Here is a 57671-nt window from a genome sequence, read left to right on the forward strand (position 1 = left end):
GGGTAATTATGGAAAAGAACCCTTGAGCGTGCCCTAGAGGCGACGACAGTTCATATGCGTGCCGCTTAGCCCCGCTTCGGTGGAAGCCGGGCCGTGGACCGGCGGGGAATGAGCGTGGGGGCGGAAACCCTGATCCTGTCGCTCACGGCGGTCGGATCCTCTGTCAGCAAATCAAGCGCGACCGATGCGATCTGGTCGAAGGGCACCCGCAATGTGGTCAATGGCGTTGGCAGGTGGCTAACGATGGGGATGTCATTGTACCCCACGACGGAGACGTCGCCGGGCACCGCATACCCCATTCTGGCAAGCGCTGACAGGGCGCCGATGGCCGTGTTGTCGTTGACCGCGAAAACGGCGGTGGGCTTGGGGTCCAAGCGCATCAGGGCCAAGGCCGCCTCCGCGCCGGACTCAATGCCGAAAGTGGACTCGACGATGTAGGCGGGGTCCTGCGACACCCCGGCCTCGGCGAGCGCCTGCTTATATCCCTCAACGCGACCGTGCGCGCTGGATGCGTAAGAGGGACCGGCAATCAGGCCAATATGGCGGTGCCCCAAGTCCAGGAGATGCCGGGTGGCGAGGTACCCACCCAACATGTCATCCCCGACGGAGGACAGGCTGCGGCCATCCGTGCGCAGGGCGAGGACATGAGGCACGCCGCGCCGCGTCAAATCGTCCGGGAAGTCGTCATCCTGCCGGGCGGTGGACAAGACCAGGCCGTCAACCCCCCGCCGCAACAGGGTTTCCGCCGCCACCCTGTCGGCCTTGGGTCTGTCGTCCGTCGTCGCGACAATGGCGAACCGACCCGAACGGACGCAAGCCTTGGTGAGCGCCTCATAGAGCATCGCCATCGCCGTGTCGGTCAGGCGCGGCACGATCACGCCTATGGTCATCGTCTTTCCGCGCCGCAGGCTGGCGGCCGAGACATCACGGATATAGCCAAGACCGGCGGCCACCTGCCGGACCCGCCGAGCCGTTTCGCTGTCCGACTGCGGCAACCGCTCATCGAGGATACGCGATACGGTGGACTTGGACACCCCTGCCGCCGCCGCCACGTCGTGCAAGGTCACACGCCCCGGGGTCCCTCGCACCGGGCCGCCAGCCATATCTTCCTTTTCCATCAAGAGACTCTCCCCGCCATCGACCTGATGCCACCGCGCAGGCCCTGCCCTGCCTTCTGTATGCCCCAAGATCGGGCTTGACTCCAGTAAGCTTTGGATCGATCGTGGGAACGTTCCCGCGATCGATCCCTACGCAGATGATGGGATGTCGCCTGAAACCGATAACTGTGAGGAAACCCATGAACGCGCCCATCTCCCGACAGGAGAAGTCTGCCTTTCGCACCCCCGTCATGGATTTGCGTGGCCTGAGCCCGGCCCCGGTGACAGCCTTCACCAAGGACGGCAAGGTGGATTACGAAGCCAACGCCGCGCTGGCGAAATGGCTGGTCTCCATCAATGGGGTGAAGAGCCTGGTTTGCCTTGGTCACGCCGGTGAAGGCACCTTCCTGACCCAGGATGAGCAGGTGAAACTCATTGAAACGCTGGTGGAGGCGGTGGGCGGCCAGGTTCCCATCATCGCCGGCATTACCGGCGAAGGCACTGAAGTGGCGGCAAAGGAAGCGCGCCGCGCCGCCGACGCCGGCGCCATCGGGGCGCTGGTCTACCCGTCCCATGGCTGGCTGCGTTTCGGCTTCCAGGACGGGGCGCCGCAGGATCGCTACAAGGCCATCCATGAAGAGTCCGGCCTGCAGTGCATTCTGTTCCAGTACCCCGACGTCACCAAGGCCAGCTACAACCTGAAGACCCAGTTGGAGATTGCCGCCCAGCCGGGCGTCGTGGCCACCAAGAACGGCGTGCGCAACATGCGTCGCTGGGACACGGAAATCCCCGTCCTGCGCAACGAGTTCCCCGACCTGCAGATCCTCACCTGCCATGATGAGTACCTGCTGCACACCATGTTCGACGTGGACGGCGCGCTGGTCGGATACGGCAACGTGGCGCCTGAGCTGTTGGTGGAGTTCATCGCCGCGGGGAAGGCCAAGGACTATCCCAAGGCCCGGAAGATTCATGACCAGCTGCTGCCGGTCACCAAGGCGATCTATCATCGCGGATCGCATATGGAGGGCACGGTGGCCCTGAAGATCGCACTGGTCGCCCGCGGCATCCTAAAGAACGCGACGATCCGCTCCCCCCTTCGGGACCTGTCCCCTGAAGCGGAGGCTGAGATCAAGGCCGCGCTGAAGGCGGCGTCCATCATCTAATTCCGGCTGCGAGGCACCCCAGGCCCGCTGGGGTGCCTTGACCACCCATATAAAGACAATAAGACATGCCATACGCCCGGTACGCTGGGGCGGGAAGGCGTGCGTCCAGAGGGAGGGGTCAAATGGATATGATCTTGATGGACGACGCGAAGCGACGGAGCGCCACGTCCATGACCGAAGGTGCCCGCCTCATCGCCCGGCTGGAACGCCTGCCGGTAACCAAGCCCGTCATGTGGGCGCGGGGATGCGTCGGCATGGCGACGTTCTTCGATGGGTACACGACCATCGCCATCGCCTATGCCATGCCCATCCTGTCGAAGGAATGGGCGCTGACGCCGGCGGCCACGGCCGCCATCATTTCCTCCGGATATTTCGGCCAGCTGATCGGCGCGGTTATCTTCGGCTGGTTGGCCGAGCGCCTGGGACGCCTGCCCGTCCTGGCCATCGCCATCGCCATCTTTGCGGCCATGAGCTGCGCCTGCATCTTCGCCTGGGACGCGCACTCCCTCATGCTGTTCCGTTTCCTCCAAGGGATAGGAACAGGCGGCGAGGTTCCCGTGGCCAGCGCCTATGTCAACGAGTTGTCAGGCGCCAAGAAACGGGGGCGTTTCTTTCTGCTGTACGAACTGCTGTTCCTGGTGGGCCTCACGTCCGCCGGCGCCATCGGCCTGGTGCTGGTTCCGGAGGCCGGGTGGAAGGCCATGTTCATTGTGGGCATGGTGCCAGTCGCCCTGGTCATACCCTTGCGCTTCTTCCTGTCGGAAAGCCCACGCTGGCTGATCGGCAAGGGGCGGCTGGCCCAAGCGGAGGCCATCGTGGCCCGCCTGGAGGCGAGCGCGATCCGCAGCGGCAAGGCTCTGCCGGAACCGGCCGTTGCCACGACGGTGATCGCTCCAAAGGCCCAGGGCTCGGTGAAGGAGCTCTTCGGTCCCCTCTATGGTCCGCGGACGCTGCTGCTGTGGGTCATGTGGTTCGGCGCCTATATGATCAATAACGGCTTGGTCACCTGGCTGCCGACCCTTTACAAGACGGTCTTCAATATGCCGGTCGGGCAGGCCATCGGTTATGGCTTCATCACCACCGGCGCCGCCTTGGTGGCCTCCTTCATCTGCGCCCTGGTCATCGACCGGGTCGGTCGCCGCCGCTGGTATATCGGTGCCCTGGCCTTCGCCGTCATCCCGCTGGCGGCGCTCTACCTGCAGGGGGCGAGCAGCGCGCTGACCGTCCTCTTGCTCGCCACCCCCGCCTTCGCCGCCGTCCAGACCGTCACCTATTCCCTCTACCTTTACTCCGGCGAGCTGTACCCGACGCGCCTGCGCTCCTTGGGGGCCGGCCTGGGCAGCGCCTGGCTGCGCGCCGGATCCATGGCGGGACCCTGGGTGATCGGCATGGTCGTCGCGCAAGGCTCCGTGGCGCCCGTCTTCCTGGTTTTTGCCGCCGTGTCGGCCTTCACAGGCTTGGCCGTATGGCTGCGGGCGCCGGAGACGACCGGCAAGTCCCTGGAGACCCTGTCACCCTAAAGCCGGGGCAAAGGCATCCGAACACACTTCGACATTTCAACGGAACTTCGCGCGAGACGAAGTCCGAAAGGGGAGGCTTTATCCATGAAAACGCTGGCGGCGCTGGTGGGGTGCATCGTCTTGGGCACGACCCCCGGCCTGGCTGAAACCACACCTGAAACCGTACAAGAAAAACCGGCTATCACCGCTGAAGGTCAGGCGGCGCCGAACACTGAAACCGATCGTGCCCGGGTCATTCCCCAACTCCACATCCTCCCACCGCCCGGAAGCGGATTCACGCCCCCTCCTCCCGACGGACCTTTCAGCGACATCGGCCAAGCCTTGGCCGACCGGGGCGTTTACCTGCGCGCCCTGGTCGTGGATGAGTTCGCGGCCAACACCACGGGCGGCCAGGGACAGGGCAAGGCCAATTCACTGGCCACCCCCTTCGGCACCGACCTCGACCTCGATAAGATGGTCGGCTGGTCGGGCGCGACATTCCATATGTCGATCAATGACTCCATCGGCACATCCCTGGCCGCTGAGCATACCCTGAACGCCGTCAGCTTTCAGACGCGCTTCAAGACCTACCACAACATGCGCCTTTCCGCCCTGTCGCTGGATCAGGACTTGTTCGATGGCAAGATCAACATCACCGGCGGGCGCGTCTCGGCGCTGACCTTCTTTAACGCCTCAACCATCTACTGCAACTTCCAGAATAATTCCGTCTGCTTCAACCCCGCCGTCCTGCCGATCCAGAACAAGACCCTGTCCTTCTTTCCCTACGGCACCTGGGGCGGGCGCGTGAAGGCCAACCTGTCCAAGACCTTCTACGTCCAGGCGGGGGCGTTCGAAGCCAACACCTCTCTCATCCCCACCAACGGGTTTGACTGGTCGACCAAGGGCGGGACCGGGGTGCAGACCGCGGGGGAGATGGGCTTCCAGTCCGCATCACCCCTGGAGGACCATGCCTATCACGTGCGCCTGGGCGGTTTCCGCAACACCTCCCCCGTCTCCGACCCGTTCCTCAACAGCCGCGGCGTGTCACGCATCGCCTACAAGGGCGCGGCGCTGGTCCATGACGAAGGCCAAACCGGCTGGTACGCCATGGGGGACATGGTCGTGGCCCGCTTCAGCGGGGACCGGCAGCGCAACCTGACGCTGTTCGGCGGCATGATCGGGTCGACTGCGGACTACACCCAATTCAAGAAGCAGACGTTGCTGGGCCTGGTGCTGACGGGGCCATTCGAAAGCAGACCGGACGACACCTTCGGCATCGTCGGCAGCTATATCCAACTGGGCCCGCGTGAGGTGGATTTCCTGCGCGCCTCGCGTGCCGCGGCCGGCGGCACGGATCCCGTGCACAACGCCGAAGGCATTTTTGAAATCAACTACGGCTACAAGGTCGCGCGCGGCATCAAGGTCAGCCCCAACATCCAGTACGTCCTGGACCCGGATAACATCCTGCGGCCCGGCGCCGTTCATCAGTCCAAGGACATCCTGGCGTTCGGCGTGCGCCTGTCGGTCGAGCTGGGCGCCGTGTTGGGTTTCCCCGTCTGGCGATAGGGTAAGCCTTGAATATGAGGATCGTGACGGGCGACTTGATCACCACCCCGGCATGCGCAGCACCGGCTTCACCGTCCGCCCAGCTTCGGCGTCGTGGATGGCCTGGTTGATCTCCGCCAGGGGATAGAAAGTGATCAGCCGGTCGAAGGGGAACTGCCCGGCGAGGTACAGGTCGATCAGGGCCGGGATGAACTGGTGCGGGTCGGCGTCGCCTTCCACGATGCCGCGCACGCTGCGGCCGCCGCTCATCAAGTGGCCGCCGTCCACCGGCAGGATCTGGCCAAAGGGCATGGCGCCCACCAGGCCGCAGACGCCGCGCGGCGCCAGGCAGCGTACGGCGTCGCCCACGACGGCCAGGCGGGCGGTGGTGTCCAGGGCATAATCGACGCCCATCCCACCGGTCAGCGCCATGATCCCGTCTACCACTGAGGTGCGACCGGGGTTGAACACGTGGGTGGCGCCCAGCTCTCGCGCCAAGTCCAGCCGGGCCTCCACCAAATCGATAGCGATGATGGAGGCCGCCCCCATCACGCGGGCCGCCATCACGGCGCTGAGGCCGACCGCTCCGGTGCCGAAGACGGCCAGGGACCGGCCGCGCGCCACCCGCAGGGCGTTCATGACCGCGCCCGCCCCGGTCAGGACGCCACAGCCCAGCGGCCCCAGGATCTCCAGGGGCGCCGTCGCTGGCACCTTCACCACGTTGCGTTCAGGACACAAAGCATGGGTGGCGAAGGAGGACTGGCCGAAAACGTTGCCGCCCAGCACCCGCCCTTCCCCCGGCCCCGGCCAGCTCAGGCCACTGCTGCCATCGGCGCGCCGGCCGCTGAAGTTGCGGCCGAAGAAATCATGGCAATAGGCTGGAATATGGTCGTGGCAGGAGGGACAGGCGCCGCAGGAATTGAAGCTCATGACCACACGGTCGCCCGGGGCGACGCGGGTGACGCCCGCCCCCACCCGCACGACGATGCCCGCCCCCTCATGCCCCAGCACCGCCGGCGGCGGCACCGGCAATTCCTGGTCGCGCATGGCCATGTCGGTGTGGCAGACGCCGGTGGCCACCACCCGCACCAGCACCTCATCCGGACGGGGGTCCTCGATCTCCACGGTTTCCAGGGTCAAGGGGGCCTTGACGCCGTGGGCCACGGCGGCGGTGATCTGCATGGGTCGCTGTTTCCTCAGCAAGTCAGAAGGGATAGGCGGGGGCCTGGGGCTGGGTAGTGGTCCAGCGCCAAGTGGTGAACTCATCCCAATTGGCGGGGCCGCTGATGCGGCTGCCGTTGCCGGACGCCCCCATGCCGCCGAAGGGCGCCTGGGGTTCGGCCACCACGGTCTGGTCGTTGATGTGCAGGTGGCCCGTGCGCAGGCGGGCGCCCAGGCGGGCGGCCCGATCGACATTGGCGCCGATGACACCGGCCGCCAGCCCGTAGGTGCCCCGGTTGGCCAGATCCACCGCTTGGTCATCATCGGTATAGGCCGTGACCACCGCCACCGGGCCGAAGATTTCCTCCTCGAACGCCGGCATGCTGGGAGTGACACCGGCCAGCACGGTGGGGGCGTAGCAGCGGCCATCATGCGTGCCGCCAGCCAGCAGCTTGGCGCCGGCCGCCACGCTGGCCTCGACGATGGCATGCACCCGGGCCACCTGGCCCGGATCGATCAGCGGGCCGACGGCGACACCGTCCAGCGGGTCGCCCACCGGCAGGGCCCGCGCCTTGGCCACCAGGCGCTCCACCAGGGCGTCGTGCAGGCTGTGGTGCACCAGGATGCGGCCCGTGCTCATGCAGATCTGGCCCTGGTGTAGCCAGGCGCCCCAGGCGGCGTTGCGGGCGGCCAGGTCGATGTCGGCGTCGTCCAGGATGACCAGGGCGTTCTTGCCGCCCAGTTCCAGCTGAACCTTCTTCAGGTGGCGCCCGGCCAGCTCCCCCACCGCGCGGCCGGCGCCGGTGGAACCGGTGAAGGTGATCATGGCGATGTCGGGGTCGGCGCACATGGCCTGCCCCACCTCCGCCCCGCCAGGCAGGATGTGCAGCAGTCCCGGCGGCAGGCCGGCGGCGGCGAAGGCCTGGGCGATGAGGAAGCCGCCGGAGACGGGTGTGCGGGGATCGGGCTTCAGCACCACGGCATTGCCGGCGGCCAGGGCCGGCGCCACCGCGCGGATGGACAAAACCAGCGGGAAGTTGAAGGGGGAGATCACCCCCACCACGCCCAGGGGCACCCGCTCCGCCACGCTGGTGCGCGGCGGGGCCGAAGCCAGGATGTGGCCGCAGGGCTCCAAGGCCATGGCAGCAGCGTGGCGCAGGAAGCCCAGCGCGTGCTCATGCTCCACCTGCGCCTTGCCGCCGGCGGACCCGCCCTCGCGCATCAGCCAGCGCACCACGGCGTCGCCCATGGCGCCCATCACCCGGGCCGCGTCCTCCACCACCCGGGCGCGGGCCGCAGCGGGCAAGGCGGCCCAGGCCGGCTGGGCTGCCCTCGCGACCTGGGCGGCGGCGCGGACATCCGCCGGATTCGCCCGCCCCACCAGGGTGAGGAGCCGGCCGGTCGCCGGCTCCGTCACCTCGATCACCCCGCCCCGGGCCGCGACCCAGGCGCCGGTGAAAATCCGCCCCTCGCCTCGGGCATCCCCCGAGGTGTTCCACGGGCCGTCGAGGCGGGCGTCAGACGCATCGGACACCAACTGCTTGGTCATTTCTTCTTTCCCGGGATCAGTATTTGTATTTCAGGGTGGCGAACCACTGGGCCGGCGGGCTGTAGGTGCCGAAGATGACGCCGGCGGCGTCGTTCTCGTTGCCGGTGGTCAGGTAGCGGTCGTTGGTGATGTTGCTGCCGCCCACCGTGGCCTGCCAGCGTTCGTCCGCCGTGGTGTAGGTGACGGAGGCGTTGACCACGTTGGTCGACTGCCGCTCCAGCAGCGCGGTGTTGGCGGTGTCGTTGTACATGGGATTGGTGTGGGTATAGTCGACGGTGACCCGCAGGCTGGCGCCGTTGGCCAGGCTGGCGGTGTAGGCCGGGCTGACGCTGAACTTCAGGTCCGGCGTCTTGGGCAGGCGGCTGTCCAATGTCACGCCCACCACACGGGGATCGACGCTGGTATAGCGGGCGTGCAGGTAGCCCAGCGTGCCGTCCAGAGTGAAGCCGCCACCCAGCAGGGCCTGCGCCTCCACCTCGCCGCCCCAGATTTCGGCGTCCCCAGCGTTGTGCAGGGTGGGCGACACCCCTTCCTGGAAGTTCAGCTGGATGCCGGTGTAGTCGGTGTGGAAACCCGCCACGTTCAGGCGCAGGCGCCGGTCCAGCAGTTCCGACTTCACGCCCAATTCCACCGTTTCCGCCTTTTCCGGGCCGAAGCCGGGGGCGGTGCCGAGCGGGTTGGACAGGCGCGTGGTCCAACTGCCCGACTTGAAGCCCTTGGACCAGGAGGTGTAGGCCATGACATCGTCGGTCAGGTGGTATTCCGCTCCCAGCCGAGGCGTGAAGATGTAGAAGTCCTTGGTGTTGACGCCGGCGGGGTAGTAGCGCAACGGCTCCCCCGACACGGGGAAGCCCAGGGCCGCGCGGCAGGCCTCCGACACCGGATAGCAGCCGGAAATCTTGTAGTTCAGGCCGTTCAGGTCGGATTGGAAGCCCTCGAACGTCTTGTGTTCCCAGGTGTAGCGGCCGCCCAGCGTCAGGCCGATGCGGTCGGTCAGCTGATAGTTCAGGTGGGTGTAGGCGGCGACCGAGGTGGTATCCAGCTTGTTGGGCCCATCCAGCTGCAGCAGCCCTTCGTCGAAGGTGACGTAGTCGTGCAGGTTGCCGCCTTCGTTGAAGAAATAGAGGCCGTTGACGAAGTGCAGCCGGCCGTCCAGGGCCTTGCCCGTCAGCTGGAATTCTTGCGAGGTCTGGTGCTGGTCCATGCTGAACGACAGCTCGGCGATGGTGAGCGGCGAACCGTCGGCGTCCAGCCCCGTGCGCCACAGCAGGCGGCGATAGGCGGTGATGGACTTCAGGTCCAGATCCTCGCCCAGCTCCCAGTCCAGGGTGTTGGCGATGCCGTAGGATTGCAGGCGGGAGAAGCTGAGCCCGTTGCCGTAGGTCTTGTCGATATCGCCCGTCAGGAACTGGTTGCCGAAGGTCAGGCGTGGACCCGTGGTCAGGGCGGTACCCACCACCGCCCGGGGAATGGTGCACAGGTTGGTGAAATTGGGGTTGCCGCCCACGCCGCTGATCGCGTTCAGGGTCGCCACCGGCAGGGTGACGCAGGCGTTGTAGAGGGCCGACAGGCCGCCACCGGTCACCGTGCCTAGCAGGCTGTTGGCCGTGGCCGACTGGTCCTCCTGCGTGTAGTCGGCGACCAGCGTGTCGGTGACGGAGCCGGAGCCCTTCCAATAAAGCTTGGCCCGCACCGTCTGGCTGTTCTGCCCGCCTTGGGTATCGGAGGTGCCGTTGCCGGAACGGGAGAAGGCGGCCGCGTCGGTCACCGTGCCCGCCGCCCCGGGATAGGGCACCACCTGCTGATAGCCGTCCCGTTTCTTGGAGGAAACGGTGATGGTGCTGAACAGGGTGTCGGTCAGGGGGATGTCGGCGGAGGCGCCGACATCGATGCGGTTGAAGCTGCCGCCGGTGATGGCCGCCGTGGCGTGATACTGCTCCGACGGTTGGCGGGTGACGATGCTGATGGCGCCGCCGATGGTGTTGCGGCCGAACAGCGTGCCCTGCGGGCCCTTCAGCACCTCGATATGGTCGACGTCCATCAGGTCGCTGTTGGCGCCCACGGTGCGCGCCAGATAGACGCCGTCGACATAGACGCCCACACCAGGGTCCAGGTTGAAGGCGAAGTCATCCTGGCCGATGCCACGGATGGAGGCGGAAAGGACGGAAGTGGAGCCGGAGAAGGGTGAGCCCGCGTCCAAGGTGACGTTGGGAGCCAGGCCGCCGATGCGCTGGACGTCGTCGATGCCCTTGCCCTCCAGGGCGGCGGAGGAAAAGCTGGAGACGGCGATGGGCACGTCCTGCACGTTTTCCGCCCGCTTCTGCGCGGTCACGATCACGTCCTGCAGTTGGTCGACCGCTGGGGGCGTTTCCGCCGCCAGGGCCGCCGGGGCCACCACCAGGGCCGAGACGCCGGCCAGCAGGCCCCAGCGCCGCAAGCCCGGCACATGCATGGCTATCCTCATCCTCATCACCTCCCGTTCCTGTCCGGGCCTTGGAAACCGGCCCGGTTATCGATGACGACAGAAGAACACGGGGTGCCGCACCGGATCTTGGAACGGAGCGAAGGGGATTTGACGCGGGGCGAAGGAAAGGACACCGGGTCATTGCGGGCCGCGATAGTCACCCCAGGCGACCCGCAGCGCCGCACGCGGATCGCCCTCCTCCCGGTCCGCCGTATCGATGATGCGCGTCAGCCGGGTGTCCGCGTCGTATGTCGGCCAGCCGGGCGACATGCCGTCGGCGAAATTCAGGAAGGCTCCCTGGAAGCGCTGGCTGACCCGCTTGGACGTCTGGCGGCGGAACAGGTCCAGGCGGCCCAAATCCCCCTCCCCCGTCGTGCCGAACAGCAACGGTAGATCCAGCGCGTGGGTGGCGCCACCGAACATCAGGCGGGCCAAGGGCGTCGCATAGTCGATGCGGTACATCCAGGTGTCGGCGACGTCCGCGTGCCCTTCGGCGATCAGGACGGACGGCGCCCAGAAGATGAAGTCGCCCCCCATGTCGACCGCCGACCGGCGGGAGGGGTAGCCGCAATAGGCGGGGGCCACCCGGCCCCGCACCGCCGGGTCCGTGGCCTGGAACATGGCGTCCAGCCGGTTCACGCGGCTGGGCAGCAGGGGCAGGCCCTTGTCGAGGATCGCCCCCTCGCGCGCCATGGTGCCGATGACCAGCGGTATGGGATGAGCCCTTCCCTGGCGGAACGCGTCCACCGGATGCCAAGGCAGGAAATCGCCGTCGATGACCGGTGAGGTCGCCAGGACGCCGGGGTAGGCGTCCGGCCCCTTGTCAAAGAACAGGCGGAACGACGCCTCCACCAGGCGATCGGCGGGCAGGTCGTGCAAGGCCCGCCCCACGGCCGCCTTATCCTTATGATCGATCTGCAACGCGGTCAGCAGGTCGCGCGCCAGACCGGCATGCCGCTGCGGGCCGTAGGCGCACTGGGCGGCCGGACTCATCACGAAGGCGCGGTGGAACAGGCCGGCGGCGACCGGTGCACACATGAGGCACAGCACCGACATGGCGCCCGCCGAATGGCCGGCGAGGGTCACGTTGGCCGGATCCCCGCCAAAGGCGGCGATGTTGCGCTTCACCCACGCCAGGGCGGCCACCTGGTCACGCAGGCCCACATTGCTGTCCAGGGGGCGGGCGGGCATGGACCACGCGCTGAAGTCGCTGAAGCCGAAGACGCCGATCCGGTAGTTCAGGCTGACGAAGATGACGTCGCCGTCCTTGACGATGCGGTCACCGCGATAGAGCGGGCCGCGCGAGCCGCCCAGGGCGAAGGCGCCGCCGTAAAGCCAGACCACCACGGGGCGGGGCGCCCTGGCGGGCGCCAAGGGTGCCGTGATGTTGAGGGTCAGGCAATCCTCGGATATGGGCGTCGTGTCGCCAGCGCCGCCCATGTGTTCGAACCCGCGCGGCTGCATGGGAATGGGGCCGAACTCATGCGCCGCGCGGATGCCCCGCCACGGCACGACGGGGCGTGGCGCGCGGAAACGCAACTCCCCCACCGGCGGTGCCGCGTACGGGATCCCGCGCCAGGCCCGCACCCCATCCTCGACCATGCCGAGGACGTCACCCCCTTCCGTCCGTACCCGAAGGGTGTCCGCCTGATCCATCGCCAACATTCGAGTCCCCTTGGCCAACGCACCGCATGCGGGCCCCGAGGGGCCGCTGGACGCAGCTAACCATGCGCGTGGGCGGGAGTTCTTGGCACCGGGCGAAAGGAACTTGGCGTGGGGCGAAAAGAAGCCCCGGCCAGCGTCGCGGCGACATTTTCGTCATCACAATTGTTGTGTCATATAACAATCATGGCTATGCTGACGGCAAGCGGCATTCCGGTGGGCAAGCGGCCCATTCCGCGGATGTCCGAAACAGGGAGGAAAAAGAGCCATGGGCCTCATGGAGCGCTTTTCCGTGGACACCATAGCGCCGGAACAGCGGCGGGCGTGCTGGAACGACATCGTCGCCCAGGCCTTTCCGAATGTGGCCGTCGATCCCCGGGATGAAGGCTTCACCGCCCATCTCGTCCGCCAGCCCCTCGGGCGGCTGGACTTCGCCTATGTCAATTCCAGCCCGGCCAAGGTGTGCCGCCTGCCGCAGGGCCGACCGCAGGCGGCGGAGGAACCCTATTTCAAGATCCACGCCCAACACCGGGGCAGCAGCCTCAACCGTCAAGGGGGGCGCGAGGCTTGGCTGAACGACGGCGACTGGACGCTGTGCGACAGCCGCAGCCCCTATTCCATCGCCTTCGCCGACACCAACCAGATGCTGGTGGTGAAGCTGCCGCAGTCGCTGCTGACCCGGCGGGTGCCGGATCCGGAACGCCTGGTCGGGGTGCGCATGGGGGCCGACCGGCCGGAGTCCCGCATGCTGCTGTCGCTGCTACGCTCCCTGGCGCCGCAGGCCGATCTGCCGACGGAACCGGGCTGGACCGGCGCCGTGGCCGACATCCTGCTGGACGTGCTGGCGCTGGCCTGCCGGGGCGACGCCGCGTGTGAGCCGGCCCCGGACGGCGACGGCGTTCCGGTCCAGGGCGCGCTGGCCCACTGGACCCGGCAGGTGCGGGGGCATGTGGACGCCCATTTGCGCGACCCCTGCCTGAACAGCGCCCGCATCGCAACGGCGCTGGGCATCTCATCCCGCTATGTACAGATGGCGTTCGCCAGCCTGGGCACCACCGCGACCGCCTACATCCTGAGCCGCCGCCTGGAATTGGCCGCCACCACGCTGCGACAGGCGCGCTACACCGCCGGCGGCACCATCAGCGACATCGCCTACGATGTCGGCTTCAACGACCTCTCCCACTTCAGTCGCAGCTTCCGCGCCCATTTCGGCGTCAGCCCCCGCGCCTACCGCGCGGGCCGGGTCGCCGCCTGACCCCATGATCGAATTAACCAACCCAAAAGGGGTCGTGCGACCCCGTGACAGGAAAACAGGACCATGACTGCCGATACCGTTGCTTACCATGTCGCCGATGGCATCGCCTGGGTGCGTTTCAACCGGCCTGAAAAGCGCAACTGCATGAACCCCGCCCTGAACCGCCGCATGATGGAGGTGCTGGACGAGCTGGAGTTTCGCGACGACGTCGGTGTGCTGGTCCTGTCGGGTGAGGGCAGCGCCTGGTCAGCCGGCATGGACCTGAAGGAATATTTCCGCGAGACGGAGGCCAAGGGCCTGGGCGCCGTGCGCCAGTCGCAGCGGGAAAGCTATGGCTGGTGGCGGGCCCTGCGCTGGTACCAGAAGCCGACCATCGCCATGGTCAACGGCTGGTGCTTCGGCGGCGGCTATGGCCCGCTCTACGCCTGTGACTTGGCCATCGCCGCCGAGGAGGCCAAGTTCGCCCTGTCAGAGATCAACTGGGGCATCCTGCCCGGTGGCGGCGCGACCAAGGTGGTGGTCGACCTGATGCCCCTGCGCGACGCCATGTACCATGCCCTGACCGGTGAACTGATCGATGGCAAGAAGGCCGCCGAATGGCGACTGGTGAACGAGGCGGTGCCATTGGACCGGTTGCAGGACCGGGTGACGCAGGTGGCCAGGATGCTGCTGGAAAAGAACCCGGCGGCGCTGAAAGCCACGAAGGACGCGGTGCGCCGGGTCAAGGAAATGACCTACGATAATGCCGAGGACTATCTGGTCCGCGCGCAGGAGGCGGCCAATTTCCATGACAACACCGGCCGCAAGGAAGGCATCCGCCAGTTCATCGACGAGAAAAGCTACAAGCCCGGCCTGGGCGCCTACCGGCGGGGATGAGGGCGCCTTCCCCTTTCCCCCGTCCATCCCCCTCGGCAACCGCGAAGCCCGCCGCCATGACCGTGCCCCCCTCCTTCCTGCCCGCACCGGATCCGGTCGCCTTCCAGGCGGCGGCGCAGCCGGACACGCTGGCCCTGGCCGACCTGACCAGTGGCCGGCGGTACACCTATGCCGCGCTGGACCAGGCGGTAAACCGCTGCGCCACCTGGCTGGCGGCGACGCTGGGCGCCCCCGCCGGCCAGCGCATCGCCGTCCTGGGCCGCAACGATGCGGCCATGATCGTGCTGCATCTGGCCGGCGCGCGGCTGGGGTCCATCTTCGCGCCGCTGAACTGGCGCCTCACCGTGCCGGAACTGGCCTTCCAGGTGCAGGACGCCGAACCCGCCCTGTTGCTGGCCGATGCCGAGTTCCTGGAGAGCGCCCGCCGGGCGGCGGATGGCACGGGGACACGGGTCATGACCCTGGCGTCGGCCGAAGCCGATTGGGACCAGGCCGTCCCCGTCCGCCCGGCCGGCCCGCCCCATGCCGACGCGCCCAGCACCCTGCTCTACACCTCCGGCACGTCCGGCCGGCCCAAGGGTGCCCTGCTGACGGAAACCAACCTGTTCTTCACCACCGTCAATTTCGGGCTGATGAACAGGATCAGCGGCGGTTCCGTCGTGCTGTGCGACATGCCGCTATTCCATGTGGTGGGCCTGGTGTCGCTGGCGCGCACGCCGCTGACCCACGGCGGCACGCTGCTGGTGTCGCGGGGGTTCGAGCCTGCGGCCACCCTGGCCCGCCTGGGCGACCCGGCGCTGGGTGTGACCCATTACATGTGCGTGCCGCAGATGGCCCAGACCCTGCGTCAGCACCCCGATTACGACGCGGAGCGATTGCGGCGGCTGGTGGCGCTGTGCACAGGCGGCGCCCCCATGCCGGCCGCGCTGATCCAGCGTTTCTGCGACGACGGCATCACCATCGCGGACGGCTACGGCATGAGCGAGACCGGCACCGTGCTGGGGATGCCCATCGGCGACCGGACCCGCATCGCCGCCAAGGCCGGATCGGCCGGCATACCCGGCCCCACGGTGCGCCTGCGCCTGGTCGATGACGAGGGGCGGGACGTGGCCGACGGCGAGGTGGGGGAGCTCTGGATCAGCGGCCCCAACCTGTCGGCCGGATACTGGCGGCGGCCGGAATTGCCCACGCTGGCCCAGCTGGACGGTTGGCTGCGCACCGGCGACGCGGCCCGGCGGGACGCCGACGGCTATTACTACCTGGTGGACCGCAAGAAGGACATGTTCATCTCCGGTGGGGAGAACGTCTATCCGGCGGAGGTGGAGGCCGCGGTCATGGAACTGGACTGCGTGGCCGAGGTGGCGGTCATCGGCGTGCCGGACGAGCGCTGGGGGGAAGTCGGCTGGGCCTATGTCGTGGTTCGCGCGGGACAGACCGTGACGCCGGAGCAGGTGCTGGCCCACCTGGATGGCCGCATCGCCCGTTACAAGCGTCCCCAGCGGGTGCTGATCGTGGACAGCCTGCCCCGCACCGGATCCGGCAAGGTGCAGAAGCATGTGCTGCGGCAGCAGGCGGCGGCGGATTGACGCCCAAGGAAAAGGCTGGCGGCCCGGTGACGGACCGCCAGCCCGCCCCTCACCTCAGAACTTGGTGTCCAGCCGGATGTAGACCTGCCGGCCCAGCGCATCCTCCAGGCTGGGCAGATAGCCGGTGAACTTGGCCCAGGGCGGGTCGCGGTCCAGCAGGTTGACCGCACCCACGCTGACCCGGACGGCATCCGTGGCCTGGAAGGCGTACTGCGCGTCCCACACCACCCAGGACCCCACCGTGGCCGAACTGGCCGCCCCCAGGTTCACGCCGTAATCGTCGACCACGCCGGAGGTGTAGCGCATGGTCAGGGTGGCGGTGTGGGGCCCGTGTTCCCATGTCAGATAGGTGTTGTCGCGCCAGCGCGGCGTGACGGGGGCGAAGCTGTTGGCGTTGCGGTGGCCCACCACTTCATAGATGGGGCCGCCAGGATTGTTCTGGATCTCATAGCTGTGGATGTAGGCCAGCGTGCTGCGCAGGGTCAGTTCATGACCGTCCAGGTCCCAGGTATAGGCGGCGGAGACGTCGATGCCATCGGTTGTGACCGCCCCGGCATTGAAATAGCCGACATTGACACCCACCAGCGTGCCGCTGGCGTCGCGGATGACGGCCGGCCCCGTCGGGTCGGCGTTGATCACGGCCTGGGCGTTCTGCAGCGCGATCTTCTTCTTGAAGTCATAATTCCAGTAATCGACCGACACCTCGGCATGGCGGATGGGGTTCCAGGTGATGCCCAGGTCGTAGTTGGTTGAGGTTTCCGGCTGCAGCTTGTTGTTGGGCACCGTGTTGACGTTGCGGAAGGTACCCTTGTCCCCGGCCACCAGCGGGTCATACAGGTTGGACGTGCCGCTGGTGGCAGCACTGCCCACCGATTGGGCCAGGGCCGGGGCGCGGAAGGCGGTGCTGGCCGCGGCCCGCAGGGTCAGTTCCGGCGTCGCATGCCAGTTGACGCCGATCTTGGGGTCGACGCTGTCGAAGGGGCCGTAATCCTCATATCGGATGGCGCCGTCGACATAGAGGTCTTTCAGGATGGGTAGGCCCAGCTCGGCGAAGCCGCTGCCGATCTGGCGGGTGCCCGATCCCGACACCCCCGGCGGCAGGTAGGCGGTGCGGCCGCTGGTGCGGAAGGCGTCATAGAGGATGGAGCGATATTCGTTACGGAACTGACCGCCCACGGCCAGCGCGCTGGTGCCCCCCGGCAGGTCGAACAGCTTCCCGGTCACCACCCCCTCCGCGATCATGTATTCCGACACGGTGCGCGAAGTGGTGTAGGTGAAGAACTGGTCGATGACCGCCTGGCTGTTGACCTTCTGGTCCTTGCCGAAGGGGCTGAAGTAGGAACAGCCGTTGGTGCCGGGGGCGAAGCTGGCGGTGCCGTTGAAGGACACCGGGCACCCGGCGCCGCCATAGCCATTGACGGCGTATTGTAGCGACACCAGGTCGGTTTCCTTGACGTCGTAGACCTGCTGTTCACGGGAATAGACGCCGTCCAGCGAATATTCCCAATCGCCCCACAGCTTGCCCTTGGCGCCCAGCACCAGGTGGGTGCCGGTTAAATCCGTCTTATCGTCGTCATGGGGACCGTTCACGCCCATGACACGGCCGAGGAAGGTGACGGGGACGCCGAAGGGATTGCCGGGGTTGCTGGCGGGCACGATGATGTTGCCGCGGGTGATAGGCGTGCTGGCCACCCCGTAGCGGTCGGAATCCTGGAAGTAATAGCGGCCTTCGAAGAAGATCTGCTGGGTGTCCGTCAGGTCATAGGTGCCGCGCACATGCGACAGCACCTGCTTGTAGGCCGGTTGGATGGGGTTCATGGCCTGGTAGCTGAACTGGCAGGCGCCCAGGGGGAAGCTGTTGCCCACGAACACGCCGCCGGTGCCGGGAACATCACAGCTGGGGTCCGCCACCTGCACGTTCTTGGTGGCCGCCACCGTGGGGTTGGCCCCGGCGGCGACGCGGGCCGCCACGGTGTTGTTGTACAGCTGGGTATAATCGATGGCGCCGTTGACGCCGTTGTTGATGACGACGTCGCCGCCGCTGGCCGTGTGCGGGGCCGAGGACAGGATGAAGTTGCCCGGCTGCGACGTGCCCGAGGGGCTGTAGAAGTTCGTCACCCGGCGCTGGGAATTCTGCAGGTTCTTCTGGTGTTCGTAGCTGAACGATCCCACAACGTGGAAGCGGTCGCCGCCGCCGCCGAACATGCCCTCCGCTAGATACTTGGGCGCGCCATCGATGAAGGTGTACTGCCCGCCCGCGGCCACGCCGTTGAACTTGTCATCGGTGATGAAGTTCATGACGCCGGCGATGGCATCGGAGCCGTACAGGGCCGACGCGCCGTCCAGCACCGTCTCCACCCGCTGGATTTCGATCAGCGGCACCAGGGTATTCAGATTGACGTAGGGGTTGAGATTGCTGTCCGTGTCCGTGGCCGCCGTGCGGTGGCCGTTCAGCAGCACCAGGGTGGAGGACGGACCCAGGCCGCGCAGGTTGGCGGAGCGGGAGCCGTGGTTTTCCGGCCCGCCCTTGGACAGATCCTGCGCGCCGCCCATGCTGCCGATGTTGGCCGGGGTCAGATTGGTCAGTTGGCTGAGGTTGCTGACGCCCGAGCGGCTGATGGCGTCGCGGTCCAGGGTCTGGGTCGGGTCGGGAATATCGGCCTGGCTTTTCACCTTGAGATAGGTGCCGGTGACGACGATCTCCGCGATGCCATCGTCGGTCGAATCCGCATCCTTTTGCTGGGCCATGGCGGGATAGGCCCCAGCGCACAAAGAAATGAGCCCCACGACCGAAGCGGTCGCCCGCAGATGAGCTGCAAATCCAGGCGCGGATACACTTCCAATTTTCATTATTTTCCCTCCCCGATTGGCGTTTTATGCCGGCCCACGGCGGCATCGCCTTCTCTATTCATGGGGAGTATTGTAGGGGCCGTTAGATTTGTAAAATTTGTTTTTTACATGCATTAATAAACTGCACTTATCAATGCAACCATCACAAAACCGCCACCATCGGCATGGCAACGATTGTGATGAATGAGGTTGGCGTGATAAGGAATTTATATGGATGTCAATCTTCGGCAGATCCGCGCCTTCCTGGCGGTGGTCGGGCTCGGCGGCTTTACCCGGGCCGCAGGCGCGCTGAACATTTCCCAGCCGGCCCTGACCATCCGCATCCGCCAGCTGGAGGACCAGATCGGCCTGCGCCTGTTCGACCGCAACACCCGGTCGGTGCAGCTGACCCGCGTGGGTCAGGAACTGCTGCCCGTGTTCCAGCGCCTGATGAAGGATTTCGACGGCGCCATGGCCGACATCCGGGAATTTTCGGAAGAGCCGCGCGGCACCATCCGCGTGGCTGTGTTGCCCAGCTTCGCCGCCGGGCCCCTGCCGGCGCTGATCGCGGACTTCCGCGCCCGCAACCCTCGCGTCTCCTTCGTGCTGAAGGATGCCGTGGGCAAGCGTGTGCTGGCCATGGTCCGCAATGAGGAGGTGGATTTCGGAATTGGCGTCGGCGGTGTCGATGAGCCGGACCTCGATACCATCGACGTCTTCGAGGACCGCATGGTGCTGGTCTATCCCCGCGGCCACGCGGCGGGGGAACTGCCCCTGGCCTCCGTCCCCGTCATTTCCCAGTTCCCGCTGGTGCTGATGGACAAGGACACCAGCGTCCGCCGACTGGTGGATGAGGCTTTCGCCGGCGCCGGCTCCATCGCCACCCCCGCCTGCGAGGCGACGTACATGTCGACGGCAGTCAGCATGGTGCGCGCCGGCCTGGGGCTGGCCATCCTGCCGGCCTCCGCCATCGAAATCCGGGGGTTCGCCGACATCGCCACCCGGCCCATCGACGATGCCGGATTCGTCCGCCGCATCGTCATCATCAAGCGCCGGGGCAGTTCGCTGCTGCCGGCGGTGGAGGAATTCACCAAGGTGCTGCTGGCGGCGGCCAACTCCTGCGCCACGCCTTCGGCCCCGTGCCTAGATGTCGAGGTCCAGGATGGCGGAGCTGAGGCACTTGCCATGGGCGTCCAAGGCCAATGAGCGTGTGACGCCGCCGCCCAGCGTGCGCGTCAGGACGAAGTTCAGCGCCCCCAGCCCCGGCAGGGCATAGCGCATGACCTCACCCTGGACCAGGGTGCCAAGGTGCTGGCGCACCCGTTCCGCCGTCACCGCCGCCTCCAGCCGCGCGTAATCTTCCGCCCGATAGGCGATGACGGAAATGTTGGAGGTGTTGCCCTTGTCGCCCGTGCGGGAATGGGCCAGGTCACGCAGCTTCATGGCTGAACCTCCAACATATGGATTTGCGGGCTGACAAGGTCGCGGGGGATCAGGGTCGACTGCACGGCGATGACCTCCTTGGCCATCTTGGTGGCGCCGCCGCCGCCGGCCGGGCCGTTGGTGTACAGCCCCTCCACCTCGTTGCCGATGCGCTCGGCATCCTTCAGGGTGTGGGTCCGGCCAGCGACGCGCAGGCGGACCTCATAGGGTTCGGGGGCCGCGGCTGACAGCTCGGGCCCATGGATGGCGTCCACGCCGATGAGGTCCAGCCGCAGCTCACGCAAGGGCAGGCCGATGATGCGCAGGCGTTCCGCCACGATGTCGCGGGCCAGGCGCGCCCGTGCCAGGGCGCCGGGACCGGCGTAGGAAATCTGGCCCTCGCCGATGTAACCATCGCTGTAACCCAGCGAGACCTTGAGGCTGCCGGGCCGCGCGGCCCCGCCGCCGCCATCCACCCCCACCTGGTCGGGACCCGCCTCGGTGATGGACACGCCGCTGAAATCGGCCGCCACGTCCGGCGTCAGATAGCGCGCGGGATCGTGCACCTCATACAGCAGTTGCTCCCGGCAGGTGGCGCCGGTAATCAGGCCGCCGCTGCCCGCCACCTTGGTGATGGTGACGGCGCCATCGGCCGCGACCTCGGCGATGGGAAAGCCCAGGCGCGCCAGGTTGGGCACGTCCTTGTAGCCGGGATCGGCGAAATAGCCGCCGCTGACCTGGCCGGCGCATTCCATGAGGTGGCCGACCAGCGTGCCCTTGCCCATGAGCGTCCAATCATCCGCCGCCCAGCCGAATTCATGCACCAGCGGCGCCAGGAACAGCGACGGGTCGGCCACCCGGCCGGTGACGACCACGTCGGCCCCATCCTTCAGCGCCCGCACGATGGGCTCCGCCCCCAGGTAGGCGTTGGCGGCCACCAGGTTGTCCGAAAGGCTGGACACCGGGGCGCCGGTTTCCTCAATCGTCAGGTCCTGGCGGGCGCGGATGATCTCCGTCACGTCATCGCCGGTGACGATGGCGATGCGCAACGGCCCCAGCCCCAGGGATCGGGCAACGGCAGCCACGGCGGCGCCGGCGGCATGGGGGTTGGCGGCCCCCATATTGGTGATGATGGTGATGCCATTGCGCCGGCAGGCGGGCAGAACGGCCGCCATGCGGTCGGCCAGCAGGGGGTCGAAGCCGGCGGAGGGATCCCGCCGCTTGGCCAATTGGGCCAGGGCGATGGTCCGTTCGGCCAAGCATTCGAAGACCAGATAGCGGATGTTCCCCGCCTCGGCCAGTTCCACCGCCGGCTCGATACGGTCGCCGGAGTAGCCGGCGCCGGTGCCTAGTCTGACGCGTTTCAACGCGGATGCCTCCTGGTCGCGGATCCCTAAAGGGGCAGCACGCCGATGACGACGGCGACCACCGTCATCAGCAGCGTGGCGCCGAACAGGTAGGGAATGCTGAATTTCTGGTGCTCCCCCAGGCCGATGCCGGTTAGCCCGATCACCAGGAAGGTGGCAGGTGTCAGGGGGCTGACGGGGAAGCCGGTGGTCATCTGGCCCAGCACGGCGGCCTGTGCCACATGCACGGGCTGGCCGCCCAGGCTGCCGTGAACCGAGGCGATGACCGGCAGGATGCCGAAGTAGAAGGAGTCAGGATCGAACAGCAGGCTGAGCGGCATGGACAGCACGCCCAGGATGACGGGGATGTGCCGCGCCATGCCGGACGGCATCACGGACACCGCCGCGCCGGCCATGGCCTTCAGCATGCCGCTGCCCTGCATGATGCCGGTGAAGGCGCCGGCCGCCAGCAGGATGCCGGCCATCATCAGCGCCGCCTTGGCATGGGCGTCCACCCGCCGGCGCTGTTCCGCCACGTCGGGATAGTTCAGCATCAGGGCCGCCACCGTGCCCAGCATGAACATGACCACCGGATCGACCCAGCCGCCCACCATGACCGTCATGACGGCGACCGTCAGGGGCAGGTTCAGCCAGAACAGCCGGGGGCGGCGCAACGCCCGCTCCTCCGCCGTCAACGGCCGTTCAGCGACCGGGACGGGCCCGGCGCCGGCCCCCGATCCAACCAGGGACAGACGGCGTTCCTCCCGCCGACCCAGCCACCAGGCGGCGGCGAAGACAAAGGCAAGGCCCGCCGCCTGCACCGGCAGCAGCGGCCGAAAGATGTCGGACACCGGCAGGTGCAAGGCAGCGGCGGCGCGGATCATGGGGCCCGTCCAGGGCAGGAAATTCACCCCCGCCGCCAGCGAGGTGACGCAGGCCAGGATGCGTCGGTCCATACCCAGGCGGTCGAACAGCGGCAGCATGGCGGGAATGGTCACCAGGAAGGTCACCGCCCCCGACCCGTCCAGATGGATCAGCAGTGCCAAAAAGGCGGCACCCACGGTGATGCGCCAGGGCCGGTGCCCCACCAGGCGCAGGATCCGGCTGATGACGGGGTCCAGCATGCCGGCGTCGGTGACCACGCCGAAATAGAGGATGGCGAAGACGAACATGCCGGCCACCGGGGCGATGGCCTTGATGCCGTCCAGGATGAACCGGCTGGTCTCCAGCCCGAAACCGCCCAGCAGCGCCCCGGTGACGGGCACGACGATCAGGGCCACCAGGGGCGACAGCCGGTTGCTGAGGATGGCCAGGAACAGGACGGTGACCGTGCCGAAACCCAGTACCGCGATCATGCCTCTCCCCCTTCTCTCGCGTCCGGTTCAGCCCGGACGTCGTGGCCCCTGGCGCCTGATGGTTGGATCCCTAGGGTTAAGGAGCAGGACCCGATAAGGGAAATAGATTTGTTCTATATTTGCGATAGTAAAGTTTAATGAATTCCGCGCCGGCCCGCCGGGGTCGGGCGGCAGCGATAATCAAAATCTATCAATCGCATAAAGTTAATCTAATTCCTTCCACCCTTCCGCCGTGGCATTCCCGGGAACAGAACACGGGAACAGGCTGGGGAGGATGAGCATGCGCGTGATGACCTGGACGGGGGCGGCGGCCGGTGCCCTGCTCACATGGGCCGTAACGACACAAGCGGCCCAGGCGGCCCCCCCAACCACAGACTGCGCCAGCCTGGCCGGGCGAAGTTTGCCCGAAGCGCGCATCCTGTCGGCCGAGCCCGTGGCTGCCGGCCCCTACAAGGCGCCTGACGGCACCGTCACCTTCCCCAACCTGCCCGCCTTCTGCCGCGTGACGGCCATGGCCGAGACGGATGTGAAGGTGGAGGTCTGGCTGCCCGAAACGGCGTGGAACGGCCGCTTCCAGGGCGTGGGCAACGGCGGCTTCGCCGGCAACTTCAGCTATTACGCCATGGGGCCGGCCCTGCGCGCCGGCTATGCCGTGGCCGGCACCGACACGGGCCATGGCCCGGCGGAAGGCAAGCCGGGTACCCGCCTGGACTGGATGCACGACCCCACCCAACTGGCCAACTGGGGCCACAACTCCATCCACCGCATGACCGTTGCAGCCAAGGCCATTGTCGCCGCCCGCTATGGCACGCCGGCGGCCAAGGCCTATTTCGAAGGCTGCTCCACCGGCGGCGCCCAGGCCATGACGGAGGCGGAGTATTTTCCCGGCGACTATGACGGCATCCACGCCGGCGCACCGGGCATGAACTACACCCGCCTGATGATGAGCTTCCTGTGGAGTTCGCGGGCCACCCTGCTGGACCCGGCCAGCACCCTGCCGGCGGAAAAGCTGACCCTGCTGCACCAGGCGGTGCTGAACGCCTGCGATGCCGCCGACGGCGTCAAGGATGGGCTGATCGAGAATCCGCAGGCCTGCCGTTTCGACCCGGCCGCGCTGCAATGTAAGCCTGATGCCACGGATACCTCGGCCTGCCTGACGGCGCCGCAGGTGACCGCCGTGCGCGCGCTTTACGCCGGCCCGCGCAACCCGCGCACGGGTGAGGCGATATATCCCGGCCTGGTGCCGGGCAGTGAATGGGGCTGGGACCTGCAGCAGGGCAAGTTGCTGGAGGCCTACGTCATCCCCCTGTTCCAGAACATGGTTTATGACAACCTGTCCTGGCGCTGGCAGGACTTCGACTTCGACCGGGACGTGACGCTGACGGACGAAAAGGTCGGCGCCACCATCACCGCCGTGTCGCCCGACCTGTCCGCCTTCAAGGCGCGGGGCGGCAAGCTGATCATGAGCCAGGGCTGGGCCGACCAACTGAACGCCCAGACCTATCCCATCCAGTATTACCAGGCCGTGGCGGGCACGTCGGATCCGGCCCAGGCCCGGGCGCGGCTGGGCGGCTACTTCCGTCTGTTCATGGTGCCGGGCATGGGCCACTGCTACGGGGGGCCAGGTCCCAACCGTTTCGATGCCGTAACCGCCCTGCGCGCCTGGGTGGAACAGGGCAAGGCACCGGACCGGCTGGTGGCGGCCAAACACGAAAAGGACCTGGACCCCACCTCCGCCGTGCTGCGCACCCGGCCCCTGTGCCCCTACCCCGCGGTCGCCCGCTGGATCGGCAAAGGCTCCAGCGACGAGGCGGCGAACTTCACCTGCCGGTGACGGCTCAGGCCAGCATCATGCCGCGCGCGGCGGCAATGCGGTCGGCGATATGCTCGCGCACGGCGGCGATGCGCCGGGTGTGGTGGCTGTCGGGATGGCTGAGCAGCCAATAAGTGCGGGTGAAGCGGATGTCCGGCAGCACCCGCACCAGTTCCGGAAAGCCCGCGGCCGCGTAATCGTGCAGCACGCCGATGCCGTGGCCCGACCGCACCGCCTCGATCTGGGCGACGACGCTGCCGCATTCGTAATGACGGTCGGTGTGGCGGCCGACCTCCCCGGCATAGTCCAGGGCCCGGCTGTAGGCGAAGTCCTCCACATGGGTGACGAACAGCCGCCCGGCCAGATCCGCCGCCGCGCGCAGCGGGCCATGGCGATCCAGGTGCCTCTGGCTGGCGTAAAGGCTCAAGGAATAGTCGGTCAGCTTGCGCACCATCAGCCGGCCGTGGTCCGGCTGTTCCAGGGTGATGACCAGGTCCGCCTCGCGCCGGGAAAGGGAGAAGGTGCGCGGCAGGGGCACCAACTGGATGGTCAGGCCGGGATGCCGTTCCGCCAGGGCGCCCAGTTCCCGCGCCAGAAAATAGGTGCCGATGCCGTCCGGCGCGCCCACCCGCACCGTGCCGGTCAGCCGGTCGGCACTGCCGGAGAGGATGGAACCGGCCTGCAGCAACTCGGACTCCATGCGCTCGGCCGCGGCCATCAGCGTCTCACCCGCCGGTGTCAGGGTGCAACCCTGCGGCCGCCGCTCCACCAGCAGCACGCCCAGGGATGTTTCCAGCGCCGTCAGGTGTCGGGCCACCGTGGCGTGGTTCAGGCCCAGGCGCTGGCCAGCCCCCAGGATTTGCCCAGCACGAGCGACGGCCAGGAAGACGCGAACCTGATCCCATTCCATAGGCCCGTCCAAACTATAAAATCCGCACAACGAAGCCGCGACATTGCAGGTTGATGCGCAGTTCTGCAAGCCGGATAAGCGAGGGGATAAGACCCGGCGGAGGAACGAGCGTCATGACCAAATCCATCCCCCATCACATCGCAGGCCGCCCCCAAGCTGGCCAGTCCGGCCGCACCGCGCCCGTCTATAACCCGGCCACGGGTGAGGAGACGGCCCGCATCGACCTCGCCTCCGTCGATGAGGTGGCGGCGGTCGTGGCGGCGGCATCGGCCGCCTTTCCCGCCTGGGCCGCCACGCCGCCCTTGCGCCGCGCCCGCATCCTGAACCGCTTCCTGCGCATCCTTGAGGACCGGGCGGACGAACTGGCCGCCGTCATCGTGTCCGAACACGGCAAGGTGCATTCCGACGCGCTGGGCGAAATCCAGCGGGGCATGGAGGTGGTGGAGTTCGCCACGGCCGCCCCCACCCTGCTGAAGGGCGAGGTGACGGAAAATGTCGGCACGCGGGTGGATAGCCATTCGCTGCGCCAGCCCCTGGGCGTGGTCGCCGGCATCACCCCGTTCAACTTCCCGGCCATGGTGCCCATGTGGATGTTCCCCGTGGCGTTGGCCGCCGGCAACACCTTCATCCTGAAACCTTCGGAACGGGATCCGTCGGCCGCCCTGGTCATCGCCCGGTGGCTGGAGGAAGCGGGCCTGCCCGCCGGCGTCTTCAACGTGGTGAACGGGGACAAGGTCGCGGTCGACGCGCTGCTGACCGCCCCGCAGGTGCAGGCCATCAGCTTCGTAGGCTCCACCCCCATCGCCCAGTACATCTATGAGACGGCCGCGCGCCACGGCAAGCGCTGCCAGGCCCTGGGCGGGGCCAAGAACCACATGGTCATCCTGCCCGACGCCGACCTGGACCAGGCGGTGGACGCCCTGATGGGCGCCGCCTACGGTTCGGCGGGCGAGCGCTGCATGGCCATTTCCGTCGCGGTGCCGGTGGGCCAGGCCACGGCCGACGCCCTTGTCGGCCGCCTGGCCGACCGGCTGCGCACGCTGAAGGTGGGGCCAGGCACCGACCCTCAGTCGGAAATGGGCCCCCTGGTCACCCGCCAGCATCTGGACAAGGTACGTGGCTATATCGAGGCGGGTGTGGCCGAAGGCGCTAAACTGGTGGTGGATGGCCGCGATATCCGTCTGCAGGGCTATGAGAATGGCTATTTCCTGGGCGGCACGCTGTTCGACCACGTGACGCCGGACATGAGCATTTACCGGGAGGAGATCTTCGGCCCTGTCCTGTCGGTGGTGCGGGCGCACAGCTACGACCAGGCGGCCCAGTTGATCAACGATCACCCCTATGGCAACGGCACCGCCATCTTCACCCGCGATGGCGACGCCGCCCGTGAGTTCGCCCACCAGATCCAGGTGGGCATGGTGGGCATCAACGTGCCCATCCCCGTGCCCATGGCCTTCCATTCCTTCGGCGGCTGGAAGCAGTCGCTGTTCGGCGACCACCACATGCATGGGCCCGAGGGCATCCGCTTCTACACCCGGCTGAAGACCATCACCACCCGGTGGCCCACGGGCATCCGCGCCGGCGCGGAGTTCGTCATGCCGACGATGAAGTAAGGGTTGGGTCTTATACCAAGTAGCGATGATCCTGACCTATGGCCAGGCCCATCGCCCTCAATCGCCGGCGCCGCCATCCGGCGGCTTGGCTTCCGCGCCTCACGGCGCGCGGCGGCAGTCGCCGCCGATACCAAGGAGCGATGAATGGAAATTATCGCTCCTTGGTATTACTGCTCGGCCAGGCTGAAGATACGCTCCGCCGGCACCCATTTCTCCCCCAGCTTGGCCCAGGGTAGGGGGCGCTGAAAGGTATCCATCAGCGCCTCCCACGCCTGGACGTCCGCATCGGCGATATCGGCTTCAGCCTTGGCCTCGGGGTCGTAGTCATCCGTCACCTCCACGATCATCGCCAGCCGGTCGCCGCAGAGATGGATTTCCATCTCCAGGATGCCGGCCCGGCGGATGGCGCGCACCACGGCCGACGGTACCTTGCCCGGCGCGTGCCACTGGCGATAACGCTCGATCAAGGCGGGATCGGACTTCAGATCCAGTATCAGGACATGGCGGTTCATCATTGTCTTTCTTGTAATATTCACACCTTAACCGGTGCGAAGGACGGCGGCCGGTCGGCCGCGTCGGCACCGAAGCGGGGGTTGGGCTTCGGCCCCATCTGGAAGGTCAGCCGTCCGCCCGCCGCCAGGCTGGCATGGCTGATCCAGCTCTTGGTATAGGCCGCGCCGTTCCAGGAGACGGACTGGATATAGGGACTGTCGGGCCCGTTGCCCGGCGCCTCCACCACCAGCCGGCGGCCCTGCCCCACGGCCAGCTCCGCCCGCCGGAACAGCGGCGAGCCGAAGACGTAGATGGGCGTCACCGGGTCGACGGCATAGAGGCCCAGCGCGCTCATCAGGTACCAGGCGCTCATCTGGCCGCAGTCCTCATTTCCCGCCAGCCCGTCCGGCTGGTCCTGGTGCATGGTGCGCAACAGCATGCGCACTCGCGCCTGGGTCTTATGAGGGGCGCCGGCGTAGGCGTAGAGATAGGCCACGTGGTGGCTGGGCTCATTGCCGTGGGCGTATTGGCCCACAAGGCCGGCGATGTCGGGCGGCGCGTCCGCCGGCATCTCCGAACTGGTGGTGAACAGCTCATCCAGCTTGCGCTCGAACGCGTCGGCCCCGCCGAACATGTCCATATAGCCGTAGAGGTCATGCTGGTTCAGGAAGGTGGCCTGCCAGGCGTTGCTCTCGGTGAAGTCCCGCCACCTCTTCATGTGGCCCATGGCGCGGGGATCGAACGGCTCGATCCACTTGCCGGCGCTGTCGCGGGCGCGCACGAAGGTCAGCGCCGGGTCGAACACATGGCGGTAGTTGCGGGAACGGTCGGCCAGGGCGCGGGCGTCGTCACGGGCGCCGGCCCCCGCCGCCAGATGGGCCAGGGCCCAGTCATCATAGGCGTACTCCAGGGTCTTGCTGACCGCCTCGTCCACCGTGTCGCTGGGGATGTAGCCCAGGCGGCGGTACTCGCCCATACCCAGGGTGGTGTCCTCGAACGCGCGCTTGCGGAACACTGGCCAGGCGGCCTTGTAGTCGATGCCCTTGAAGCCCTTGGCCTGCGCCTCCGCCAGCACGACGGCCGAATGCCAGCCGATCATGCAGCCCGTTTCCCGCCCCTGCAGCGGCCAGACGGGCGGGCCGGCTGGGCTTTCCACCGCCATGCGCACCAGCCCGTCCACCAGGTCGGGCACGCGATCGGGCTGCACCAGCGTGAACAGTGGGTGCAGGGCGCGATAGGTGTCCCACAGCGAATAGGTGGAATAGGTGTGGCGCCCCGCCGGCATCTGGTGGACGGCGTCGTCCATGCCGCGATAGCGCCCGTCAACGTCGCTGAACAGCGTGGGCGCCAGCAGGGCATGGTAGAGGGCGGTGTAGAAGATGCGGCGATCGGTGTCGCTGTCCGCGTCGATGCGGATACGGGACAGTTCCGATTGCCAGGCGTCGCGGGCGGCACCGCGCACGCGGTCGAAATCCCAGCCGGGAATGTCGCCCTGCAGGTTGCGCAACGCGCCCGCCTCGTCCACGGCGGACAGGCCGACCTTGACCAGCAGGGGCGCCTGGGCGGCGTCGGGATAATGCAGCGCGCACTTCAGGTTGGTGCCGGCCGCCTGGGCGCCCGCCACCGGCTGGTCGTCGGAATACAGCTGGGCCGTGGCGAAAGGCCGCGACAGCTTCAGGGCGAAATAGATGCGGCGCCCATCGGCCCACTGATGCACTCGCCGACCACCCGCCAGGGTGTCGTTGCCCACCAGCCGCAGGCTGGCGTCGGTCACCCGCGTGGGCACGCCGTGCTTGTCCTGCATGCCGTGGTGGAAGTCGATCAGCAGGTGCGCCCCGTCCTTTCCCTGCGGGAAGGTATAGCGGTGCAGACCGGCACGCGCCGTGGCCGTCAGTTCCGCCGTGATGCCGCTATCCTTCAGCCGCACGCGGTAATAGCCGGGCGATGCCTGTTCGTCGGCATGGTCGAAGCGGGCGCGGTAGCCGCCCTCGGGGGCCTCAAGGCTACCCGGCTGCAGCACCACCGGGCCGACCCTGGGCACCACCAGCACGTCCAGCATGTCGCCCACGCCGGTGCCGCTGAGATGGGTGTGGGAAAAGCCCATCAGGGTGCGGTCATCATGGTGATAGCCCGAGCAAGAGTCCCAGCGGCCGTTGTCGGTGTCCGGGCTCAGTTGCACCATGCCGAAGGGCACGGTGGCGCCGGGGTAGGTGTGGCCATGCCCGCCGGTGCCGATGAAGGGATCGACCCAGCGGGTCAGATCCTGGCCTTCTTCCGCCCGGGCTGCGGTTAGCGGCAGCCCGCTTCCGCCCAGCAAGGCCAGGCCGGCGGTGCCCCCCAGCAACGTCCGACGTGTCAGCATGATCTTCTCCTTCCCCATCGCGTCCTCGCCTGCTCGCGGGGCCGCTCACGGCGCCGCCGTCCCACACGGGGATCGGCGGGCTCATTGTGTGGACACCTATTCCTTGACCTGTCCGGGCAGGTCCCAAATCTGCGCGTGGACGCCAGCCAGGCTGGCGTCCGGAACCGGGTGCAGGTCGAAAACGACGACCTCGTTCACCCCGACCTTGAGAAAGCTCTCCGGCACGAACAGGGTGCGTTGCGGCCCGACCGACCAATGGCGGCCGAGGTTATGGCCGTTGACCCAGGCGTAGCCTTTGCCCCAGCCACGCATGTCGAGGAAGGTGTAACCGGCCTCCTTGATCTCGAACGTGCCGCGGTGGAAGGCGGGGCCGTCGCCCGTCATGCCAGCCCGGAACGCCAGGCCGTCCAGGTCGTCCAACGGCAGCCCCTCGTGGGTCCAGCCCTGCAAAGGCTGGCCCTCCAGCGTCACCCCGCCGATAAGGCCCTTCTGGTCCCGGCCGATGCGCTGGCCATAATTGACGTGCCCCATGGTGTCGATCAGGACCTCCAGGCTGTCCCCCGCCTGGACGGACAGGGTGATTTCCCGCTCGTTCAGGCGCCGGTCCAGCACGCCGACGCGGCGGCCGTTGACCGACACCACGGCATAATCGCGAACCTCGCCGATGCGCAGGGTGCCCTTGGCGGCCTTGGCGAACCGGTGGCGATAGCGCATGAGCCCATGGCTTTGGCCCAGCGATTCCAGCGTGCGGGGGACCGACGCCGCCACCGGCCTGCCGAACAGGGGCATGACCGCCGCCGTCTCCGTCAGTCGGAAGCGGGGGATTTCCAGCGCCTTCTGCGGCGCCGGCAGGGGGGCGAACCGCTCCGCCGGCAGGTAGCGCCTCACCACCTCCAGCACCGCGCTGAATTTCGGCGTGGGGCGCCCGGCCTCATCGAACAGGGCGTCATAGTCATAGCTGGAGATGTCGGGCTGATAGGTTTCGGTCTTGCGATCGAAGTTGGCGCCGGCATCGAACCCGAACGACGTGCCGCCATGCGCCATGTAGAAGCTGACCGAGATTTGGCGGTCCAGCATCCATGTCAGGCTGTCGAGCAAGGGCGGCGCCGGCATCGCGGAATGCACCTCGCCGAAATGATCGAACCATCCGCCCCACAGTTCGGTGCAGATGCGGGGACCGGACGGCTTGAACGCGGCGTAGCGCTTGAACTCCTCCTCCGCCTTGTCCGTGGTACCGAAGTTGACACCGTTGATCAGCGACGGCAGGGCGCCCTTCTCAATGACCGACGCGCCGTCCACCGTGTACAGCGCGCCATCGAAGCCCGCCGACCGGATCTGGTCGCGCACGGCCTCCATATAGGCGCGGTCCTGACCGAAGGAGCCGTATTCATTCTCCACCTGGGTCATCAGGACCGGCCCGCCCTTGTCGATCTCCAGATGGGCGACTTCCTGCCCCAGCCGCTTCAGCCAGCGGCCGGACAGGTTCATATAGGTGGGGTCCAGCGACCGGGCCTTGACGCTTTCGTCGGGGAAAACCCAGGCGGGCAGCGCGCCGCCGTCCCATTCCGCGCAGGCATAGGGCCCGACGCGCAGCAGGACGTGCAGGCCCTCCTCCTGCGCCAGGGCCAGCCAGGCGGACAGGTCCAGGTTGCCGGTGAAGTCATACCGCCCCGGCGCCTTTTCATGGGCGTTCCAGAAGACGTAGGCGCTAAGCGTGTTCAGGCCCAGGCTCTTCAGCTTGCGCAGGCGGTCGCGCCAGTCCGCGCGGGCGATGCGGGGGTAGTGCAGTTCCCCGGCCAGGATCTGCAGGGGCTGGCCGTCCAGCAGGAAGTGGTCGCCGCTGGTGGTGAACCGGCTGGTGCCGGCCCGTGCGCCCGTGAAGGGCGCCATGGCGGCAGCGGTGACACCGGCGGCGCCGGCCAGGAAGGTTCTGCGGGGGATCATGGCTGTCCGGTTCAAGAGGTCCTGGGGAGGCGCCGGTCAGGCGTCGGCATGCGTGTCCTGTTCACTCAGCGCAGGGGCGCGCGCAGCAGCGCCGGCTTGCGGGCCAGCAGGTCGATCATCAGTTCGCCGAACAGGGTGTTGGCCCAGGCGAACCAGGATCGGGTGAAATGGGTGGGATCATCCTGGTCGAACGCCTCATGCATGAAGCCGGTGCCGGCGTGCGTGGTCTTCAGCCAGCCCAGGCACTGGCGGATCTCCGCGTCGTCGTCGCTGGTCAGGGCGCGGACGATGATGGCCATGGGCCAGATCATGCGCAGGCCCTCATGCGGACCGCCGACGCCTTCGGCGGCGGTGCCCTGGAAGAAATAGGGGTTGTCGCCGCTCCATACCCGCGCCCGGGTGCGGCGGTACAGGGGATCATCGGCAGCGCAGCAGCCCAGGTAGGGCAGGCCCAGCAGGCTGGGCACGTTGGCGTCGTCCATGAACAGGCGGTTGCCGAAGCCGTCGACCTCATAGGCCCAGATGTCCTGGCCGGCTGCGTCGGACAGACGGCCATGGGCATGCACCGCGGCCTCCACCTCCACCGCCAGGGCCAGCGCGTCCTGGGCCAGCGCTTCCTCCCCACCCACGGCGCGCCAGAGGGGCACCAGCAGGCGGAGGGCTGTGACCGCGAACAGGTTGCCGGGGATGTTAAAGGCATACAGGCAGGCGTCGTCCGAGGGGCGGAACATGGCGTGGATCATGCCCACCTTGCGCGTGGGGAAGCCGTAGCCGTCCAACGCCAAGGTTTCCGTCGGCGTCTCCGCCTTGCGCTGAAAGCGATAGGGGCCGGGGCCGTCCTTGCGTTGCTGCTGGCGGAAGGTGGCCACCACCAGGCGCATGGCCGCCCGCCATTCCTCATCGAAGGGCGCCACATCCCCCGTGGCCCGCCAATAGCCATGGGCCAGGCGGATGGGATAGCACAGGCTGTCGATCTCCCACTTCCGCTCCGCGACGCCGGGCTTCATCTCCGTCAGGTCGCCCACGGCCCATTTGTTGGGGGTGGTGCCCTTGGGGTCCGGCAGGAAGGCGTTGGCGTAGGGGTCGATCAGGATGCAGCGCGCCTGGCGATGGATCAGGCCCTGGAACACTTGGCGCAAAACGGCGTCGTTCCTGGCCAGCGGCAGGTAAGGCCACACCTGGGCGGAGCTGTCGCGCAGCCACAGGCATTCGATGTCGCCGGTGATGACGAAGCTGTCGGCCTTGCCATCCAGCCGCCCCAGTTCCACCGTCGTGTCCAGGGTGTTGGGGAAGCAGTTCTCGAACAGCCAGGCCAGCTCCGGATCCGCGATGGCGGCCTTCACCCGCGCCAACTCCCGCTCCACCGCCGGGCTGGACACCTTGCGTTGGGCCGGCGGCGGGCGCCGGCTGGCAAGGGGGGCGGCATGGGTGCGCTTTGCCGGCAGGGCTCCTGCCAAAACGCCACCCGCCAGACCCCACAGCGTGTCACGACGGCTGATCATCCCGCGTCCCTCATTTCGGCCCCGTTCATTTTGGCAGGGCCTGGCGACCCTGGATGTCGACCGTCTTCTCGATGCCCGGGGTGAAGTCCGGCTGGCCGCCACCCACGAAAACCTGATAGCGCCCCGCCTCCACCGTGCGGTTACCGGCGGCGTCCACGCCACCGATGTCCCGGGGCTGCACCTGGAAGGTCACGCGCTTGCTCTCCCCCGGTTCCAGGTGCACGCGCTGGAACCCAGCCAGCAGGCGGCGCGGCGCCAGGGGGCCGGACGGCGGCGTGACATACAGCTGCGCCACCTCCTCACCCGGATGGTCGCCTACGTTCCTGACCGTGACGCTGGCCGTCAGCGGCTGGCCGGCCGGCAGATCGGTCGCGGACAGCGTCAGATCGTCATAGGCGTAGCGGGTGTAGCTGAGGCCGAAGCCGAAGGGGTACAGCGGCGTGCCCTCGAAATAGCGGTAGGTGCGCCCGGCCATGGCATAGTCAACGAACGGCGGCAGGTCGCGGACGGAGCGGTAGAAGGTCACCGGCAGGCGGCCCGAGGGGTTGTTGCTGCCCGTCAGCGTCTCGGCGAGCGCCCGGCCGCCGCGCTCCCCCGGGTACCAGGCGGCCAGCACGGCGTCGGCATGATCCTGCGCCCAGGTCAGGGCCACGGCGCTGCCGGACATCAGCACCACGACCAAAGGCTTGCCGGTCGTGGCCAGGGCCTCCAGCAATTGGCGTTGCGGCAGGGGCAGACCGATATCGGTGCGGTCGCCGCCATCGAAGCCCGGTACGGCGATGCCCAGTTCCTCCCCCTCCACGTCCGGCGACAGGCCGACGAAGGCGATGATGGCGTCTGCGCCTTTGGTGGCGGCCAAAGCCTCCGCCCGCTGGACCTCCGCCGGGGCCAGCCACATCAGGCGCACACCCTGGTCCTGGCCGCTGTGCACCAGCTCCAGGCGCAGGCGGTGGGGGCTGGTGCCCTCGACATGCAAGGACACCATGAGGTCACTGTCCTTGCCGGTGCCGGGGTCGTTCAGCACCAGCCGGCCGTCCAGGTACAGGCGCACGGGGTCATGCCCTTGACAGTCGAAGCAGCGGTCCATCCGCACCGCCAGGGTGTAGTCGCCTGGCCCCGGCGGTACCAGCAGGCCGGTCCAGCGCACGGCGTAGCGGCGCGCGTCCATGCCGGGAACCGGCGGCACCTTGTCCCAGTCGAAATCGACGGTGCGGTCGGTGCGGGTCAGGCGCGGTTCGCCGCTGAAATCCAGGCTGTCGAAATAGTCGCCGGTCAGGCCGGCCTCCGCCCCGCTGCCCGCCCCCGTCTTCAGCGCCGTCTCCGGCACCAGCACGGGCACGCCCTCCGCCAGGGTCGACCCTTGGGCGTAGCGGACGGTGCCCACGCCCGGGGCCATGCGCAGCGCCGCCAGGGGCGTGTAGGCTTGGACGGCGGTGCCGTGATAATTGGCCTCCAGCACGCCCAGCGCGTCGGCGTTAGGGCCAACCACTGCCAAGTTGGAGCCGGGGGCCAGCGGCAGCGCGTTGTTGCGGTTCTTCAGCAGCACGATGGATTTGCGCGCCGCCTCCAGCGCCAGGGCGCGGGCGTTCACGTCGTCGATGCGCTCCGCCCCGATGTCGGCGTAAGGGTCGGCGGCGGTGAAGGCGCCCAGCCGGGCGCGGGCGGCCATGACGCGCCGCGCCGCCTGGTCCACCGCACCCTCCGTCACCAGATGCTGGCTGACGGCGGCATTCAGGTCTGCATAGGCGTAGCGGCCGCCGCCGCCGCAGTTCAGATCAGTGCCAGCCAGCAGCGCTGCGGCGGCCGAGCCGGCATTGTCGGCGCGGTAGTGGTGGAAGCGTGTCATGTCGTCCACCGCGTCGCAGTCGGACACGACATAGCCCTTGAACCCCCAATCCCGCCGCAGCCGGCCGTTCAACAGCTCCGGATCGGCGCAGACGGGGGTGCCGTGCAGGGCGTTGTAGGCGCACATGACGGACCCCACCTGCCCTTCCGTGACGGCCGCGCGGAAGGCCGGCAGGTAGGTCGCCTCCAGATCATGGGGCGAGACGTCGACATCGAAGGCGTGGCGCCCGGCCTCCGGCCCGCTGTGCACGACGAAATGCTTGGCGGTGGCGATGGCCTTGGGATGGGCTGGATCCGGCCCCTGGATGCCCTGGATGAAGGCCACGGCCAGCCGGCCGGTCAGGTAGGGATCCTCGCCATAGGTTTCCTGCCCCCGGCCCCAGCGCGGGTCGCGGAAGATGTTGATATTGGGCGACCAGATAGTCAGGCCCTGGTAGCGGTCATGATCGGCTTTGGGGCCGGCGGCGTTGAACTTCGCCCGCGCCTCGGTAGACACGGTATCGCCCACCCGGCGCAGCAGGTCGGTGTCCCAGGTCGCGGCCAGGCCGATGGCCTGGGGGAAAACGGTGGCGTAGCCGGCACGGGCGACGCCGTGCAACCCTTCGTTCCACCATTCGTAGGCCGGCAGATCCAGGCGCGGGATGACGGGGGCTGCGCTTTGAATCTGGCCGATCTTTTCGGCCAGGGTCATGCGGTTGACCAGCACCTCGCTATCCGTCTGCGACCAAGCCCCGGTGGGCAGGACCAGGGACAGCAGCGCCGCCCCCAGCGCGAGAACCCGCCTCACGACCGCGCCCCCTTGGTGGCGCCGGCCAGGGAGCGCACGGACAGGGCCTGGCGCAGGGCGGCGATGTCGGCGGCACTGCGCACGGCCAGCGTCACCGTCTGGCCCGGCAGCAGGTCGAAGGCGTTGTCCGACAGGCTGGCGTCCCTGTCACCGAATTCCACCCAGACGCCACGCGCCAAGCGCTGCGCCTTGATCGTCAGGGTATAGCCGTCGGCGGCGGGCTGCAGGTCGGCGGTCAGCCCCGGATCCGTCAGGGCCAGGTCGATGGCATCGGCGAAATAGACGATCTCGCGCGATATCGGCTGGCCGCCCTGCAGCAGTTCTACCACCGCGACGGTGCGGGCCGGATCGGCCCCCTTCAACAGGGCGGCATCCTCGAAGGTACCGACATCCGTGCTGGACAGCGGCGCCAGGGTGACCGGCGTGGTCCGCTCCTGCCGCACGGTGCCGTCCAGATCCATGACCCGCAGGCGCCATTGCACCGCCAGCGACGCGGTCAGGTCCGACACCAAGTGGATGTCGGTCTTGCCGTTATGGCGTTGGGCCGCGGCCAGCAGCGGGGCGTAGAAGCGTCGGGCGTGGAACTGCAGCGCCTTCCACCGGCCGAAATAGTCGATGCTGGACCAGGAGGCACCCGGCCACACGTCATTCAGCTGCCAGTACAGCGAGCCCATGCTATGCGGCCGCGAGGCGCGCAGATGCTCCGCCGCCATCTGTATGCCTTCCGCCTGCATCACCTGGCTAAGGTAGACAAAGGCGGCGAAGTCTTTGGGCTCGCCATAATATTTGCGGATGTAAAACAGCAGGCGGTCATTGCCGCTGCCATTGGCGAACTTCTGGTGCGCCCGCATGACCGGCGAATTCGGGCTGGCCAGATCCTCTGCATTGGCGAAGGCGCGCACCGTGCGCATCACGGGGAAGGATTGCAGGCCGTACTCGGACTGGAAGCGCGGCGTGGTGTCCAGGTAATCCTCCAGCGGGGCGGAGCCGGACCACACCTTCCAGTAGTGCTTGTCGCCGTCGTCCATCTGGTCGGCGGGGCCGTCGAAATCGGTGCTGGGGGTGCTGGCCCAATAGGGCACGCCGCCGGCATACTTGGCGACCACGCCGCGCAGCACGTCACCAAACAGCACGGTCATGCCGGTGACGATGCGCTCCCGCTCCACCGGGGCGATGCTGTCCTTGAACGTCTGGCGGTCGGGCCAGGATTCCCAGCCGGTCTGCACCTCGTTGTTGCCGCACCAGAGGACGATGCTGGGGTGGTCGCGCAGGCGCTTCACCTGGTCCACCGCCTCGGCCCGGCTGCTCTCGCGGAAGGCCACGTCATAGGGGGTGATGGCGCCGCCGAACATGAAATCCTGCCACACCATGATGCCCATCTCGTCCGCCAGGTCGTAGAAGGCGTCGTCCTGGTAGTGGCCGCCGCCCCACATGCGCAGCATGTTCATGTTGGCGTCGCGGGCCGATTGCAGCAGGGCGCGAGCGGTTTCCGCCGGCACCCGGCTGGGGAAGCTGTCCATGGGGATCAGATTGGCGCCCTTGGCGAAGACGGGGATGCCGTTCACCACGAACTCGAAGCTCTTGCCCCACTGGTCCGGCGCGCGGCGCAGTTCCACCTGGCGCAGGCCGGTGCGCCGCGCGGAGGTCGCCACCACCTCCGCGCCATCGCTGATGGTCGCCTTGAAGGTGTAGAGGTCGGGCGCGCCATAGCCCACCGGATACCACAGGCGGGGATGGTCGATACGCACCGGCAGGCTGACTTGGTTGGTGCCGGCGTCCAGCGCCACGTCCTGGGTAACGGCGGGCAGCGCCGTGCCATCCGGCGCGGTGGGGATGACGGTCACGCGCACCGTGCCCGGCCGGTCGGCGGCGATCTCGAACTCCGCCCGCACCGCCGCCGTCTCGGTTCCCACCTTCTGCTGATCGACGTGGAAATCGGCCAGGCGAGGGCCATCCCAAGCCTCAAGCCGCACCGGCCGCCAGATGCCCAGGGTGACGTAGCGGGGACCCCAATCCCAGCCATACTGGTAGTTGGCCTTGCGCACGTAGTTGGAGGTCTGCTTGCCCACCGGCTCATCGCCGAAGGCACTGTCGAACTCGCCCGGCAAGGCATAGGGCTGCTTCAGCAACCAGGGTTGCAGCTTGGCAATGGGGGAGTGCAGCGCCACCGACAGGGTGTTGGCGCCGGGGCGCAGCGCCTGCTTCACCGGCACGCGCCAGCGGCGGAACATGTTGTCGGCCGATAGCAACGGTTTGCCGTTCACGCTGACATCGGCGAAGGTGTCCAGCCCCTCGAACACCAGGTCGACATGGTCATGGCGCAGCGTCGCCTCATCCACGGCCAGGGTGGTGCGGTAGTCCCAGTCGGCCAGGCCAATCCATTGCAGGCCCGCCTCGGCGTCACGGTAGAACGGATCGCCGATGCGGCCCAGGGCCAGAAGGTCGGTCTGCACCGCGCCAGGCACGGTGGCCGCCCGCCATTGCGTCTCTCCTCCATGCGTCTTGGCGGCCGGATCCTGCGGCGCCAGGCGGAAGGTCCAGCCTTGGTCCAGGTCCCGCGTCACCGGCGCCGCTTCGGCCAGGCCGGGCGCCATCAGCGCCAAGACGAACGCCAGGGACAGGGAGCGGTTCAGGGCGCGCGGCATGGGAAATTTCCTCTGGTGCGGCATCAGCTTAGTCATGGTTCGGCCTGCAGGCTGACACTTCCGATGGCATATAGCGGACCATGGATAGACGCGGTGTACGTCAGGCATAGGTCATGCTCCCCCGTCGTCACCGGCAGCGGGGTGGTCAGGGGGAACTGTGCCGGCGCCTTGGCCGGCGATGGCAGGGGCACGGTGGCGGCCACCGGCCCGTCGCACCCGTCCATCCTCACCACCAGCTCGCCGTTCGGCGTGGCCGCGGGATGGCTGCGCACCTTGACGGCGTCATGGGCCAAACCGTAGTTGCGCGGCAGGCGGGCCGCCTGCACCGTCAGCGCGGTGACGCCGTTCAGCCGGGCCTTGGGATAGACCCAGCAGGCATCGAACAGGTTGACGTTGAACACAGGGGCGCGGGTGGTCGCGTCCGGCGTCAGGGGAATGCGCAGGCCCATTTCGCCTTCGGGACAGGCCGACAGCTCCCCACTCTGCCGCGTGCGCAACGCATCGGCGGTCAGATCATATCGGCGGGGGGCCGCCAGCATCTGGCCGGCGTCGCTGAACACGGCCGCGTTCAGGATGGCAGGCAGGGTGAGGTGCAGCGGCGCCTCGTAGCGGGCGGACGCGGGCGTCGGCGCGCTGCCGTCGGTGGTGTAGCGGATGGTGCCGAAGCTGGTCTGGTTGGACAGGGCCACGGTGGCGGAACCGGCGGCCAACGCGGCGTTGGGCCCGCCCTCCACCGTGAAATCGACGGCGAAGGCGCTGTCGGCTGCGTCCACGCCCAGGTGACGGTAACGGGCCAGCTGCGCCGGCAAACGCCCCAGGAAATCCCGCCAATCGCGCCGATCCTTGGGCGACCACAGCCCTTCCGCCAGGGCGTCGATGCGGGGGTAGATGGCATGGGTCACATGCCACGGCGTCATCATGTATTCCGTCCAGAGGTTGCCCTGACCGCCCAGCACATGGCGCGCCTGCTCCGCATCCAGTTCCGCCGGCAGGGCGTCGTAGGCATAGATGTCCGCCAGGGTGACGATGGCCAGGCGGCCGGACGGCTCATCATTCCGCCGGCTTTGCAGGCTGTCCAGGTACAGGGTGGGCGCCGGGGACAGGATCACGTCGTGGTTCATGCGGGCGGCATCCACGGCACCCTTGGTGCCGCGCCAGGACATGATCGTGGCCGTGGGCGGGATGCCGCCTTCCAGAATCTCGTCCCAGCCGATCATGCGCCGGCCATGGGCCGCCAAATACTGGCCCACGCGCTCGATGAACCAGGTCTGCAGCGCGTTTTCATCCTTCAGGCCCAGGGCCCGCATGCGTGCCTGCACCTTGGGTGAGCCCTTCCACTCATCCTTCAGCGCCTCGTCCCCCCCGACGTGGATGTAGGTGGAGGGGAACAGCGCCATCACCTCATCCAGCACGGTCTGGATGAAGGTGAAGCTGGCCTCATCCACATTGAACAGGTAGGGGTTCACGCCCCAATCCACCGCCACGGCGGGCCGGGCACCGGTGACGCCGATCTTGGGATAGGAGGCCATGACCGCCTGGCCGTGGCCGGGCATGTCGATCTCCGGCACGATGGTGACATGCCGGGCGGCGGCATAGGCCACCAGGTCACGGATCTGATCCTGGGTGTAGAAGCCGCCATAAGGCCCCGATACGACGCCGGGCCCCGATACGACGCTGGGCGGGGTGCGCCAGGCGCCGATCTTGGTCAGCTCCGGATAATGCTTGATCTCCAGCCGCCAGCCCTGGTCGTCGGTGAGATGGAGATGCAGGCGGTTCAGCTTGTGCGCCGCCATCTGGTCAATCAGGGCCTTGACGCTGTCCAGCGGCTGGAAGTGCCGGGCCACGTCAAGCATCATGCCGCGCCAGGAAAAGCGCGGCCAGTCACGGATTTCCTGCGCCGGTATGGTCACCGGCCCTTGGTCCGCCCCAGGTGCGCCCTCCGGCGTCAGCAGTTGGGCCAGGGACATGGCGCCGTAATAGAGACCGGCCTCGTCCCGGGCGGTGATATGGGCGCCGCTGGGCGTCACCTCCAGGGTGTAACCTTCCGCCTGGGTAACCGGCGCATCGGCCTGAAGGGCCAAGGTGATCGCGGCCCCCTGCCGGGCCTCGCGCACCGTCAGGTCCAGCCCACGGACACGGCGGACCTGATCGGCCAGTTGGGCGGCGGCGAACCGGGCCTGGGCGTCGCCGGCGGGCACAGCAATGACCGCCCCCGCCGGCAGGGTGAAGGTGCCCTGCCCGGAATTGACTTGGGCCGCGAGGGGAATCAAGGGCGGCGGTGCCGTCTCCGCGGCGGATGCCATCAAGGGTACGCCCCCTTGGTCGCCCACAGCGACACCCAAGGCCATGGCCAGGATCGCCGTCGCGGTCCGCTTCCCCAGTCCCCTCACACCCGTCCCCTTTCGTGCGTCAGCGCTGCGACTTGGGCAGCTCGTCCCAGACCTTGGGATCTTCCGACCCCAGGACCCAGGAGCAGAAGCCTTCCAGGCCGTATTCCTTCACCAGGGCATAGCGGTCGTGGAAGCTGCGGGCTTCCGGCATGAACACCCATTCCCGCATCTGGTCGCGGTAGAAGTAATAGAACGCCTCATGCTCCACCGGATCCCACTGGATCTGCGCGCCATACTGCTTGGCCTGCGGGATGGACTCGTCGGCGTCGAAGTAGGCGCCGGCGATGTTGGACGCCTCGGTCCCGTCCGGCTTCACCGGGTTGTCGGTGTACCAGCGGTAGCCATAGAGCGGGATGCCCAGCGACAGCTTTTCCTTGGGAATGAACTGCAGGGCGTACTTCAGGTGCTCCATCACCCAGGGCATGCCGGCGACGGGGCCGGGCACGGTCCAGCGGGTGTGCTCGTCATAGGTCATCAGGCAGAACAGGTCGACGGCGTCGCCGATGGCCTTGTAGTCGAAGGCGCCGCGCCAGAATTCCCACATCCACTTGGAGAAGGGGCCGCGGCCGGCATGCCCCGGCGCGTTGGGCACCACGGCGATGGATAGCTTCAGGCCGGCGCCATGCAGGGCGGTCGCCGTCTGCTTGATCAGTAGGGTAAAGGCGTCGCGGTCGGTCCAGGCGATATTCTCGAAGTCGAACTGATAGCCGATCAGGCCGTGTTCCTTGGCCTGCTGCAACAGCGAGGCGATCATGGCCTTCTTGGCCGGCTCACTGGTGATCAGCTCATGGAACTTCTGCTTGTCCACCGGCGAGATGATGGGCATCACCGGCACCTTGTTCTCGTGGGCCAGCTTCAGCACATAGGGGTTGGGCTGCCCATACACCAGACCGTTCTGGTCGACGCCGTACCAGGTGGGAACCAACAGGTCGATCTTGTCGATATGCTGCTCGAACGAGTTAATCGATTTCTGGGTTTCCATCATATAGAACAAGGCGGTAGGCGCCTTAGTCCCAGTGGCGGCCCCAGTGGCGGCCCAGGCGGTGGACGCGGACCCGGCGGCCACCAGCATCAACAGGCCGGCGGCCAGCGTTCCCAACAGTCGTTTCATGACATCTCCTTCAAGGCGGCCTTGACGCCGCTCACTGCATTTCGATGCGGTAGACGTAGGCGGCGATGGCGCTCGCCGGCCGCTGCGGCAGGGTCAGGTGCAGGCCATCGGCATCCTGGCGGAAGGTCAGCGTGCCGCCTCCGGTACCCAGCAGGGTCACGGCCTTCACCTTGTCCTCCGCCTTCAGGCTGTGGATCACGGCCTCCCCTTCCGCCGGCCAGCCAAGCTCGATGGCGTAGAGCGCCCCGCCCTTGGTGGTGAAACGGAAATCCTGGGCCGTGTAGGGCTTGGTCTTGGTTTCCTGGAAGGAGCCGCTGGCCACCTCGGTCGGGCCTTCGCCGAACTGTCGCCAGGGCCGGGTGCCGTAGATGGCCTCGCCATTCACCGTCAGCCAGCCGCCCATGGCCATCAGCGTGTCCTGCGCCCCTTGAGGAATGCTGCCATCGGCGCGCGGGCCGATGTTCAGCAGCAGGTTGCCGTTCTTGGACACCACGTCGGCCAGCAGGTGGATCAGCGCCTGCGGCGATTTGTAGGTGTCGTTCTCGACGTAGCCCCAGCTGTCGTTGCTGATGGAGGTGCACGTCTGCCAGACGCGCGGCTGGATGCCCGGCAGCTGGCCACGCTCAATGTCCAGCACGCCGGCGCCTTCGGGGAAAGCGCCGATCTTGTAGTTGACGATGGCGGATCCGCCCAGCTTGGCCTGGCTGTTGTAATAATAGGCCAGGAACTTGGGCAACGTGCTTCGGAACGCCGGGTGGCTGATCCACCAGTCGAAGTAGATCAGGTCGGGGTGGTAGAGATCCACCAGCTCAGCCGACCGGGCCAGCCAGTCGCTGAGCCAGGCCTGCGATACCGGCGTGAAGTCGCCGAACACGTCGGCGTCGTCCGACCCCTTCTCCTTCACCCGCAGCTGGGCGGGTCCGTAGAAATCGGCGTAGCGTGGATCATTGACGTCTGAAGGGATCTTGCGCCCTTCGTCGAAGAACCAGTCATGCTCCGCCCGGTGGGACGACAGGCCAAGATGCAGGCCCTGGGCCCGCACCGCCCGCGCCAAGTCACCGATCAGGTCGCGCTTGGGCCCCATGCGCACCGCCGACCAGTCCGACAGCCTGGTGTCGTACATTGCGAAGCCGTCATGATGTTCCGCCACCGGCACCACGTACTGGGCACCGGCCGCCCGGAACAGGGCGGCCCAGGCGCGGGGATCGTACTTCTCCGCCTTGAACAGGGGGATGAAGTCCTTGTAGCCGAACTTGTCCTGGGGGCCGAAGGTCTTGATGTGGTGGTCGTATTCCTTGGTGCCCTTGGTGTACATGAGGCGCGAGTACCACTCGCTGCCAAAGGCAGGAACGGAATACAGGCCCCAGTGGATGAAGACACCGAACTTGGCGTCCGCATACCATTGCGGCACCTGATAGGTCTTCAGCGAGGCCCAGTCCGGCCGGAACGGGCCCTGCCCATCCCCCTGCTCCACCTGCTTCAGCTCGGCGGCGACGTCGGACACATGCTTGGCGCCGCGCTTTTCGCATTGCAGATCGATTTGCGCCGGCGACAGGGTGTCGGCGGTGGGAGCGGTCGCGGGCGCTGATGGCTGCTTGGCCGCGAGAGCCGCCCCTGCCGGAACGGACAGCGCCGTCGCCAGCAGGCCGGCCCGGATCAGGCGCCCCCCGGTCAAGCGTGAAGAGCGGCGGATCATAGCTTGGCCTCCGGTTCGGACAGGTGAGTCGGTCGGCGGGCAGTGGCGCTGCCCCGCCGCAGGGGGCGGATCTGTCAACCGCTCCATTCTGCCAAATTTTTTCTTTAATTTAAAAAAGAATGGGCCGCCGCCAAAGCGCGAGGCGACGGCCCAGGGGAGGGAGACTTACATCTTGTAGGACATGCTGACGGAGTAAACGCTGCCGTTGCGGTAGTAACCGATCGGCGCGGCCTTCGTGCCGCTGTACGAGTAGTACAACTCGTCCAGCAGGTTGGTGGCATTCACCGTCGCCTGCAGGTTCTCCGTGATGCTGTAAGTGGCGGAGAAGTCCAGCTGCATGTACGAGTCGGTCATGTTGTTCGAGTTCAAGCGACCGATGCTGGTGAAGTAGGACGAACGCCACCCCAGGCTTACACGCGCCTGCAGCGGCCCCTGCTCATAATAGGGGATGAAGTTCACTGTGTGCCGCGACAGGTACGGCATGTTCAGGCCACTGGCCGTGTCGGCGATCGCATAAGTGTAGTTGGTCTGGACACCAAACCCATAGGCGATGTTCGTCTGATAAAGGGCAGAGAAGCCCTTAACATTCGCATCAGAGAAGTTCTGAGGCGTTGTGATCGAGTAATCATGAACCAGGCCGTCGCGCTGACTGACAAGCGGGACGTTATCCTTCGTGACGCTCACGATGTACGACGAAATCTGGCGGAAGAAGAATTCGCCAGAAACCAGTGAGTCCTTATTGAAGTACCACTCCGCGGAAACGTCGTAGTTGTTCGATTCGTACGGCTTCAGGTTGGGGTTGCCACCACTGCCGTTAAAGCTGGTGTCATCCTTCGAGAAGGCGCCGGCGTAGTCGGCGTAACGCGGACGGGCAATAACCTTGGCGGCGCCGAAACGAACCACCACATCGTCCGTGGCGTCATAAGCGACGTTGAAGGACGGCAGGAAGCGGCCATAACGGTTATTCGTGGTCACCGACTGATAGCTGTTGCCGTTGTCACTGGTGTTCCAGAACTTTATATCGTCGTCACTGTGCACATAGCGCACACCCAAATTACCGCGGTAATTGGTGCCGGCAAAGTTGGCCTGCACGTACGCATTCCCATTCTTCTCGGTCACCTTATATTCGGAACCGTAATCCCGATAGTAGGTGGTGTTCAGCCCATCCAGATAGTTAACCACCGCTTCTTTGCTGATGGTGGAGAAGTGGATGAGGTCGCCGCTCGCATTCAGGTCGTCGAACACGCTGCTCGGCACCGGCGACGCGCCCAGACTGGTCAGGGAAACCGCGCCATTGGACATGGTCCGGCTGCCGTAGGCGCGGACAGTGTTCAGGTGGTCGGTGTATTTCACACCGGCCTGGACGCTGGTGATCGGACCCAAGTTGATATCATGGGTCACGTCCATCTGGCCGTAGGCCTCGGAGTCGGCATTCAGCTGAGCCGCGATACCGCCCGCTTGCCCGCCCGCAGCCCGGGTCGACAGCGCATTGCCGGACGCGGAGCCATTGGTGTAGGTGACGTTCGTGTTGGTGCCGTCATACGCAAAGCTGTACGGCGCCGACGAATAGAACGAGAGCAGATATTCGGGGTCCTTGCCACCGAAGGCGCGGGTGTAGCCGACGTCGGTGTGGACCTTCCAATCCTTGGTCGGCGTCCAGGTGCCCGCCAAGTTCAGGCGAGCGGTCTGCACCGTGGTCTGGCGATAATTCGTGTCCAGTTCGGTGTAGGCGCCATTACCCAACGTCGCGTTGGTGATCAACCCGTCCTTCACCGTGGCAGTCTGGAACGCACTCTTGCTGCCAGCCGGGTAGATAAAGCGAGATTGGCTGAAGTTGTTATAGTCGCCATGAATGTAGATACCCGACAGATCAAAATCGAGGGTGTCGGTCGGCTGGTACTGAATGGCGGCCTGCACGCCCTCGCGTTCACGGGTCTGCTGGAAGTAGGCGGCGTTGATGCCAGCCGGGTACTTGGCGGAATTAATGTCGCCGCCCGTGACGGCCACATTCGGATTGGCCGCCGTGATGTCCTTGCCGCTGCCATAACCGAAGAATTCGATACCGGCGCGCGACAAGTCTTCCTTATCGTAAGTGCCGGCGACCATCACGCCGAAGTTGCTGGCGGCGTTCTTCCAGCTGTAGAGCAGCGACCCCCGCGGATTTCCTTGCTCAGACCGCGTGTTGTACGAATAACCGACCGAGCCGCGCAGGGTGTTGGCGTCCAGATCCAGCGGCTTGCGCGTGTGGATGATGACGGTACCACCCAAGCTGCCTTCGTCGATGCGGGCTTCCGTCGACTTGTACACCTCGGCCTGGTCGATGATTTCCGGCGACAGCAGGCTGTAGTTGAAGGTGCGGCTGTTCGGGTCGTTGGGGTTGCCGCCCCAGTCGGCCGAGGCGATGCTCTGGCCGTCGACCAGGATGCGGTTCAGCGCCGGGTCCGTACCCAGGATGCTGATCTTCTCGCCTTCGCCGAACTGGTGATCGACACTGATGCCGGGCAGGTGCGACAGGGATTCCGCCACGTTGGTGTCGGGGAACTTGCCCACGCCCTCGGCCGAAATGACGTCGACGATAGCATTCGCCTCGCGCTTCACCTCGATGGAGCGCTCCAAACTCTTGCGGATACTTGTGACAACGATCTCTTGCAGATCGTCGTCAGCATTGGCATCCGCCGCGTACGCCTGGATGGATATGAACGATGTCGCCCCCACGCCCATCAGCATGGTGGTAACCAAGGCATACTTCTTAATTCCCATGATATGGTTTCCCCTGCTGCGCTTTATTTTTCTGAGTTCTGCCGATGTCTTTGATTTCGATCCGATCCGTATCGGCATTACTGCGTCGGTGTTAACGGTAACCAAAGTGCCGCAGAGCCCCGCGCTCGTCAATTTTTTTTTAATTTGCTTTCATAATTCCTCTTTTGCCCTGATGATGAGACAAACGGGCGATGGCGGAAGTGAGGAGTACCAGCAGGATGCGGGCCGGCCGGCCCATCCCGTCCGGGAAGCGGTGACAACGCCCCCGACACTGATCTACCCACCCGTTCCATTCACGATCACGGACAAGGATGGCGCCCATGGCCCCTGTGAAACCGTCCCCTTCCCCGCATCAGAACCGCGCATCCATGGTCGTCATCGGGGTTCTGTTCTTCATCTTCGGCTTCGTCACCTGGCTGAACGGGCCGCTGATCACGTTCGTGAAACTGGCGTTCACGCTGGACGACGTGAACGCCTTCCTGATCCCCATGGTCTTCTACTTGTCCTACCTGTTCCTTTCCCTGCCCTCCTCCTGGGTGCTTCGGCGGTCGGGTATGAAGAAGGGGATGGGGGCTGGGCTGTTCGTCATGGCCATCGGCGCAGCACTTTTCGGCGAATGCGCCACGATTCGGGTCTATCCCGGCGCGCTGGCCGGCCTGTTCGTCATCGGCGCCGGCCTGTCGCTGCTGCAGACGGCGGCCAATCCCTACATCAGCATCCTGGGGCCCATCGACAGCGCCGCCCAGCGCATCGCCGTCATGGGCATCTGCAACAAGGTGGCGGGTATGCTGGCGCCGGTGGCCATCGGCGCACTGGTGCTGAGCGGCATCGACACCCTGGACCAGCAGGTCAAGGCCGCCCCCACGCCGGAGGCGCGGGAGGCGCTGCTGTCGGCCTTCGCCGCCAAGATCCACCTGCCTTACCTCACCATGGCGGCGCTGCTGGCTCTGCTGGCCGTCTGGGTGGTTCGCTCCCCCCTGCCGGAAATCTCGGCCGAGTCCAATGCCGGCGGCGGCCAGTCGCGGGACAGGGACACCCCACCCCTGAGCCGCATTCCCCATCTATGGCTGGGCGTGCTGTGCCTGTTCCTTTACGTGGGGGTGGAGGTCATGGCCGGCGACGCCATCGGCACCTACGGCCATGGATTCGACCTGCCGCTGGATGAGACCAAGTTCTTCACCTCCTTCACCCTGGCCGCCATGCTGGCGGGCTATCTGGGCGGCCTGGTGCTGATTCCCCGCGTGCTGTCGCAGGAACGGTATCTGGCCCTGTCCGCGGCCCTGGGCGTGGTGCTGACCATCGCTGCCTATGCCACCCATGGCTACGCCTCCGTCGCCTGCGTGGCGGCGCTGGGCTTCGCCAACGCCATGATGTGGCCCGCCATCTTCCCGCTGGGCATCCGCGGCCTCGGGCGGCACACGGAGATCGGCTCCGCCTTCATGGTCATGGGCATCGCCGGCGGCGCCGTCCTGCCCCAGCTGTTCGTGCAGCTGAAGCAGCACTTCCCCTTCCAGGCCGTGTTCCTGGCCCTGATGGCACCGGCCTACCTCTACATCCTGTTCTTCGCCCTCTATGGCCATCGCGTCGGCCGCAAGGCCGCCATCGCGGCTCCCTCCCTCGCCTGATCCTTATCGCTTCTTCTGAAAAAGCTCATGACATCCGATCGCTACTATCTGGGCGTCGATGGCGGCGGCACCAAATGCCGTGCCCGCCTGCGCGCCCCCGACGGCACGCTGCTGGGTGAAGGCCTGGGCGGTCCCGCCAACATCCGCCTTGGCCTTGACCGGGCCTGGGCCAGCATCATGGAGGCCATCCAGGCGGCCCTGGCACAGGCTGGCCTGGACGCCGCCGCCTTTCCCCGGCTGCACGTCGGCCTGGGTCTGGCCGGCATCGTCACGGCGGCGGACAGCGTCCGCACCCGCGCCGCAGCCCCCAGATTCGCCAGCGTTTCCGCCGAAACGGACGCCCACGCCGCCTGCCTCGGCGCCTTCTCCGGCCGGGACGGCGCCATCCTGATCGCCGGCACCGGCAGCGCCGGCTATGCCCTGATCAACGGCCAAGGCCACGCCGTGGGTGGCTGGGGTTTCGAGGTCTCCGACGAAGGCAGCGGCGCCAGCATCGGCCGCGAAGCCATCCGCGTCGCCCTGCGTGCTCACGACAGCCTGGCCCCGGAAACCGGCCTGACCCGGCAAATCCGGCAGCGGCTGGGCGGCTCGCCCGCCGCTATCGTCGCCTGGGTGAACGATGCCGGCCCCGCCGATTATGGCCGCCTGGCCCCGGATGTCCTGGCGCACGCCGCCAAGGGCGACGTGGTCGCCTGTACCATCATCGCCAAGGCCGCCAAGGAGTTGGAGACCTACATCCGTCACCTGCACGCCCTGGGCGCCCCGCACCTGTGCCTGATGGGCGGGCTGTCCGCCCCGCTGACCCCGTGGCTCAGCCCTTGGGCACGGTCCCTGCTGGCCGATCCCGAGGGCGACGCTCTGGAAGGGGCCTTGCTGATGGCCCGCCTAAACATTCCCTCTCCCATCGCCAAGAGCGCCCTGCCATGACCCTTGATAACCTGATGGCTGACACCCTGATGGCCCCCCTTATGGCCAGCGAGGCCGCCGAAACCCCGGATGCCCTGCGGCGGCAGATCGATCGTTGCGCCCCCCTGTTCCAGGATCTGGGTGAGCGCCTGCGCCACCTGGCGCCACGCTTCGTCGTGACCGGCGCCCGGGGCAGCAGCGACCACGCCGCAACCTACGGCAAGTACCTGGTTGAAACCCGGCTGGGCCTGCCCGTGGCCTCCATTGGTCCGTCGGTGGTATCGCTGTACCAGACGCCGCTGCACCTGAAGGACGGACTTTACATCGCGGTGTCACAATCGGGTCGCAGCCCGGACCTGTTACGCCTGACGGAAACGGCCAAGGCCGGCGGTGCCTTGACCGTGGCCTTCGTGAATGACGAGACCTCGCCCCTGTTCCAGATGGTGGACGTGGCCATCCCGCTGTGCGCCGGCCCGGAAAAGAGCGTCGCGGCGACCAAGTCCTATCTGACCTCGCTGTTCGCCTTCCTGCAGATGGTGGCGCATTGGAAGGCGGATCCGGCCCTGCTGGCCACGGTCGCCGACGCCCCCGGCTGGTTGGAAAAGGCCATGGCGCTGGATTGGTACCCCGGCCTATCGCACCTGGCGACCGTCCGGGGTCTCTACATCATCGGCCGGGGGCTGGGTGCCGCCGCCGCCCAGGAAATGGCCCTGAAGTGCAAGGAAACCAGCCGCCTGCATGCTGACGCCTTCAGCGCGGCCGAGGTCATCCACGGCCCCCTGGCCCTGGTGGGTCCGGACTTCCCCGTCCTGGCGCTGACACAGGATGACGCGACCCTGGCGCCCACCAGCGATGCCATCCGCCGCATGGTCGGCCTGGGCGCCACCGTGCTGTCCACGGCGGGCGACATTCCGGGCGTGGTGGCGCTGCCCGCGGTGGCCGGCGTGCCGGCGGAACTGGCCCCGCTGACGGCGGTGCAAAGCTTTTACATGGGCATCCACCGCATCGCCGCCGACCGGGGCCTGAACCCCGACGTTCCCCCCAACCTGGCCAAGGTGACGGAGACGGTCTGAAATGCGCCAACTTCTGACGGGGGCCCGGCTGTTCACGGGCGACGTGCTGCTGGATGACCACGCGCTGCTGCTGGCGGGGGCCGAAATCCTGGACATCGTGCCGGCCGTCGCCAGTGTGGCGGGCGCGGCCCGGGTGCCCCTGCCCGAGGGCAGCCTGCTCGCCCCGGGCTTCATCGACACCCAGGTCAATGGCGGCGGCGGCGTACTGTTCAACGACACGCCCACCGCGGCCGGCGCGCTGGCCATCGCCGCCGCCCACCGGCGGTTCGGCACCACGGCGCTGCTGCCCACCGTCATCACCGACGACCTGAATACCATGATGGCAGCGGCGGAAGCCGCCGCCGAAGCGGCTGCCGTAGCCGGCGGCGGCATCATCGGCGTCCACCTGGAAGGTCCGTTCCTGAACCCGGAACGCCGGGGCGTGCACAAGGCGGCCCACATCCGCCGACCCAACGGCGTCGATCTGGACCGGCTGTCCGCCCTGCCCCGCCACTTCGGCGACCTGGGCCGCGTGCTGCTGACCCTGGCGCCGGAGCAGGTGGACGATGGTGACATCGCCCGCCTGGTGCGCGCCGGGATCGTGCTGGCCGGGGGGCACTCCGCCGCCAGCCATGAACGCACACAAGCAGCCTTGCGCGCCGGCCTGCGCGGTTTCACCCACCTGTTCAACGCCATGCCGCCCATCAGCAACCGGACGCCGGGCATCGCCCTGGCGGCCATGACCGCCAAGGACGCCTGGTGCGGCCTGATCGTCGATGGCGTGCATGTGCATCCCGACCTGCTGGCGCTTGCCCTGGCCGCCAAGCCCCGCGGCAAGATGATGCTGGTCACGGACGCCATGCCGCCCACCGGCACCGACGCAACCACCTTCACGCTGTATGGTGAGCGCATCCACCGGCGTGATGGGCGGCTGGTGACCGACGACGGGGTGCTGGCCGGCGCCGACATCGACATGGCGCAGGCGGTGCGCAACGCCGTGCGCCTACTGGGCGTGGAACTGGAGGAGGCGTTGCGCATGGCGTCGCTTTACCCCGCCCGCTTCCTGGGCATGGACGGGCGACTGGGGCAATTGGCCGCCGGTTTCCAAGCCGACCTGGTGCTGCTGGACGCGCAGCAGCGGGTCCTAGGCACCTGGGTCGCCGGCCAGCGGGACGGCGCGAGTGCTCCCGCCTGAGCGATCGGGGATCCGGATAGGAGCATTATATTTTATATGCTATCCTACTGTACAAATGTGCAATAAACTTTCTTCGCCCGACCGCAATTGCGTCATTGTGTCTCTGACAGCGGTGTCTCATCATCGGGTGGAATAAAGAAATTAATTTGAAAAAGGGAACCCGGCCGCATGCAGCCGCCCCTCCTCCCCCACCAGACCGAGCTTCATCCTACGCTGGGGGCCAGCCTTTCCGGCACGAATCTGGAGCGCGCCGGCGACCATAACCAGCGGGTCATGCTGCAGGCCATTCGCGTCAGCGGTCCCCTGACCCGGGCAGACTTGGGGCGAATCACCGGCCTCACGCCACCGGCCATCGCCAATATCACCCGACGCCTGCTGAACGAAAGTCTCATTCTCGAGGTCGGCCGATTGCAGGGCACGCGGGGGCAGCCCGCCATGCGCCTGGCCATCAATCCGGACGGTTGTTTCGCCATTGGGGTCAATGTCGACCGTGACCATGTGACCCTGGTGGTCCTGGACCTGCTGGGCCAGGTGCGGCACCGCGCCGTGCTGGAGGTGGACTTCCCCCTGCCCGACGCCGTCGCCGCCTTCTTCAAGTCGCAGGTGGAGGAATTGGTGGAAAGCCAGGCCTTTCCCCGCAACCGCCTCATCGGCATTGGCGTGGCGCTACCCGATGATCTGGGCCGGGTGAACCTGCCAAACCGGCCGAAGAGCTTTGAGGCGTGGAGCACGACGGACATCCCCGGCCTGTTCACCGCCACCCTGCCCCTGCCGGTGTTCATCGAAAACGACGCGGCGGCGGCGGCCTTGGGGGAACTGCAGTTCGGCTACGGCCTGCGCGACCTGAGTTTTTTCTACGTGCTGATCAACCAGGGCCTGGGCGGCGGAATCGTCATCGACGGGCAGTACTTCAGGGGGGCCCAGGGCCGTAGCGGCGAATTGGGTTTTCTGCCCATCACCTCCCCCCGTACGCCGGCACGGACGTTGGAGGAGGCGGTGTCACTCTCGGCCCTGTGCGCCTATCTGGCCGCCCGGGGCCGCGCCGTCACGCGGCCGGAACAGCTGCTGGATCTCGACACCGTGGGCCAGCAGCTACTGAACGATTGGCTGGACCTGGCCGCCGAGTTGCTGACCACACCCATTGTGGCAGTCAGTTGCCTGGTGAACCCAGAGGCGGTGTTCTTCGGCGGCCGCCTGCCGGCCCCGCTGATCGACCGCCTGGCCCAGATGATCAATGACCGCCTGTGGGCGCACTCAGGCGCCATCCCCGTCATCGTTCCCGTCCGCCGCGCGGCCACGGCCGTTGACGCGCCGGCGGTGGGGGCGGCCTTGTTGCCCTTCAATGACCGTCTGCTGCCATCCCGGACCACTCTCATGAAAACGGCAGCCGACTGACTGTATTAATTATTTCATTTTGCCTTTTTAATGGGTATGGTTTGTTTAGGGAGACATCCGAAGGCCTCGAGCAAGGGAGGGGGCCCGGACAGCGCACCATTCCCCCATCCGTTACCAGACGGCCTGCGAGAGGGCTTACGCATGATTCAAATCGGGGTCGATTTCGGCGGCACGAAGATCGAGGCCGCCGCCCTGGATCTCAACGGCCGCTTCCTGTCGCGGCTGCGCGAACCCAATCCGGGCAGCTATGACGCCGCCATCGCCACCATCTGCCGTCTGATCCAAAAGGTGGAGGCGCAGGCGGGCACGCAGGGCACCGTGGGGATCGGCGTCCCAGGCTCGATTTCCCCCCAGACCGGCCTCATGCGCAACGCCAATTCGGTTTGGCTGAACGGTCGCGTCTTTCACAGCGATGTCGCCGCCGCCCTGGGCCGTGAGGTCAGGGTCGCCAATGACGCCAACTGCCTGGCCCTGTCCGAGGCCGTGGACGGCGCCGCCGCCGGCGCGCGCATCGCCTTCGCCGTCATCCTCGGCACCGGCTGCGGCAGCGGCCTCGTGATCGATGGCCGTCTGATCGAGGGCGCCAATGGACTGGCCGGGGAATTGGGCCATATCTCCTTGCCTTGGCCCAAGGCGGATGAGGTGCCGGCGCCCGACTGCTGGTGCGGCAACAAGGGCTGCCTGGAAACCTGGGTGTCCGGCACCGGCTTGAGCCGGGAGTTCCGGGCGGTCACCGGCCGCAAGTTGGATGCCGAAACCATCATCCAGAGCATGCGCCGCAACGAGCCGGATGCCGTCGCCGCCTTTGATCGCTTCATCGACCGGCTAGGCCGCGGCCTGGCCGTGGTCAGCAACATCGTCGATCCGGACGTCTTCGTCTTCGGCGGTGGCCTGTCTAACGTCACCGAAATCTACGACCGGCTGGCCGGCGCCATCCGGCCCTATCTCTTCACCGATGTCTGGGAAGCGAAACTGGTCCCGGCCCGGTGGGGTGATTCCTCCGGCGTGCGCGGCGCCGCCCGACTGTGGGAACGCACGCTGTAATGCTGCCCCCTCGGCTCTGGGCCGCGGTGGTCATGGCCGCCATGGCCGCTGCCGTGTCACCCATCGCAGAGGCCGCATCTCCCCTGGACTTGTCGGCGGCTGTGGTCGTGGCCCCTGGGGTCGAGGGACCGGAGGCCGCCGCCATCGACATGCTGGTGGATGAGGTCCGCAAGCGTACCGGCATTGCCTTGTCCCAGGTGCCAGTGGCACCCGACACGCCGGCGCGCATCGTCATCACGCATGCGGTTGGTAAACCGGAAGGCTATCGCCTCACGACCCGACAGCAGGGACAGCGGATCGTGCTGACGATCGCCGGCAACGATAGCCGGGGCGTGCTGTTTGGCATCGGGCACCTGCTGCGCACCCTGTCGATGACCCCGGGCCACATCGTCCTGGACCAACCGCTGAACCTGTCCACCAGCCCGAACCAACCGGTACGCGGCCACCAGATCGGCTACCGCTACAAGAACAACACCTATGACGCCTGGACGCTGCCGCAATTCGAGCAGCAGATCCGCGACCTGGCGGTGTTCGGCGCCAACGCCGTCCAGCTGATCGCCCCGGCGTCGGACGACGCGCCCAGCAGCCCTCTGTTCCCCGCGCCGGCCCTGGAAACCACCCTGGGCATCGCCCGTCTGCTGGACAAGTACGGCCTGGATTGCGACCTGTTTTACCCGGAAATGCGCCAGGACTATGCAGATCCGGCCACGGTGGCGGCGGAGCTGGCGGCGTTCGAGGATCTGGTGCGGCGCTTCCCCCACCTGCACGCCGTCTACGTCCCGGGCGGCGACCCGGGCCATACGCCACCGGACCTGCTATTCCCCCTGCTGGAGCGGCAGGCGCGGATCCTGCGGCGGTATCACCCCGGGGCCCAGCTGTGGGTATCGGGCCAGGGATTTGACGAGGCGCACTACGAAGCCTTCTACCGCCTGCTGGCGCGGCGCCCCGCCTGGCTGACCGGGGTGTTTTTCGGCCCGCAGTCGCGCGATCCGTTGCCCGTGCAGCGCGGCCGCATTCCCCGGCGCTATCCCATCCAGTTTTATCCTGACATCGGCCACACCCTGCACGCCCAGTTCCCCGTGCCGCACTGGGATTCGGCCTTCGCCCTGCTGGAGGGGCGGGAGCCCATCAACCCCCGCCCCCGGGATGAAACCCTCATCTTCCGCCACTTCGCCAGCCTGACGGCCGGGTTCGTGACCTATTCGGAAGGGGTGAACGACGATGTCAACAAGGTGCTGTGGACGCGCCTGGGCTGGAACGCCGCCACCCCGCCGGAAGAGACGCTGCGCGACTACGCCCACTATTCCCTGGGCGGGGCGGAAGGAGACCAACTGGCCGCCCTGATTCTGGCGCTGGAGCGCAACTGGTCAGGCCCCATCAAGGACAACAGCGGTATCGCCGCCACGCTGCAGGGCTTCCAGGGCCTGAAGGAACGTTCCGGCCTGAAGGACAACTGGCGCTTCGAGTCCCTGCTCTACCGTGCCACCTACGATGCTTACGCCCAGGCGCGGGCCCGGGCGGAGGCGCGGCGCGAGGCCAAGGCCCTGGACGCCCTGGCCCAGGCACCCGCCCGGGACAGCCGCGACGCCATGGCGGCGGCGACCGCCGCCCTCGCCCAACCTGACGATGCCGAAACCGGCCGGCTGCGCGACCAGCTGTTCGACCTGGCCGGCCGCCTTTACGCGCATGTGGGATTGCAGTTGAGCGTTCCCCGCTACGGCGCCTCGGGCGTCGAGCGGGGCGCCAACCTGGACCGGGTGGACACCAGCCTGAACGACCGTGTCTGGTTGACACGGCGCTTCGCGGACATCGCCGAACTGCCGGATGAGATGACGCGCCAGGCGCGCCTGGCCGAGATCGTCACCTGGCGGCACCCGGTACCGGGCAGCCTGTACGATGACCTGGGGAACCCGGAGCAAGAGCCGCACCTGGTGCGGGGCAAGGCCTACGGCCAGGATCCGGAACTGTACGACAGCGCCATCGACGGCATCGCCGACCGGACCCCGGATGACGGCTGGCGCCTGTCCTGGATCACCTATGCCGAGACGCTGTATGAGCGCCCCATCCACCTGCGGTACCAGCGGCTGGATCCCAAGCGCCATTACACCCTGCGCGTCACCTATGCGGGCGAGGATTACGCCCTGCCCATGCGCCTGACGGCCAACGGTGGCATCGAGATCCATGCGGCCCTGCCCAGGCCGGCGAACCCGGCGACCCTGGATTTCGACATTCCCCAACAGGCCACCCGCAACGGCCGGCTGGACCTGGAATGGACGCGGCCCCCAGGCCTGGGCGGCAGCGGACGGGGACACCAGGTGGCCGAGGCCTGGCTGATCCCCCGGCCCTGAGGCCGTCAGCGGATCACGACACCCAGCTCGGCGAAGGCCACCTGGCCCTCGCCCCCCGCGGCCCGGGTGATTTCCAACCGCAGGAAGCGGCCGATGCGCACCTCGGGGAACATCACGCGCTGCTCACCCGTGTTGGCGGCGATGTTGGCGAACTCCCCCGCCACCACCGGCCCCCAGGTCTTGCCATCGGCGCTGACCTGGAAGCGGTAGTCGCCCGGCGCGCCCACCCCCGGGGGACGCTGGCCCGCCGGCAGCAGGGTGACACCCTTCAGCGGGCGTATGGCCCCCAAATCCACCACGACCTCATGCGGCAAGCCCCGCCCGCCGGTGACCCACAGGCTGCCGAGGTCGTCATCGATGATCGCCTCGGCCCCCGGCGCCGTGGCCGACACCACTCGCCAGTCCGCCTTGGACACGTCGAACCGGCGCATGGCGACGCCGCTGCTGGCACCAGTGCGCGGCAGGTGGCAGATGGCCTGGACGATACCGCCATCCGGCAAGGGGAAGGGATCCTGGTAAAGGGGGGAGCGTAGGCTCGGAACCTCGCCATCGGTGGTGTAGTGCAGGATGGCGCCCGGGATGTCGCTGGACAGCGCGACCAGGCCCCGGCGGTCGCGGCGGATGCCCGGTTCCTCCACCAGGTCGGGCAGGTGGAACAGCGCCACCTCGCGGATGGCCGGGCAAGCGTCCGCGTCCAGGATGCGCAGGCGCAGCCGGGTGGTGCTGACCGGCGCGGGCAGGCGCACCAGGCGCTGGCTGCCGATGGCGGTGTAGCGGGCGAGTTCCGCCCAGTTGCCCTGCCCGTCGTCCCAAACTTCCAGCGTGAAGGCGCCGATCCGCTGGCCCAGCGGCAAATATTCGCGCAGGCGCACGACGTTGAAGGTGCGCGCCTGGGGCCATTCCAGTGTCAGGTCGGCGGCGTGGGCGGTATCCGGCGGCGCCCAATAGCTGTCCGCCCGCCCATCCAGGACGTTGCCGGGGTCAAAACCGGGCCCGCGTACGGCATTCGCCTGGACCACGGCCCCTTGGGCCAGGTCCGTGCCGAAGGTGGCGCGCAGCAGATCGCCCCAGCCTTTCAGCACGCTGGCGTCATGGTCCGGAATGCGGCCGCGCCGGTCCGGCGGCAGGTTCAGGATCAGGTTGGCGCCCCGGCCGACGGACTCGAAATAGATCCGTGTCAGGCGCCCCACCGACTTCACGTCGGCATCCTCGCGCGCATGCCAGAACCAGCCGGGCCGCAGGGAAACGTCCACCTCCGCCGGGCGCCAGTGCGTCCCGCCGCGCACGCCATGCTCCCCAATCTCCTGTGTGTAGGGGGTATCGCCCACCGTGGCGCGGCAGGGGTCGCCGGCATACCCTTCCTCATTGCCAACCCAGCGCGCATCGGCGCCCCAAGGCCCATGGGCGTCGCGGCCCCAATTGCCCCA

At 67.3% G+C, this 57671-nt stretch carries 37 protein-coding genes (1 of these 37 only partly in view); 16 read left to right on the plus strand and 21 right to left on the minus strand.

The window, feature by feature from the left end; genetic code table 11:
* Positions 1–65 precede the first annotated feature (65 nt).
* Positions 66–1118, minus strand: a complete 1053-nt coding sequence (locus P5F91_RS19950) for a LacI family DNA-binding transcriptional regulator (protein WP_277908058.1) — start codon at positions 1116–1118, stop codon at positions 66–68.
* A 179-nt stretch (positions 1119–1297) separates the two neighbouring features.
* On the opposite strand from P5F91_RS19950, the gene P5F91_RS19955 reads away from it, so the two are divergent.
* The 3 genes from P5F91_RS19955 (at position 1298) to P5F91_RS19965 (ending at position 5325) form a co-directional block, all read left to right on the plus strand.
* The gene (locus P5F91_RS19955) at positions 1298–2260 is read left to right on the plus strand and encodes a dihydrodipicolinate synthase family protein (RefSeq protein ID WP_211106977.1); all 963 of its coding nucleotides are present in this window, start codon (positions 1298–1300) and stop codon (positions 2258–2260) included.
* 122 nt (positions 2261–2382) lie between these two features.
* Complete coding sequence (locus P5F91_RS19960; RefSeq protein ID WP_277908059.1) at positions 2383–3780, plus strand: MFS transporter; 1398 nt, start codon at positions 2383–2385, stop codon at positions 3778–3780.
* Positions 3781–4101: 321 nt separating this feature from the next.
* Positions 4102–5325, plus strand: coding sequence for a carbohydrate porin (locus P5F91_RS19965; RefSeq protein ID WP_277908060.1), 1224 nt, complete (start codon positions 4102–4104; stop codon positions 5323–5325).
* Positions 5326–5364: 39 nt separating this feature from the next.
* Here the strand turns inward: P5F91_RS19965 and P5F91_RS19970 are convergent, their stop codons facing one another.
* The 4 genes from P5F91_RS19970 to P5F91_RS19985 all read right to left on the minus strand — a co-directional run bounded on the left by P5F91_RS19970 (position 5365) and on the right by P5F91_RS19985 (position 12143).
* Complete coding sequence (locus P5F91_RS19970) at positions 5365–6486, minus strand: NAD(P)-dependent alcohol dehydrogenase (protein ID WP_277908061.1); 1122 nt, start codon at positions 6484–6486, stop codon at positions 5365–5367.
* Between the two features lie 22 nt (positions 6487–6508).
* Entirely contained in the window at positions 6509–8014 is a 1506-nt protein-coding gene (locus tag P5F91_RS19975; protein WP_145611804.1) for a benzaldehyde dehydrogenase, read from the minus strand.
* A 16-nt stretch (positions 8015–8030) separates the two neighbouring features.
* Entirely contained in the window at positions 8031–10478 is a 2448-nt protein-coding gene (locus P5F91_RS19980) for a TonB-dependent receptor (protein WP_277908062.1), read from the minus strand.
* A 138-nt stretch (positions 10479–10616) separates the two neighbouring features.
* Positions 10617–12143: a carboxylesterase/lipase family protein gene (locus tag P5F91_RS19985; RefSeq protein ID WP_277908063.1), complete on the minus strand. Its 1527-nt coding sequence runs from the start codon at positions 12141–12143 to the stop codon at positions 10617–10619.
* A gap of 265 nt (positions 12144–12408) precedes the next feature.
* Here P5F91_RS19985 and P5F91_RS19990 point away from each other — a divergent pair, with 265 nt between their 5' ends.
* From P5F91_RS19990 to P5F91_RS20000, 3 genes are all read left to right on the plus strand, one after another.
* Positions 12409–13395, plus strand: a complete 987-nt coding sequence (locus tag P5F91_RS19990; protein ID WP_277908064.1) for an AraC-like ligand-binding domain-containing protein — start codon at positions 12409–12411, stop codon at positions 13393–13395.
* 63 nt (positions 13396–13458) lie between these two features.
* The gene (locus P5F91_RS19995) at positions 13459–14271 is read left to right on the plus strand and encodes a p-hydroxycinnamoyl CoA hydratase/lyase (protein ID WP_145611810.1); all 813 of its coding nucleotides are present in this window, start codon (positions 13459–13461) and stop codon (positions 14269–14271) included.
* Positions 14272–14327: 56 nt separating this feature from the next.
* Positions 14328–15857 carry an AMP-binding protein gene (locus P5F91_RS20000; RefSeq protein WP_277908065.1) on the plus strand — a complete coding sequence of 510 codons (1530 nt, stop codon included), beginning with the start codon at positions 14328–14330 and terminating at the stop codon, positions 15855–15857.
* 54 nt (positions 15858–15911) lie between these two features.
* Here the strand turns inward: P5F91_RS20000 and P5F91_RS20005 are convergent, their stop codons facing one another.
* The gene (locus tag P5F91_RS20005; protein ID WP_277908066.1) at positions 15912–18605 is read right to left on the minus strand and encodes a TonB-dependent receptor plug domain-containing protein; all 2694 of its coding nucleotides are present in this window, start codon (positions 18603–18605) and stop codon (positions 15912–15914) included.
* 312 nt (positions 18606–18917) lie between these two features.
* Between P5F91_RS20005 and P5F91_RS20010 the strand changes: the two genes are divergently transcribed.
* Entirely contained in the window at positions 18918–19892 is a 975-nt protein-coding gene (locus tag P5F91_RS20010; RefSeq protein ID WP_277908067.1) for a LysR family transcriptional regulator, read from the plus strand.
* Here P5F91_RS20010 and P5F91_RS20015 read toward each other — a convergent pair.
* Genes P5F91_RS20015 through P5F91_RS20025 form a run of 3 tightly spaced genes read right to left on the minus strand, consistent with a single transcriptional unit; the run spans position 19830 to position 22809 of the window.
* Positions 19830–20129, minus strand: coding sequence for an AtuA-related protein (locus P5F91_RS20015; RefSeq protein WP_145611815.1), 300 nt, complete (start codon positions 20127–20129; stop codon positions 19830–19832). The two genes, P5F91_RS20010 and P5F91_RS20015, sit on opposite strands and share 63 nt — an antisense overlap.
* Entirely contained in the window at positions 20126–21475 is a 1350-nt protein-coding gene (locus P5F91_RS20020; protein ID WP_277908068.1) for an acyclic terpene utilization AtuA family protein, read from the minus strand. The genes P5F91_RS20015 and P5F91_RS20020 overlap by 4 nt, the downstream gene beginning before the upstream one ends.
* A gap of 26 nt (positions 21476–21501) precedes the next feature.
* Positions 21502–22809, minus strand: coding sequence for a CitMHS family transporter (locus tag P5F91_RS20025; RefSeq protein WP_277908069.1), 1308 nt, complete (start codon positions 22807–22809; stop codon positions 21502–21504).
* Between the two features lie 280 nt (positions 22810–23089).
* On the opposite strand from P5F91_RS20025, the gene P5F91_RS20030 reads away from it, so the two are divergent.
* On the plus strand, positions 23090–24643 hold the full coding sequence (locus tag P5F91_RS20030) for a tannase/feruloyl esterase family alpha/beta hydrolase (RefSeq protein ID WP_277908070.1): 1554 nt from the start codon (positions 23090–23092) through the stop codon (positions 24641–24643).
* Positions 24644–24647: 4 nt separating this feature from the next.
* On the opposite strand, the gene P5F91_RS20035 is transcribed toward P5F91_RS20030, so the two are convergent.
* Positions 24648–25532, minus strand: a complete 885-nt coding sequence (locus tag P5F91_RS20035) for a LysR family transcriptional regulator (RefSeq protein ID WP_145611822.1) — start codon at positions 25530–25532, stop codon at positions 24648–24650.
* 113 nt (positions 25533–25645) lie between these two features.
* On the opposite strand from P5F91_RS20035, the gene P5F91_RS20040 reads away from it, so the two are divergent.
* A complete protein-coding gene (locus P5F91_RS20040; RefSeq protein ID WP_277908071.1) occupies positions 25646–27145 on the plus strand; it encodes a CoA-acylating methylmalonate-semialdehyde dehydrogenase in 1500 nt (499 codons plus the stop codon).
* A gap of 167 nt (positions 27146–27312) precedes the next feature.
* Here the strand turns inward: P5F91_RS20040 and P5F91_RS20045 are convergent, their stop codons facing one another.
* The 10 genes from P5F91_RS20045 to P5F91_RS20090 form a co-directional block, all read right to left on the minus strand.
* Positions 27313–27660, minus strand: coding sequence for an L-rhamnose mutarotase (locus tag P5F91_RS20045; protein WP_211106979.1), 348 nt, complete (start codon positions 27658–27660; stop codon positions 27313–27315).
* A 17-nt stretch (positions 27661–27677) separates the two neighbouring features.
* The gene (locus P5F91_RS20050; protein ID WP_277908072.1) at positions 27678–29999 is read right to left on the minus strand and encodes a GH92 family glycosyl hydrolase; all 2322 of its coding nucleotides are present in this window, start codon (positions 29997–29999) and stop codon (positions 27678–27680) included.
* Between the two features lie 96 nt (positions 30000–30095).
* Positions 30096–31943 (minus strand): glycoside hydrolase family 35 protein, encoded by a 1848-nt coding sequence (locus P5F91_RS20055; RefSeq protein ID WP_277908073.1) that lies wholly within the window; start codon positions 31941–31943, stop codon positions 30096–30098.
* 65 nt (positions 31944–32008) lie between these two features.
* On the minus strand, positions 32009–33445 hold the full coding sequence (locus P5F91_RS20060) for a glycoside hydrolase family 125 protein (protein WP_277908074.1): 1437 nt from the start codon (positions 33443–33445) through the stop codon (positions 32009–32011).
* Between the two features lie 25 nt (positions 33446–33470).
* Positions 33471–36077, minus strand: a complete 2607-nt coding sequence (locus tag P5F91_RS20065; protein WP_277908075.1) for a glycoside hydrolase family 3 protein — start codon at positions 36075–36077, stop codon at positions 33471–33473.
* On the minus strand, positions 36074–38722 hold the full coding sequence (locus P5F91_RS20070; protein ID WP_277908076.1) for a beta-mannosidase: 2649 nt from the start codon (positions 38720–38722) through the stop codon (positions 36074–36076). The genes P5F91_RS20065 and P5F91_RS20070 overlap by 4 nt, the downstream gene beginning before the upstream one ends.
* A 32-nt stretch (positions 38723–38754) precedes the next feature.
* Positions 38755–41025, minus strand: coding sequence for a family 20 glycosylhydrolase (locus P5F91_RS20075; RefSeq protein ID WP_277908077.1), 2271 nt, complete (start codon positions 41023–41025; stop codon positions 38755–38757).
* 106 nt (positions 41026–41131) lie between these two features.
* Positions 41132–42223 (minus strand): glycosyl hydrolase family 18 protein, encoded by a 1092-nt coding sequence (locus tag P5F91_RS20080; protein WP_277908078.1) that lies wholly within the window; start codon positions 42221–42223, stop codon positions 41132–41134.
* A 31-nt stretch (positions 42224–42254) separates the two neighbouring features.
* A complete protein-coding gene (locus P5F91_RS20085; protein ID WP_277908079.1) occupies positions 42255–43919 on the minus strand; it encodes an alpha-L-fucosidase in 1665 nt (554 codons plus the stop codon).
* Positions 43920–44084: 165 nt separating this feature from the next.
* Positions 44085–46679, minus strand: coding sequence for a TonB-dependent receptor (locus P5F91_RS20090; protein WP_246134466.1), 2595 nt, complete (start codon positions 46677–46679; stop codon positions 44085–44087).
* Positions 46680–46999: 320 nt separating this feature from the next.
* Between P5F91_RS20090 and P5F91_RS20095 the strand changes: the two genes are divergently transcribed.
* From P5F91_RS20095 to P5F91_RS20125, 7 genes are all read left to right on the plus strand, one after another.
* Positions 47000–48304: a sugar MFS transporter gene (locus P5F91_RS20095; protein ID WP_277908080.1), complete on the plus strand. Its 1305-nt coding sequence runs from the start codon at positions 47000–47002 to the stop codon at positions 48302–48304.
* A 27-nt stretch (positions 48305–48331) separates the two neighbouring features.
* On the plus strand, positions 48332–49231 hold the full coding sequence (locus P5F91_RS20100; protein WP_277908081.1) for a glucosamine kinase nucleotide-binding domain-containing protein: 900 nt from the start codon (positions 48332–48334) through the stop codon (positions 49229–49231).
* Positions 49228–50283 carry an SIS domain-containing protein gene (locus P5F91_RS20105; RefSeq protein ID WP_277908082.1) on the plus strand — a complete coding sequence of 352 codons (1056 nt, stop codon included), beginning with the start codon at positions 49228–49230 and terminating at the stop codon, positions 50281–50283. Before P5F91_RS20100 ends, P5F91_RS20105 begins: the two co-directional genes overlap by 4 nt.
* A gap of 1 nt (position 50284) precedes the next feature.
* Complete coding sequence (gene nagA, locus P5F91_RS20110) at positions 50285–51457, plus strand: N-acetylglucosamine-6-phosphate deacetylase (protein WP_277908083.1); 1173 nt, start codon at positions 50285–50287, stop codon at positions 51455–51457.
* A 168-nt stretch (positions 51458–51625) separates the two neighbouring features.
* Positions 51626–52852, plus strand: coding sequence for an ROK family transcriptional regulator (locus P5F91_RS20115; protein ID WP_277908084.1), 1227 nt, complete (start codon positions 51626–51628; stop codon positions 52850–52852).
* A gap of 141 nt (positions 52853–52993) precedes the next feature.
* Entirely contained in the window at positions 52994–53896 is a 903-nt protein-coding gene (locus tag P5F91_RS20120) for an ROK family protein (protein WP_145611841.1), read from the plus strand.
* Positions 53896–56244: a hypothetical protein gene (locus P5F91_RS20125; RefSeq protein WP_211106981.1), complete on the plus strand. Its 2349-nt coding sequence runs from the start codon at positions 53896–53898 to the stop codon at positions 56242–56244. The genes P5F91_RS20120 and P5F91_RS20125 overlap by 1 nt, the downstream gene beginning before the upstream one ends.
* A 5-nt stretch (positions 56245–56249) precedes the next feature.
* Here the strand turns inward: P5F91_RS20125 and P5F91_RS20130 are convergent, their stop codons facing one another.
* Positions 56250–57671, minus strand: partial view of an alpha-L-fucosidase gene (locus P5F91_RS20130; protein ID WP_246134467.1) — the 3' portion only. Its footprint extends 708 nt past the window's final position; 1422 of the gene's 2130 nt are visible here — the last part of the coding sequence; its start codon lies off the right edge, out of view; it ends in the stop codon at positions 56250–56252.

This window comes from Nitrospirillum amazonense (genome assembly GCF_029594735.1).
GTDB lineage: Bacteria > Pseudomonadota > Alphaproteobacteria > Azospirillales > Azospirillaceae > Nitrospirillum > Nitrospirillum amazonense.

Bases quoted from the DNA above. Each gene is read 5' to 3' on its own strand.
- P5F91_RS19950 (WP_277908058.1), bottom strand. From the start codon at position 1,118: ATGGAAAAGGAAGATATGGCTGGCGGCCCGGTGCGAGGGACCCCGGGG.
- P5F91_RS19955 (WP_211106977.1), top strand. From the start codon at position 1,298: ATGAACGCGCCCATCTCCCGACAGGAGAAGTCTGCCTTTCGCACCCCC.
- P5F91_RS19960 (WP_277908059.1), top strand. From the start codon at position 2,383: ATGGATATGATCTTGATGGACGACGCGAAGCGACGGAGCGCCACGTCC.
- P5F91_RS19970 (WP_277908061.1), bottom strand. From the start codon at position 6,486: ATGCAGATCACCGCCGCCGTGGCCCACGGCGTCAAGGCCCCCTTGACC.
- P5F91_RS19975 (WP_145611804.1), bottom strand. From the start codon at position 8,014: ATGACCAAGCAGTTGGTGTCCGATGCGTCTGACGCCCGCCTCGACGGC.
- P5F91_RS19980 (WP_277908062.1), bottom strand. From the start codon at position 10,478: ATGAGGATAGCCATGCATGTGCCGGGCTTGCGGCGCTGGGGCCTGCTG.
- P5F91_RS19985 (WP_277908063.1), bottom strand. From the start codon at position 12,143: ATGTTGGCGATGGATCAGGCGGACACCCTTCGGGTACGGACGGAAGGG.
- P5F91_RS19990 (WP_277908064.1), top strand. From the start codon at position 12,409: ATGGGCCTCATGGAGCGCTTTTCCGTGGACACCATAGCGCCGGAACAG.
- P5F91_RS19995 (WP_145611810.1), top strand. From the start codon at position 13,459: ATGACTGCCGATACCGTTGCTTACCATGTCGCCGATGGCATCGCCTGG.
- P5F91_RS20000 (WP_277908065.1), top strand. From the start codon at position 14,328: ATGACCGTGCCCCCCTCCTTCCTGCCCGCACCGGATCCGGTCGCCTTC.
- P5F91_RS20005 (WP_277908066.1), bottom strand. From the start codon at position 18,605: ATGGCCCAGCAAAAGGATGCGGATTCGACCGACGATGGCATCGCGGAG.
- P5F91_RS20010 (WP_277908067.1), top strand. From the start codon at position 18,918: ATGGATGTCAATCTTCGGCAGATCCGCGCCTTCCTGGCGGTGGTCGGG.
- P5F91_RS20015 (WP_145611815.1), bottom strand. From the start codon at position 20,129: ATGAAGCTGCGTGACCTGGCCCATTCCCGCACGGGCGACAAGGGCAAC.
- P5F91_RS20025 (WP_277908069.1), bottom strand. From the start codon at position 22,809: ATGATCGCGGTACTGGGTTTCGGCACGGTCACCGTCCTGTTCCTGGCC.
- P5F91_RS20030 (WP_277908070.1), top strand. From the start codon at position 23,090: ATGCGCGTGATGACCTGGACGGGGGCGGCGGCCGGTGCCCTGCTCACA.
- P5F91_RS20035 (WP_145611822.1), bottom strand. From the start codon at position 25,532: ATGGAATGGGATCAGGTTCGCGTCTTCCTGGCCGTCGCTCGTGCTGGG.
- P5F91_RS20040 (WP_277908071.1), top strand. From the start codon at position 25,646: ATGACCAAATCCATCCCCCATCACATCGCAGGCCGCCCCCAAGCTGGC.
- P5F91_RS20045 (WP_211106979.1), bottom strand. From the start codon at position 27,660: ATGATGAACCGCCATGTCCTGATACTGGATCTGAAGTCCGATCCCGCC.
- P5F91_RS20050 (WP_277908072.1), bottom strand. From the start codon at position 29,999: ATGCTGACACGTCGGACGTTGCTGGGGGGCACCGCCGGCCTGGCCTTG.
- P5F91_RS20055 (WP_277908073.1), bottom strand. From the start codon at position 31,943: ATGATCCCCCGCAGAACCTTCCTGGCCGGCGCCGCCGGTGTCACCGCT.
- P5F91_RS20060 (WP_277908074.1), bottom strand. From the start codon at position 33,445: ATGATCAGCCGTCGTGACACGCTGTGGGGTCTGGCGGGTGGCGTTTTG.
- P5F91_RS20070 (WP_277908076.1), bottom strand. From the start codon at position 38,722: ATGCCGCGCGCCCTGAACCGCTCCCTGTCCCTGGCGTTCGTCTTGGCG.
- P5F91_RS20075 (WP_277908077.1), bottom strand. From the start codon at position 41,025: ATGGCATCCGCCGCGGAGACGGCACCGCCGCCCTTGATTCCCCTCGCG.
- P5F91_RS20080 (WP_277908078.1), bottom strand. From the start codon at position 42,223: ATGAAACGACTGTTGGGAACGCTGGCCGCCGGCCTGTTGATGCTGGTG.
- P5F91_RS20085 (WP_277908079.1), bottom strand. From the start codon at position 43,919: ATGATCCGCCGCTCTTCACGCTTGACCGGGGGGCGCCTGATCCGGGCC.
- P5F91_RS20090 (WP_246134466.1), bottom strand. From the start codon at position 46,679: ATGGGAATTAAGAAGTATGCCTTGGTTACCACCATGCTGATGGGCGTG.
- P5F91_RS20095 (WP_277908080.1), top strand. From the start codon at position 47,000: ATGGCCCCTGTGAAACCGTCCCCTTCCCCGCATCAGAACCGCGCATCC.
- P5F91_RS20100 (WP_277908081.1), top strand. From the start codon at position 48,332: ATGACATCCGATCGCTACTATCTGGGCGTCGATGGCGGCGGCACCAAA.
- P5F91_RS20105 (WP_277908082.1), top strand. From the start codon at position 49,228: ATGACCCTTGATAACCTGATGGCTGACACCCTGATGGCCCCCCTTATG.
- nagA (WP_277908083.1), top strand. From the start codon at position 50,285: ATGCGCCAACTTCTGACGGGGGCCCGGCTGTTCACGGGCGACGTGCTG.
- P5F91_RS20115 (WP_277908084.1), top strand. From the start codon at position 51,626: ATGCAGCCGCCCCTCCTCCCCCACCAGACCGAGCTTCATCCTACGCTG.
- P5F91_RS20120 (WP_145611841.1), top strand. From the start codon at position 52,994: ATGATTCAAATCGGGGTCGATTTCGGCGGCACGAAGATCGAGGCCGCC.
- P5F91_RS20125 (WP_211106981.1), top strand. From the start codon at position 53,896: ATGCTGCCCCCTCGGCTCTGGGCCGCGGTGGTCATGGCCGCCATGGCC.